General features: G+C 70.4%; 49 protein-coding genes and 3 pseudogenes (2 of these 52 running past the window's edge). 26 read left to right on the top strand and 26 right to left on the bottom strand.

All coding sequences use genetic code 11. The annotated features are described in order from the left end of the window. Window positions 1–246, top strand: partial view of an SDR family NAD(P)-dependent oxidoreductase gene (locus ACZ7LT_RS13035; protein WP_471236069.1) — the 3' portion only. It extends 486 nt beyond the left edge of the window; 246 of the gene's 732 nt are visible here — the last part of the coding sequence; its start codon lies off the left edge, out of view; it ends in the stop codon at window positions 244–246. 195 nt (window positions 247–441) lie between these two features. Here ACZ7LT_RS13035 and alc read toward each other — a convergent pair whose 3' ends face one another. Together alc and allB are read right to left on the bottom strand one after the other, a co-directional pair. Beyond that, entirely contained in the window at window positions 442–1,554 is a 1,113-nt protein-coding gene (gene alc / locus ACZ7LT_RS13030; protein WP_471236068.1) for an allantoicase, read from the bottom strand. Between the two features lie 4 nt (window positions 1,555–1,558). After that, window positions 1,559–2,902: an allantoinase AllB gene (gene allB / locus ACZ7LT_RS13025; protein ID WP_471236067.1), complete on the bottom strand. Its 1,344-nt coding sequence runs from the start codon at window positions 2,900–2,902 to the stop codon at window positions 1,559–1,561. Window positions 2,903–3,229: 327 nt separating this feature from the next. Here allB and ACZ7LT_RS13020 point away from each other — a divergent pair, with 327 nt between their 5' ends. Further along, window positions 3,230–4,036, top strand: a complete 807-nt coding sequence (locus ACZ7LT_RS13020) for an IclR family transcriptional regulator (RefSeq protein ID WP_471236066.1) — start codon at window positions 3,230–3,232, stop codon at window positions 4,034–4,036. A 79-nt stretch (window positions 4,037–4,115) separates the two neighbouring features. On the opposite strand, the gene ACZ7LT_RS13015 is transcribed toward ACZ7LT_RS13020, so the two are convergent. After that, window positions 4,116–4,799 (bottom strand): ABC transporter ATP-binding protein, encoded by a 684-nt coding sequence (locus tag ACZ7LT_RS13015; protein ID WP_471236065.1) that lies wholly within the window; start codon window positions 4,797–4,799, stop codon window positions 4,116–4,118. After that, a complete protein-coding gene (locus ACZ7LT_RS13010) occupies window positions 4,796–5,890 on the bottom strand; it encodes an ABC transporter permease (protein WP_471236064.1) in 1,095 nt (364 codons plus the stop codon). The genes ACZ7LT_RS13015 and ACZ7LT_RS13010 overlap by 4 nt, the downstream gene beginning before the upstream one ends. Before the next feature lie 112 nt (window positions 5,891–6,002). Here ACZ7LT_RS13010 and ACZ7LT_RS13005 point away from each other — a divergent pair, with 112 nt between their 5' ends. Together ACZ7LT_RS13005 and ACZ7LT_RS13000 are read left to right on the top strand one after the other, a co-directional pair. Continuing rightward, window positions 6,003–7,238 carry a sensor histidine kinase gene (locus ACZ7LT_RS13005; RefSeq protein ID WP_471236063.1) on the top strand — a complete coding sequence of 412 codons (1,236 nt, stop codon included), beginning with the start codon at window positions 6,003–6,005 and terminating at the stop codon, window positions 7,236–7,238. Beyond that, window positions 7,238–7,864: a response regulator gene (locus ACZ7LT_RS13000; RefSeq protein WP_398680129.1), complete on the top strand. Its 627-nt coding sequence runs from the start codon at window positions 7,238–7,240 to the stop codon at window positions 7,862–7,864. Before ACZ7LT_RS13005 ends, ACZ7LT_RS13000 begins: the two co-directional genes overlap by 1 nt. On the opposite strand, the gene ACZ7LT_RS12995 is transcribed toward ACZ7LT_RS13000, so the two are convergent. Beyond that, on the bottom strand, window positions 7,854–8,198 hold the full coding sequence (locus ACZ7LT_RS12995) for a DUF5955 family protein (protein WP_471236062.1): 345 nt from the start codon (window positions 8,196–8,198) through the stop codon (window positions 7,854–7,856). The genes ACZ7LT_RS13000 and ACZ7LT_RS12995 overlap by 11 nt on opposite strands. A 162-nt stretch (window positions 8,199–8,360) precedes the next feature. On the opposite strand from ACZ7LT_RS12995, the gene ACZ7LT_RS12990 reads away from it, so the two are divergent. The 4 genes from ACZ7LT_RS12990 (at window position 8,361) to ACZ7LT_RS12975 (ending at window position 13,492) form a co-directional block, all read left to right on the top strand. Further along, a complete protein-coding gene (locus ACZ7LT_RS12990) occupies window positions 8,361–8,984 on the top strand; it encodes a nucleotidyltransferase family protein (RefSeq protein WP_471236350.1) in 624 nt (207 codons plus the stop codon). A gap of 236 nt (window positions 8,985–9,220) precedes the next feature. Next, entirely contained in the window at window positions 9,221–10,843 is a 1,623-nt protein-coding gene (gene aceB, locus ACZ7LT_RS12985; RefSeq protein WP_471236061.1) for a malate synthase A, read from the top strand. Window positions 10,844–11,097: 254 nt separating this feature from the next. After that, on the top strand, window positions 11,098–12,267 hold the full coding sequence (locus tag ACZ7LT_RS12980) for a GDSL-type esterase/lipase family protein (protein ID WP_471236060.1): 1,170 nt from the start codon (window positions 11,098–11,100) through the stop codon (window positions 12,265–12,267). A gap of 40 nt (window positions 12,268–12,307) precedes the next feature. Next, window positions 12,308–13,492, top strand: coding sequence for an FAD-dependent monooxygenase (locus ACZ7LT_RS12975; protein WP_471236059.1), 1,185 nt, complete (start codon window positions 12,308–12,310; stop codon window positions 13,490–13,492). 31 nt (window positions 13,493–13,523) lie between these two features. Here ACZ7LT_RS12975 and ACZ7LT_RS12970 read toward each other — a convergent pair whose 3' ends face one another. Continuing rightward, entirely contained in the window at window positions 13,524–14,492 is a 969-nt protein-coding gene (locus ACZ7LT_RS12970) for a fibronectin type III domain-containing protein (protein ID WP_471236058.1), read from the bottom strand. Between the two features lie 164 nt (window positions 14,493–14,656). Here ACZ7LT_RS12970 and ACZ7LT_RS12965 point away from each other — a divergent pair, with 164 nt between their 5' ends. Together ACZ7LT_RS12965 and ACZ7LT_RS12960 are read left to right on the top strand one after the other, a co-directional pair. Beyond that, complete coding sequence (locus ACZ7LT_RS12965) at window positions 14,657–15,274, top strand: hypothetical protein (protein WP_471236057.1); 618 nt, start codon at window positions 14,657–14,659, stop codon at window positions 15,272–15,274. A 30-nt stretch (window positions 15,275–15,304) separates the two neighbouring features. Further along, window positions 15,305–15,898 carry a TIGR03086 family metal-binding protein gene (locus ACZ7LT_RS12960; RefSeq protein WP_471236056.1) on the top strand — a complete coding sequence of 198 codons (594 nt, stop codon included), beginning with the start codon at window positions 15,305–15,307 and terminating at the stop codon, window positions 15,896–15,898. A gap of 37 nt (window positions 15,899–15,935) precedes the next feature. Here ACZ7LT_RS12960 and ACZ7LT_RS12955 read toward each other — a convergent pair whose 3' ends face one another. The 9 genes from ACZ7LT_RS12955 to ACZ7LT_RS12915 form a co-directional block, all read right to left on the bottom strand. After that, window positions 15,936–16,667 carry an aspartate/glutamate racemase family protein gene (locus ACZ7LT_RS12955; protein ID WP_471236349.1) on the bottom strand — a complete coding sequence of 244 codons (732 nt, stop codon included), beginning with the start codon at window positions 16,665–16,667 and terminating at the stop codon, window positions 15,936–15,938. Continuing rightward, window positions 16,664–18,085, bottom strand: a complete 1,422-nt coding sequence (locus ACZ7LT_RS12950; protein ID WP_471236055.1) for a nucleobase:cation symporter-2 family protein — start codon at window positions 18,083–18,085, stop codon at window positions 16,664–16,666. Before ACZ7LT_RS12950 ends, ACZ7LT_RS12955 begins: the two co-directional genes overlap by 4 nt. Before the next feature lie 262 nt (window positions 18,086–18,347). Continuing rightward, the gene (locus tag ACZ7LT_RS12945; RefSeq protein WP_471236054.1) at window positions 18,348–19,736 is read right to left on the bottom strand and encodes an 8-oxoguanine deaminase; all 1,389 of its coding nucleotides are present in this window, start codon (window positions 19,734–19,736) and stop codon (window positions 18,348–18,350) included. Window positions 19,737–19,784: 48 nt separating this feature from the next. Beyond that, window positions 19,785–21,197: a nucleobase:cation symporter-2 family protein gene (locus ACZ7LT_RS12940; protein ID WP_471236053.1), complete on the bottom strand. Its 1,413-nt coding sequence runs from the start codon at window positions 21,195–21,197 to the stop codon at window positions 19,785–19,787. A 68-nt stretch (window positions 21,198–21,265) separates the two neighbouring features. Continuing rightward, a complete protein-coding gene (gene pucL, locus ACZ7LT_RS12935) occupies window positions 21,266–22,189 on the bottom strand; it encodes a factor-independent urate hydroxylase (protein ID WP_471236052.1) in 924 nt (307 codons plus the stop codon). A 5-nt stretch (window positions 22,190–22,194) separates the two neighbouring features. Then, window positions 22,195–22,584, bottom strand: coding sequence for a hydroxyisourate hydrolase (gene uraH, locus ACZ7LT_RS12930; protein WP_471236051.1), 390 nt, complete (start codon window positions 22,582–22,584; stop codon window positions 22,195–22,197). After that, a complete protein-coding gene (gene uraD, locus ACZ7LT_RS12925; RefSeq protein WP_471236050.1) occupies window positions 22,581–23,093 on the bottom strand; it encodes a 2-oxo-4-hydroxy-4-carboxy-5-ureidoimidazoline decarboxylase in 513 nt (170 codons plus the stop codon). The genes uraH and uraD overlap by 4 nt, the downstream gene beginning before the upstream one ends. Before the next feature lie 155 nt (window positions 23,094–23,248). Then, a complete protein-coding gene (locus tag ACZ7LT_RS12920; RefSeq protein WP_471236049.1) occupies window positions 23,249–23,629 on the bottom strand; it encodes a helix-turn-helix domain-containing protein in 381 nt (126 codons plus the stop codon). Then, the gene (locus ACZ7LT_RS12915) at window positions 23,626–23,901 is read right to left on the bottom strand and encodes a YkoF family thiamine-binding protein (RefSeq protein ID WP_471236048.1); all 276 of its coding nucleotides are present in this window, start codon (window positions 23,899–23,901) and stop codon (window positions 23,626–23,628) included. The genes ACZ7LT_RS12920 and ACZ7LT_RS12915 overlap by 4 nt, the downstream gene beginning before the upstream one ends. A 123-nt stretch (window positions 23,902–24,024) precedes the next feature. Between ACZ7LT_RS12915 and ACZ7LT_RS12910 the strand changes: the two genes are divergently transcribed. The 3 genes from ACZ7LT_RS12910 (at window position 24,025) to ACZ7LT_RS12900 (ending at window position 27,418) form a co-directional block, all read left to right on the top strand. Next, entirely contained in the window at window positions 24,025–24,858 is an 834-nt protein-coding gene (locus tag ACZ7LT_RS12910) for a TIM barrel protein (RefSeq protein ID WP_471236047.1), read from the top strand. A 41-nt stretch (window positions 24,859–24,899) separates the two neighbouring features. After that, window positions 24,900–25,790 (top strand): 2-hydroxy-3-oxopropionate reductase, encoded by an 891-nt coding sequence (locus ACZ7LT_RS12905; protein WP_471236046.1) that lies wholly within the window; start codon window positions 24,900–24,902, stop codon window positions 25,788–25,790. Between the two features lie 170 nt (window positions 25,791–25,960). After that, window positions 25,961–27,418: a catalase gene (locus ACZ7LT_RS12900; RefSeq protein ID WP_471236045.1), complete on the top strand. Its 1,458-nt coding sequence runs from the start codon at window positions 25,961–25,963 to the stop codon at window positions 27,416–27,418. Between the two features lie 514 nt (window positions 27,419–27,932). Here ACZ7LT_RS12900 and ACZ7LT_RS12895 read toward each other — a convergent pair. Together ACZ7LT_RS12895 and ACZ7LT_RS12890 are read right to left on the bottom strand one after the other, a co-directional pair. After that, on the bottom strand, window positions 27,933–28,349 hold the full coding sequence (locus ACZ7LT_RS12895) for an SHOCT domain-containing protein (protein ID WP_471236044.1): 417 nt from the start codon (window positions 28,347–28,349) through the stop codon (window positions 27,933–27,935). A 23-nt stretch (window positions 28,350–28,372) separates the two neighbouring features. Next, on the bottom strand, window positions 28,373–29,716 hold the full coding sequence (locus ACZ7LT_RS12890) for a hypothetical protein (protein ID WP_471236348.1): 1,344 nt from the start codon (window positions 29,714–29,716) through the stop codon (window positions 28,373–28,375). Between the two features lie 682 nt (window positions 29,717–30,398). Here ACZ7LT_RS12890 and ACZ7LT_RS12885 point away from each other — a divergent pair. The 5 genes from ACZ7LT_RS12885 (at window position 30,399) to ACZ7LT_RS12865 (ending at window position 34,061) form a co-directional block, all read left to right on the top strand. Continuing rightward, window positions 30,399–30,536 (top strand): hypothetical protein, encoded by a 138-nt coding sequence (locus tag ACZ7LT_RS12885; protein WP_471236043.1) that lies wholly within the window; start codon window positions 30,399–30,401, stop codon window positions 30,534–30,536. A 206-nt stretch (window positions 30,537–30,742) separates the two neighbouring features. Beyond that, the gene (locus tag ACZ7LT_RS12880; protein ID WP_471236042.1) at window positions 30,743–32,428 is read left to right on the top strand and encodes an FAD-dependent monooxygenase; all 1,686 of its coding nucleotides are present in this window, start codon (window positions 30,743–30,745) and stop codon (window positions 32,426–32,428) included. A 166-nt stretch (window positions 32,429–32,594) separates the two neighbouring features. Next, window positions 32,595–32,762 (top strand): hypothetical protein, encoded by a 168-nt coding sequence (locus ACZ7LT_RS12875; protein WP_471236041.1) that lies wholly within the window; start codon window positions 32,595–32,597, stop codon window positions 32,760–32,762. Between the two features lie 73 nt (window positions 32,763–32,835). Continuing rightward, window positions 32,836–33,756, top strand: coding sequence for a peptidoglycan recognition protein family protein (locus ACZ7LT_RS12870; protein WP_471236040.1), 921 nt, complete (start codon window positions 32,836–32,838; stop codon window positions 33,754–33,756). Window positions 33,757–33,767: 11 nt separating this feature from the next. After that, a complete protein-coding gene (locus tag ACZ7LT_RS12865; RefSeq protein ID WP_471236039.1) occupies window positions 33,768–34,061 on the top strand; it encodes a hypothetical protein in 294 nt (97 codons plus the stop codon). Window positions 34,062–34,186: 125 nt separating this feature from the next. Here ACZ7LT_RS12865 and gcl read toward each other — a convergent pair whose 3' ends face one another. Further along, the gene (gene gcl / locus ACZ7LT_RS12860; RefSeq protein WP_471236038.1) at window positions 34,187–35,974 is read right to left on the bottom strand and encodes a glyoxylate carboligase; all 1,788 of its coding nucleotides are present in this window, start codon (window positions 35,972–35,974) and stop codon (window positions 34,187–34,189) included. Window positions 35,975–36,219: 245 nt separating this feature from the next. Here gcl and ACZ7LT_RS12855 point away from each other — a divergent pair, with 245 nt between their 5' ends. Beyond that, a complete protein-coding gene (locus ACZ7LT_RS12855; RefSeq protein ID WP_471236347.1) occupies window positions 36,220–36,966 on the top strand; it encodes a hypothetical protein in 747 nt (248 codons plus the stop codon). Between the two features lie 118 nt (window positions 36,967–37,084). Here ACZ7LT_RS12855 and ACZ7LT_RS12850 read toward each other — a convergent pair whose 3' ends face one another. Next, window positions 37,085–38,692 (bottom strand): AMP-binding protein, encoded by a 1,608-nt coding sequence (locus tag ACZ7LT_RS12850; protein ID WP_471236037.1) that lies wholly within the window; start codon window positions 38,690–38,692, stop codon window positions 37,085–37,087. Beyond that, window positions 38,689–40,365, bottom strand: a complete 1,677-nt coding sequence (locus ACZ7LT_RS12845; RefSeq protein ID WP_471236036.1) for an AMP-binding protein — start codon at window positions 40,363–40,365, stop codon at window positions 38,689–38,691. Before ACZ7LT_RS12845 ends, ACZ7LT_RS12850 begins: the two co-directional genes overlap by 4 nt. A gap of 100 nt (window positions 40,366–40,465) precedes the next feature. On the opposite strand from ACZ7LT_RS12845, the gene ACZ7LT_RS12840 reads away from it, so the two are divergent. Further along, window positions 40,466–41,305: a response regulator transcription factor gene (locus tag ACZ7LT_RS12840; RefSeq protein WP_471236035.1), complete on the top strand. Its 840-nt coding sequence runs from the start codon at window positions 40,466–40,468 to the stop codon at window positions 41,303–41,305. A gap of 145 nt (window positions 41,306–41,450) precedes the next feature. Here ACZ7LT_RS12840 and ACZ7LT_RS12835 read toward each other — a convergent pair whose 3' ends face one another. After that, the gene (locus ACZ7LT_RS12835; protein ID WP_471236034.1) at window positions 41,451–42,569 is read right to left on the bottom strand and encodes a winged helix DNA-binding domain-containing protein; all 1,119 of its coding nucleotides are present in this window, start codon (window positions 42,567–42,569) and stop codon (window positions 41,451–41,453) included. A 170-nt stretch (window positions 42,570–42,739) separates the two neighbouring features. Here ACZ7LT_RS12835 and ACZ7LT_RS12830 point away from each other — a divergent pair, with 170 nt between their 5' ends. Then, a complete protein-coding gene (locus tag ACZ7LT_RS12830) occupies window positions 42,740–43,879 on the top strand; it encodes a magnesium and cobalt transport protein CorA (protein WP_471236345.1) in 1,140 nt (379 codons plus the stop codon). Window positions 43,880–44,105: 226 nt separating this feature from the next. Here the strand turns inward: ACZ7LT_RS12830 and ACZ7LT_RS12825 are convergent. Then, a pseudogene (locus tag ACZ7LT_RS12825) lies at window positions 44,106–44,276 on the bottom strand (tyrosine-type recombinase/integrase); the annotation flags it as partial. 2 nt (window positions 44,277–44,278) lie between these two features. On the opposite strand from ACZ7LT_RS12825, the pseudogene ACZ7LT_RS12820 reads away from it, so the two are divergent. Then, a pseudogene (locus ACZ7LT_RS12820) lies at window positions 44,279–44,641 on the top strand (transposase family protein); the annotation flags it as partial. 260 nt (window positions 44,642–44,901) lie between these two features. Here the strand turns inward: ACZ7LT_RS12820 and ACZ7LT_RS12815 are convergent. The 4 genes and pseudogenes from ACZ7LT_RS12815 to ACZ7LT_RS12800 all read right to left on the bottom strand — a co-directional run. Next, on the bottom strand, window positions 44,902–45,870 hold the full coding sequence (locus tag ACZ7LT_RS12815; protein ID WP_471236033.1) for a glycosyltransferase family 2 protein: 969 nt from the start codon (window positions 45,868–45,870) through the stop codon (window positions 44,902–44,904). Window positions 45,871–46,004: 134 nt separating this feature from the next. Next, a complete protein-coding gene (locus tag ACZ7LT_RS12810; RefSeq protein WP_471236032.1) occupies window positions 46,005–46,412 on the bottom strand; it encodes a hypothetical protein in 408 nt (135 codons plus the stop codon). Between the two features lie 169 nt (window positions 46,413–46,581). Beyond that, on the bottom strand, window positions 46,582–48,984 hold the full coding sequence (locus tag ACZ7LT_RS12805) for a glycosyltransferase (protein WP_471236031.1): 2,403 nt from the start codon (window positions 48,982–48,984) through the stop codon (window positions 46,582–46,584). 356 nt (window positions 48,985–49,340) lie between these two features. Continuing rightward, window positions 49,341–49,528 (bottom strand): annotated as a pseudogene (locus tag ACZ7LT_RS12800) (DapH/DapD/GlmU-related protein); the annotation flags it as partial. 745 nt (window positions 49,529–50,273) lie between these two features. On the opposite strand from ACZ7LT_RS12800, the gene ACZ7LT_RS12795 reads away from it, so the two are divergent. The 4 genes in view from ACZ7LT_RS12795 to ACZ7LT_RS12780 are tightly spaced (at most 10 nt apart) and all read left to right on the top strand, a layout consistent with a single transcriptional unit that may run on beyond the window. Beyond that, window positions 50,274–51,248: an RBBP9/YdeN family alpha/beta hydrolase gene (locus tag ACZ7LT_RS12795; RefSeq protein WP_471236030.1), complete on the top strand. Its 975-nt coding sequence runs from the start codon at window positions 50,274–50,276 to the stop codon at window positions 51,246–51,248. Continuing rightward, complete coding sequence (locus ACZ7LT_RS12790) at window positions 51,245–53,236, top strand: VMAP-C domain-containing protein (protein ID WP_471236029.1); 1,992 nt, start codon at window positions 51,245–51,247, stop codon at window positions 53,234–53,236. Before ACZ7LT_RS12795 ends, ACZ7LT_RS12790 begins: the two co-directional genes overlap by 4 nt. Beyond that, on the top strand, window positions 53,233–54,300 hold the full coding sequence (locus ACZ7LT_RS12785) for an AAA family ATPase (protein ID WP_471236028.1): 1,068 nt from the start codon (window positions 53,233–53,235) through the stop codon (window positions 54,298–54,300). The genes ACZ7LT_RS12790 and ACZ7LT_RS12785 overlap by 4 nt, the downstream gene beginning before the upstream one ends. Before the next feature lie 10 nt (window positions 54,301–54,310). Then, on the top strand, window positions 54,311–56,633 hold the 5' portion of the coding sequence (locus ACZ7LT_RS12780; protein WP_471236027.1) for a caspase, EACC1-associated type. 1,724 nt of this gene lie beyond the right edge of the window; the window shows 2,323 of its 4,047 coding nt (coding positions 1–2,323); it begins with the start codon at window positions 54,311–54,313; its stop codon lies beyond the right edge, outside the window.

The following is a 56,633-nucleotide window of genomic DNA, read 5'->3' as shown; positions in this document are numbered from 1 at the left end:
ACCAAGGCGCTCGCCCGGGAACTGGGCGGGCGCGGCATCACCGCGAACATCGTCCACCCGGGTCCGGTCGACACGGACATGAACCCGGCGGACGGCCCGTACGCCTCGGGCCAGAGCGCGATGACGGCGCTCGGCCGCTTCGGCGACCCGGACGAGATCGCCTCCATGGTCGCGTTCCTGGCGGGACCGGGCGCGGAGTACGTCACGGGCGCGGAGTTCGCGGTGGACGGCGGGCACGCGGCGTAGGGCGGACGGGCCGCGCGGGGCCGTAAAAGGCGCCTGCAGAAGAACGGCACGCGCGCGTGGACCGTAAGAGGCCTCCACGCGCGCGTGGTCCGTACGAAGCGGGCCGCACTCGCGCGTGGACCGTACGAAAAAGCCGCGCGGGGCGCACCGGTGCTGTCGGGCCGGTGCGCCCTCGCGCGATCGGGCGGGGTGTCGTTACCCGCCCAGCTCCTGGTGGCGGGCGGTCAGCCGCGCCGAGCCCTCGGCCGTGAGGGAGCCGAAGAGGCGGAGGCGGGAGATGCCGCCGTCGGGGTAGATGTCGATGCGGACGTGCGTGCCGACCGCCGGGGTGGCCAGCACGAAGCGGTGGTTCGTGTCGGGCTGGAGGCGGGTGCGGGGCAGGACCTCGGTCCAGTTGTCCGAGCCGTCCGACACGGAAAGCGACGCCCAGCCCGCGCTGTTGCCCTTGAGGTACGCGGTGTCGATCTCGACCGCGCGGATCTCCGACTCGGCCACCAACTGGTAGCGGATCCAGTCGTTGCCCTTGTCGCGGCGGCGGCGGGTCTCCCAGCCGTCGTCCATCTTGCGCGAGCGGCCCGGCTGGATGGTGTTGGTCGCCGGGGAGTAGAAGCGGTCGGAGGCGTCCTCGACCTGGCCGCCGTTCTCCAGGGCCACGAGGTCGAAGGTGCCGAGCACGCCCAGCCACGCCGGGTCGGGGGCGACCTCGCCGTAGACGCGCAGGCGGGCGATGCCGCCGTCGGGGTGCTGGTTGACCCGCAGGTGCGTGAAGCGCTGCTCCACGTCGACGGAGAAACCATTCGCCGCGTGGCCGCCGATGGCCGTACGGGGTACCAGCGTCACCCACTTGACGTCGTCGGCGAGCAGGTCCTCGGGGGACGGGGAGCCCGCGACCGAGGTCGCCTCGACGGAGACAGCCTGCGGGTAATTGCCCCGGAAGTGAGCGGTGTCGACGACGATGCCGCGGATGACACCGGGGGCGCCGAGGCGTACGAGCGCCCAGTCGTGGTCCTCGTCGGTGGGGTGCGGCTGCTGGGCGGAGACACCACGGCGGCGGCGGGTCTCCCAGCCGTCCATGATCTTGCCCTTGTGCCCGAAGTGCTCCGGGTCGAACTCCGCGGCCTCCGGCTTGAGCATGTTCTCGCGCTCGGCGAAGAACTCGTCGTTGGCGGCGATCACGCCCGCGCCGAGCCGCCGGTCGGCGAGGTCGGCGTACTGCGTGAAGGGGAAGTCGGCAGTGCGGTAGTCGGCGTACGGGTCGCCGCCGCCGTAGGGGCTGGCGTCACCGGTGAAGCTCGGTATCGACGTCATGGTGTCAGTGGTTCCTTTCGAGGAGCCGGCCGCTCGGCTCGGCGAGGGTGCCGTGGTCGGCGATGCGCTCACCGCGCAGCCAGGTGGACTTCACGACTCCGTGCAGGGTCTTGCCGGCGTAGGCGGTGACGCGGTTGCGGTGCTGGAGCTCGGCCGGGTCGACCGTGAAGGTCTCGTCGGGGGCGAGGACGGCGAAGTCGGCGTCGCGTCCGGCCTCGATCGCGCCCTTGCGGTGCAGGCCGGCGAGGCGGGCCGGGGCGGTAGACATCCAGCGGGCGACGTCGACGAGGGTGAGGCCGCGGCGGCGGGCCTCGGTCCAGATCGCCGGCAGGCCGAGCTGGAGGGAGGAGATGCCACCCCAGGCGGAGGCGAAGTCGGGGGTCTTGAGGTCGGCGGTCGACGGCGAGTGGTCCGAGACGATGCAGTCGATGGTGCCGTCGATCAGGCCCTGCCACAGGGCGTCCTGGTTCGAGGCCTCGCGGATCGGCGGGCAGCACTTGAACTCGGTGGCGCCGTCCGGGACCTCCTCGGCCGTGAGGGTGAGGAAGTGCGGGCAGCTCTCCACGGTGACCTGGACGCCCTCGCGCCTGGCCGCGGCGATCAGCGGCAGCGCGTCCGAGGAGGACAGGTGCAGGACGTGGACGCGGGCGCCGAGCCGCCGGGCCTGGGCGATCAGGTTCTCGATCGCGGTGTTCTCGGCGTCGCGGGGGCGCGAGGCGAGGAAGTCGGCATACTTCTCGCTGCTCTTCTGGGGCGCGGCGGCGAGGTGGTGCGGGTCCTCGGCGTGCACGATCATCAGCCCGTCGAACCCGGCGACCTCCGCCAGGGACTGGGCCAGCTGGTCCTGGTCGAGCGCGGGGAACTCGTCCACCCCGGACGGCGACAGGAAGCATTTGAAGCCGAAGACGCCGGCGTCATGCAGCGGCCGCAGGTCCTTGACGTTGTCGGGCAGGGCGCCGCCCCAGAAGCCGACGTCGATGTGCGCCTTGGGCCGGGCGACCTCCTGCTTGGTCCGCAGGTGTTCGACGGTGGTGGTGGGCGGGATGGAGTTGAGCGGCATGTCGAGGAGGGTGGTGATGCCACCGGCGGCGGCCGCGCGGGTGGCGGTCCAGAACCCCTCCCACTCGGTGCGGCCGGGGTCGTTCACATGCACATGGGTGTCGACGAGGCCGGGCAGGACGACGTCGTCGCCGAAGTCCTCCAGGCGGGCGCCGGCCGGCACCTCGGTGTCGTACGGCAGTACGGCCGCGATCCTTCCGTCGGCGACGGCGACCGATGCGGCGCGCGTCCCCTCCAGGGTGACGACGCGGGTCGAACGCAGTACCAGGTTCACGTCGAGGTCGGACACCCGTGCCCCTCTCATCCAGCAGAAATTCAACGAACTGTTGAAGGAGTCTTCACTTCGGACCGCGCGGCGTCAAGGACACAGATCCAGCATCCGCCCGACTCCGGCCCCGCACGAGCGGCCTCTTGGACGTTTCCATGAAGTGGAATGGAAATTTCGTACAGTAGAACGTAGCTCCGCACATGCGGGGAGACCGGTACCGCCGCGAGCGGCCGCCGACACCGGACAAACACCCCCCTGACCGGCCCGGACGCCGGTACCGGGGCCGTGTGCCCGGAGGAACGGCCCGGTAGGCTGCTGACTTGCCCGCCTGCCCCGAAAGGACTTGACGTGCCGACGTCCAGCGCCAGCACCACCGACGCCAAAACCACCGGTAACTCCACCGGTGGCGTCCAGTCCCTCGAGCGTGCCTTCGACCTCCTGGAACGGATGGCCGACGCCGGGGGCGAGGTCGGGCTCAGTGAGCTCTCCGCCAGCAGCGGACTCCCGCTGCCCACCATCCACCGGCTGATGCGCACGCTGGTGGCCTGCGGCTACGTACGCCAGCAGTCCAACCGCCGCTACGCCCTGGGCCCCCGGCTGATCCGGCTCGGCGAATCCGCCTCGCGGCTGCTCGGCACGTGGGCCCGCCCCTATCTCGCCCGCCTCGTCGAGGAGACCGGCGAGACCGCGAACATGGCGCTGCTCGACGGCGACGAGATCGTCTACGTCGCCCAGGTGCCGTCCAAGCACTCCATGCGGATGTTCACCGAGGTCGGCCGGCGCGTGCTGCCGCACTCCACCGGCGTGGGCAAGGCGCTCCTCGCGCACACCCCGGCCGAGGAGGTGCGGGCGCTGCTCGCCCGTACCGGCATGCCCGCCGCCACGGAGAAGACGATCACGACGCCCGACGGCTTCCTCGCCGCTCTGGAGCAGGTCCGCAGGACCGGCTACGCGGTGGACGACAACGAGCAGGAGATCGGGGTCCGCTGCCTGGCGGTGCCGGTGCCCGACTCCCCCACCGCGGCGGCCATCTCGATCTCCGGGCCGGCGGGCCGGGTGACGGAGGCGGCGACGGAGAAGATCGTCCCGATCCTTCAGGAGGTCGCGCGCGAGCTGTCGACGGCGCTGGTGAACACCGCGGGCAACCAGGCCTGAGAACAAGTGGGTAGGGAAGGGCCCCCGGCCATGCCGGGGGCCCTTTCGCCATGTCCGTCGCGGGCGTGGCCGGGGGGCCTCAGCGCCGGGCGGCCGGTGCGGACAGCCGGCCGTCCTGGACACTCACCGTCCGGTCCATCCGCTCCAGGTGTGCACGGTCATGTGTCACCAGGACCGTGGCCGTCCCCCGCTCCTGGGTGAGCGCCACCAGCAGGTCGAGCACGGCGGCCCCCCGCTCGTGGTCCAGGGCGCTCGTCGGCTCGTCGACGAGCAGCACCGCCGGGTCGTTCATCAGCGCCCGCGCGATGTTGACGCGCTGACGCTGCCCTCCGGAGAGCTGGTGCGGGCGGCGGGCCGCCAGGTCGGCGAGGCCGACCGCGTCGAGGAGGGCGAGGGCCCGTTCCCGTCCCGCCTTCGTCCGGCGGCCGGAGAGATGGGCCATCACCTCCAGCTGCTCGGCGGCGGTCAGCGAGGGCAGCAGATTGGGCTGCTGGAAGACGATCCCGATGCGTTCGCGGCGCAGCGCGGCCTTGCCGGCCGGGTCGAGGCCCGCCGTGTCCGTACCGTCCACGACCACCCGGCCGCGGTCCGGGGTCACCAGCGTCGCCGCGACCGCCAGCAGGCTCGACTTCCCGGAGCCGGACGGGCCGACGACGGCGGTGAGGGTGCCGGCCGGGACGTGGAGGGAGACGGAGTCGAGGGCGGTCAGCCGCCCGTCGCCGTCGGGGTAGGTGAGGGTCACGTCGTCGAGGTGCAGTGTCACCGTGCGCTCCCGAGTGCGGTCAGCGGGTCGACGGCGGTGATCCGCCGGATGGACAGGGCCGCGCCCAGTACGCCGAGGACGATCATCACGGCGGCCGGGCCGAGCACGGTCAGCGGTTCGAGGACGAAGGGCACGTCCCCGCCGCTGACCACCGCGCCGATGCCGACAGCCAGGGCCGTCCCGAGCAGTGTGCCCGCCGCGAGCATCAGCACCGCCTGCCCGAGCGCGTCCTTGAGGAGGTACGGGGTGGAGGCGCCGAGCGCCTTCAGCACGGCCACGTCCGCGCTGCGCTGGATCGTCCACACGGTGAAGAAGGCCCCTATCACCAGCGCGGAGATGACGAAGAGGAAGCCGCGCATCAGCTGCAGGGAGCCGTTCTCGGCCTGGTAGGACCCTATGGCGGTGAGGGCCTCGTCGACGGTCCGCGTCGTGGTGCCGGCGGCCCGGTCACCGGCCTCGAGGTCGGCGCCGTCCGCGCCGTCCGCGAGCCTGAGCGCGATGACGGTGGCCTGTTCCTGGGGGGTCGTACCGCTGTGCCCGAGGCGCTGCCAGTCGTCGAGGGAGGTCCAGACGACCGGGGTGTGACTGTACGAGGCGTCTCCGGCGACCGCCGAGACCGTCGCCTCCAGCGGGCCGAGCCGTACGGCGTCCCCGACCCCGGCCCCCAGTTCCCGCGCGGCCGACTCGGAGAGCACGGCCTTGCCGGGGCCGAGCTTCGCGCTGTCGGGGGCGATCCGCGCCGACGGCTCGGTGCCGAAGGCGGAGACCGCCGCCGTGCGGTCCCCGGCGGAGGCGTTCAGCGTACGGATGCCGATCGGCGCGGCGGCCCGCACGCCCGGCTGTCCGGCCCAGCTCCGCCACGCGTCCTCGGTGACCGAGGAGTTGGTGAACGACACCGACTGGCCGGAGGGCGGCGCCGCGAAGGCGAGACGGTCGGCGGGCAGTCCGGTGATCGCCGAGATGTTCTCCCGCGCGAGCCCGGCCGTCAGCCCGGACAGCAGCCCGACGAGCAGGGTGATCAGCACGATCACCGTCCCCATCAGGGTGAACCGCCCTTTGGCGAATCTCAGATCTCTCCATGCCACGAACATGGTGACCAGACTCCTGTGCCTGGACGGGTGGCGGCATCGCGCCACGGATGGCTCCGCAATCAAACTTTCGGTTGAGTCCGGATTGTCGGCTCCGGCCTACCCTGGACGGACCATGGATCCCCGCACCCTCACCCCTGCCCTGCGCGCGCTGCGCCTGTGTCTGCATCTACTGATGGCGGGGCTGCTGGCGCTGGCGGTGGTACGGGCGTGGGGCGGCGGCGCTCCGCACGCCGGGGCGGCCTCGGCGGTGGCGGCGGTGACCGGCGCGGTGTACGCGGCCGGATCGCTCCTGCCGGCCGTGCGCCTGAGGCGGCGGGCGGGCGGCCTCTGGCTCGCGGCGCTCGGGATGTCCTGGCTGGCGCTGCTCTGGCTGACGCCGGACGCCCTGTGGGTGGCCTTCCCGCTGTACTTCCTCCAGCTGCATCTGCTGCCCGCCCGCTGGTCACTGCCGGCCGTCGCCGTCACCGCGGCCGCCGCGATCGGTTCGTACATGGGGCACGGCCGGCCGCTGAACCCCGGGGCCTTCATCGGTCCGCTGCTGGGCGCGGCGGTCGCGGTCGCGACCGTCCTCGGCTATCAGGCGCTGTACCGGGAGAGCGAGCGGCGGCGCCAGCTCATCGAGGAGCTGATCGCGACCCGGGCCGAGCTGGCCGCCGCCGAACGGCACGCGGGCACGCTCGCGGAGCGGGAGCGGCTCGCCCGGGAGATCCACGACACCCTGGCGCAGGGGCTTTCGTCCATCCAGCTGCTGCTGCGGGCCGCCGAGCGGGCGCTGCCGGAGGCTTCTCCCGCGGCGGCCCACATCGGCCGGGCCCGGCAGGCCGCGCAGGACAATCTCGCCGAGGCGCGGCGCTTCGTACGGGCCCTGTCGCCGCCGGACCTGGAGCACGGCTCGCTGGCCGGGGCGCTTGAGCGGCTGTGCGAGCCGGGCCCGGGGCCGCGGGTGCGTTTCTCGCTCAGCGGCACTCCGGTGGAGCTGCCGACGCCGTACGAGGTGGCGCTGCTGCGGATCGCCCAGTCCGCGCTGGCGAACACGGTCCGGCACGCGGGCGCCTCGCGCGCCGAGATCACACTGACCTTCATGGACGCGTCGGTGACGCTGGACGTGGTGGACGACGGCAGGGGGTTTTGGCCGGAGGCGGTCGTCGCCTCGTCGGACGCCGGGTTCGGGCTGCCCGCGATGCGCTCGCGTGCCCAGTCGCTGGGCGGCACGTTCACCGTCGAGTCGGCGCCCGGCCAGGGCACGGCCGTCGCCGTCACCCTGCCGTTGCCGTTGACACTGCCATTGCACACTGCTGTTTCCGGCCCCCGCGGGGACGGCGCCGGCGCGCACCCGGAGGCCTCCTGATGACCGTCCGCCTTCTGCTCGCCGACGACCATCCGGTGGTACGGGCCGGTCTGCGGGCGGTCCTGGACACCGAACCGGACTTCACGGTGGTCGCGGAGGCGGCCACGGCCGAGCGGGCGGTGGAGCTGGCCGCCGGCGGCGGTGTCGACGTCGTCCTGATGGACCTGCAGTTCGGGGCGGGGATGCACGGCTCGGAGGCGACGGCCGCCATCACGGCGCGGGCGGGCGGGCCACGGGTGCTGGTGCTGACGACGTACGACTCGGACGCGGACATCCTGGCTGCGGTCGAGGCCGGGGCGAGCGGCTATCTCCTCAAGGACGCTCCGCCGGAAGAGCTGGCGGCGGCGGTCCGTACCGCGGCGGCCGGCCAGTCGGCGCTGGCCCCGGCGGTGGCGCACCGGCTGATGGACCGGATGCGGACGCCCGCGGAGGCGCTGACGAAGCGGGAGCTGGAGGTGCTCCAGCTGGTGGGCGAGGGGCTGTCGAACCAGCAGATCAGCAAGCGGCTGTTCCTGAGCCAGGCGACGGTGAAGTCCCATCTGGTGCACATCTTCGCCAAGTTGGGCGTGGACTCGCGTACGGCCGCGGTGGCGGCGGCGACGGCCCGGCGGCTGATCAGGCGGTAGGGAGCTGGGTCCCGTCGTCGGGTCGGCGCGGGGGCTCGCCGAAGAGTTCGACGGCGTGGCGGACCTCCGTCAGCCCGTCGCGCAGCGCGCTGACCGAGCCGATCGACCCGACGATGAGCAGTAAGGAGCGGCGCATCCGGCGCACTTCGGGCACTCCGCCGAGCGCCATCGCGGCGAGTGCGGCGAGCTCGTCCTCGGCGATGCCACGGTCGGCGAACTCGGCGTGGTGACCGGCCAGTTCACGGCGGAGCCGGGAGACCGCAGCGCTCAGCTCCGCCACTCTCGGGTCTTCGTCGCTGCCCGTCACACGCCTCTGCCCCATGCTCCGCAACACGGCTCTCTCCCCTCGCACATCGTTGTGCGCGGGCAAGTTAACGCCACGGCGCGCGGTGGGCGCCACTCCGTGGACAGAAACCGGACGGATTTGCGGGCGTGCGGTATGCAGTCACCCATGACACCGACATCTGACACCGTCCAGCCTGATGTGACGTCCGACATGACACAGCCCGGCGGCGCCCGGCCCGTGGTCGGGCTTCTACTGGCGGCCGGTGGGGGGCGGCGGCTCGGCGGTCGTCCGAAGGCGCTGCTCCAGCATCGCGGGCGCCCACTCGTGGAACACGCGGTGCGTGTGTTGCGCGAGGGCGGCTGCGAGGTGGTCCATGTGGTCCTGGGGGCTTCCGCCGATCTCGTACGGGAGCGGGCCTCGCTCACCGGCTGCGTCCTGGTGGACAACCCCCGCTGGGAGGAGGGCATGGGCTCGTCACTGCGGGCGGGGCTCGCGTCACTCGCGGGGACAGGGGCGGGCGCCGCGCTGGTGAGCCTGGTGGACCAGCCGGGCATCGGCGCCGAGGCGGTGGCGCGGGTGCGGGCCGCGTACCGCTCGCCGGGCTCGCTGGCGGCGGCCTCGTACGACGGCGAGCGCGGCCATCCGGTGCTGTTCGGCGCGGACCGGTGGGCGGAGATCGTCGCGGGCGCGGTTGGCGACCAGGGCGCGCGGGACTATCTGGCGGCCCACCGGGATGCGATCACGCTGGTCGACTGTTCGGATGTGGCCGAGCCCTTCGACATCGACCGCCCCGAAGACCTGGCGCGGCTGGACGGGATGGAGCACCTTGAGTGAACGAGGTGGCACTCAGAGCCAGGTTTTGTCGACCCGAAGAATCTCGACATCAACAAACCATTGAACTTCCACCATGAGGAAACTAGTATCCACTGTTCAGAAGCGCCCGATGCCTCAGACGGCGCTCGCGGCCGTATCTCGGCGCCCGCGGCACTGCGTGCCGTCTGACGACGCTCGGCGGCCGCGGAGCACGACCCAGCACCGCCCGTGAAGTCCGCTGAAGGAAGTGACAGTTCATGTCCGCACCAGCGCCGTCCCCGTTGGCCGTCGTCGATGCAGAGCCGCTCCCCCGCCAGGAGGAAGTGCTCACCGACGAGGCCCTGGCCTTCGTGGCCGAGCTGCACCGGCGGTTCACCCCGCGCCGGGACGAGCTGCTCGCCCGCCGGGCCGAGCGCCGCGCCGAGATCGCCCGCACCTCCACGCTCGACTTCCTCCCGGAGACCGCACAGCTCCGCGAGGACGACAGCTGGAAGGTCGCGCCGGCCCCGGCGGCCCTGAACGACCGCCGGGTCGAGATCACCGGCCCGACCGACCGCAAGATGACCATCAACGCCCTGAACTCGGGCGCCAAGGTCTGGCTCGCCGACTTCGAGGACGCCTCCGCCCCCACCTGGGAGAACGTCGTCCTCGGCCAGCTCAACCTGATCGACGCCTACGAGCGGAAGATCGACTTCACGGACGCCCGCACCGGCAAGTCGTACGCCCTGAAGCCGGCCGAGGAGCTCGCCACGGTCGTGATGCGCCCGCGCGGCTGGCACCTCGAAGAGCGCCACCTGCGCTTCGACGGCCGCCCGGTCCCCGGCGCGCTGGTCGACTTCGGCCTCTACTTCTTCCACAACGCCCAGCGCCTGATCGACCTGGGCAAGGGCCCGTACTTCTACCTCCCGAAGACGGAGTCGCACCTGGAGGCGCGCCTCTGGAACGACATCTTCGTCTTCGCGCAGGACTACGTCGGCATCCCGCAGGGCACCGTCCGCGCGACCGTCCTGATCGAGACGATCACGGCCGCGTACGAGATGGAAGAGATCCTCTTCGAGCTGAAGGACCACGCCGCGGGCCTCAACGCCGGCCGCTGGGACTACCTCTTCTCGATCGTCAAGAACTTCCGTGACGGCGGCGCCAAGTTCGTCCTCCCGGACCGCAACGCGGTGACGATGACGGCCCCGTTCATGCGCGCGTACACCGAACTCCTCGTCCGTACGTGCCACAAGCGCGGCGCGCACGCGATCGGCGGCATGGCGGCCTTCATCCCGTCCCGCAAGGACGCCGAGGTCAACAAGGTCGCCTTCGAGAAGGTCAAGGCCGACAAGGACCGCGAGGCGAACGACGGCTTCGACGGCTCCTGGGTCGCCCACCCCGACCTGGTGCCGATCGCGATGGCCTCCTTCGACGCGGTCCTCGGCGACAAGCCCAACCAGAAGGACCGGCTGCGCGAGGACGTGTCCGTCGCCCCCGGTGACCTGATCGCCATCGACTCCCTCGACGCCAGGCCGACGTACGACGGCCTGCGCAACGCGGTCCAGGTCGGCATCCGCTACATCGAGGCCTGGCTCCGCGGCCTCGGCGCGGTGGCGATCTTCAACCTGATGGAGGACGCGGCCACCGCCGAGATCTCCCGCTCCCAGATCTGGCAGTGGATCAACGCGGGCGTGGTCTTCGAGAACGGCAAGCGCGCCACCCCCGAGCTGGCCCGCGAGGTCGCGGCGCAGGAGCTGGCCGCGATCCGCGAGGAGATCGGCGACGAGGCCTTCGGCCAGGGCAACTGGCAGCAGGCCCACGACCTCCTCCTGAAGGTCGCCCTCGACGAGAACTACGAGGACTTCCTCACCCTCCCGGCCTACGAACAGCTGGTCGGCTGAACGCACAGCAGCCGAGCGGTAGTTCGTCCGGCATTCTCCGCCCCCTGGCGCGCGCACAGCGCCAGGGGGCGGAGCTGTCTCTCCCCTGCGTCGCGCGACTACGCCGACCGAACGGACGGGCGGCGTGATGAAAACGAAATCTTCCGCTACCTAGCGGTAACAAGCCGGCACGTGTCAGATTCCGCCATGCCACCGGCGCCGGCGGCTGTCCCCCACCCTCGCATGCCCCCATGCATTCGCGCAGGAGCACAGCCATGCCCGGATTCCGCACCAGACGCATGTCCCGGTGGCTCGCCGCCGCTCTCGCACTCCCGCTCATCGTTTCGGCCACCTCCGCCGCCTCGGCCGCATCCGACACAGCCACACAGTCCACCGCCCTCCCCACGGCCGTCGTCACGATGGGTGACAGCTTCATCTCCGGCGAGGCCGGACGCTGGCAGGGCAACAGCCTCACCGACAGCGGCAGCCGGGACGGCACGGACCGGGCCTGGACGGGGGCGGGATACGACCCGACGCGTGTGTACGGTGACACCTCGGTCAGCGGATGCCACCGCTCGGACTCCGCGCCGGTCTCCTCACTCGCGGGGCGCGCCGACGTCATGGTCAACCTGGCCTGCTCGGGGGCGCGTACGGAGAACGTCTTCCGCGCCGCGCAGGGCGGCAGGGCCTACCGCGGGGAGGCGCCGCAGGCCGACCGGCTCGCCGCGGTCGCCGCGACGCACGACATCGAGCTGATCGCCCTCTCCGTCGGCGGCAACGACCTCGGGTTCACCGAGATCATCACGGCCTGCGCGAAGGACTACATCATCTGGTACTCGTACTGCCACGACGACCAGCAGCCCGTCGTCGACGCCAAGATCGGGCCGGCCATGGCGGGTGTCGGCAAGGCCGTCGACGAGATCCGCGCGGTGATGTCCGCCGCCGGGCAGGCCCCGTCCTCGTACCGGATCGTGCTCCAGTCCTATCCCTCGCCCCTCCCCCGCGGCGCCGAGAACCGCTACTCCGAGAGCGGCTGGGACCGGGTGAGCACCGGCGGCTGCCCCTTCTGGGACGGCGACTCCGACTGGGCGCGCGACAAGCTCGTCCCACAGCTCGCCGACCGGCTCAGGGCCGTCGCCACGGCCAAGGGGACGGCCTTCCTTGATCTGCGGGGCGCCTTCCAGGGGCGTGAGGTGTGTGCCTCGGCGAGCCGGCAGGTCACGGCCACGAGGCCCGCGTCGGCCGCGACGAGCGAGTGGGTGCGCTGGATCGACAGCGACGGGACGCAGGGCCCGGTGCAGGAGTCGATGCACCCGAACCACTTCGGCCAGCTCGCCCTGGGCCGCTGCCTCGCCCTGGCCCACGCCGCGTCCGCCACGCAGCACGCCTGCCGCAACACTCCGGGCGCGGGGACCTCGGGGATGTATCTGGCCACCTTGTCCTGACGCGGCGCGGGGCCGGGGGCGCGACTGCCATCCGGGCCCCATGCGTGGACGAGACGTCGCGATCGTGGGCGGGAGCATCGCGGGCTGTGCCGCCGCGCTCGCCGCTCACCGCGGTGGGGCCGACCGGATCACCGTGTACGAGCGCACCTCCGGGCGGCTCGCCGACCGGGGTGTGGGCCTTGCGGTGCACAACGACCGGTACGCGGAGCTGGCGGAGCACGGCTACATGGACGCGGCGATGCCGTGGGTGCAGCTGTCCGCGCGGCGCTGGTACGTGGCCGACGCGGCGGCCGGGCCGCTCGGACGGGAGATCGGCGGGCTGCCGTTCCCCTTCCGTACGTACAACTGGGGGCCGCTCTGGCGCGAGCTGCGTCGACGCATCCCGGAGGGCGTGGAGTTCCGCACCGGCTCGCTGGTGAAGGCGGTCACGCCTGCCGGGGACGGGGTGGAGGTCCACTCGCTGACGGGCAGGCAGGCGCGGTCGGACGCATACGACTTCGTCATCGGCGCGGACGGCTACCGCTCGGCGGTCCGTACGGCAGCCTGTCCCGATGTGCGGCCCCGCTACAGCGGCTATCTTGCCTGGCGGGGGGCCTACCCCGCCGACCGGCTCCCGAATGCGGAGCTGTGGCCGGTGACGGACTGCACCTATGTGGTGTTCGCCGGGGGCCATGTGATCGTGTACCGCATCCCCGACGGCGTGGGCGGGCAGCGGGTGAACTGGGTGCTCTACACCGCCCCGCCCGCCGGTCATGACGTACAGCGTCAGACACGACAGGTCACCGAGCCCCTGCGCACCCGCCTCACCCACGTCACGGACACCCTTCTGCCGCCGTTCTGGGGCGAGTTGATCAGGCTGACGGCACCCGAGGAGCTGTTCATCCAGCCGCTGTACGACTTCACGGCGCCGCGTTACGCCACCGGCCGCCTGGTCCTGCTGGGTGACGCGGCGACGGTGGCCCGGCCGCACACCGGCGCGGGCGCGGTCAAGGCGCTCCAGGACGCGTCGGCACTGGAGAGCTCCCTGCGCGACGGCGGCCTCACCGCCTACTGCCGGGAGCGGACGGCCGCCGGGCGCACGATGGTGGATCTGGGGCGCCGGCTGGGCCTCACCCTGGTGCAGGAGACCCCAAGCTGGGGGGCGATGGACCAGGCGTGCCTTGAGACGTGGTGGCAACGGGCGGACGGCGCGGGCGCGTTCGGCGGGGCGGGCCTGGGCCGGTGACTCACCGGGCCGTGATTCACCGGACCCTGATTCACCGGCCCGTGACGACGACGGTCCGCTGGGCGGAGAAGTCGCCCCAGCGTCCGTCCGGGAGTCTGGCGCGGATCTTGACGCTGTAGCGGGTGCCGGGCGGGTCCGTGACGGTGAGGGTGTAGGTGACCGGGCCGGGCGGGGGCTGCGCGCCCCAGACGATCGTGGTGGCGAACGCGCCGTTGAGGTGGAGCTGGTGCTCCTTGACCGGCGCGCCTGTCTCGGGCGGTGTCCAGGTCAGCACGATCTCGCCCGGGCGCGCGGTCGCCGTGAGCCCGGTGGGCGCGGTCGCGGGCGGGGCGCCCGGCGCGGCGGCGGTGGTGAGGTCGACGGGGTTGCTGTCGGGCGAGGAGTTCTCGGCGGCGTCCCGGGCCCGGACGGTGAAGGTGTACACCGTGCCGGGACGCAGTCCTGTGACGCGGGCGGTCGTCATGTCACCGGTGACACTGTGGACGCGGGAGTCCTCCTGGTAGATGTCGTAGGCGGTGACGCCGGTGGCGTCCGTGGACCGCGCCCAGGTCAGGGTCGCCGCGTGCCGGCCGTCCGCGGTGCCGCGCAGCACGCGGGGCGCCGACGGCGCCGTGCGGTCCTCGGGGGCGGCGGCGGGTGTGGTCACGGTGACGGCGGCGGTCTGCGGCGACCGGTTTCCGGCGGCGTCGAGGGCCCGGACGGTGAAGCTGTACGCGGTCGAGGGGGCGAGGCGCTCGATGTCGACCATCGTGCGGCCTCCGGTAAGGGTCTTGACCTTGACCCCTTTCTGGAAGACCTCGTAGGCGGTGACGCCGGTGTCGTCCGTGGCCGCCTCCCACATGACGTGCACGGAGCTTGCGCTGCCGGCCTGGACGGTGAGGCCCTGGGGCGTGGACGGCTTCTCGGTGTCCTTCACCTTGCCCGCCGAGCAGCCGCTGAGGATGAGGAGGAGCGCAGCGGCGATCGCGGTCAGGGCGGCGGGCGCCGGGGGGCGTGTCACGGTCGGGCCTCCGCTTCCCTCGGGCCTTCGGCACTTCCACGGAAATGGTCCAGACCTATAGGAGCACCAGGGTCATGCTCACATCAAGAGGTGCGGCTTGGATTCCCCCGCCGATCCGGCGTTGTCAGTGGGGTGCGCTTCACTGGATTCGTCACTCTCCGTCGATGACAACTGGGGGAATCATGACGGACCGTACGACCTTTGTGTCACTCGCCGGGCTGCGCGGGCGCGGCTGGACCGATGCGATGGTGCGGGACCTGCTCGGGGAGCCGGATGTACTGGGCCGCAGTCCGCGCGGGTGGTCGCCTGCGCCCATGAGGCTGTATCTGATGGCGCGGGTCCAGGCGGTGGAGCGGACGCCGGAGTTCCCGCGCGAACCGACCGCGTCGGGGCGGGGCTCCCCCGCCGCGCGGGTGGCGGCCGAGCGCCGCCGGGCCGCGGTGCTTGCGGCGATCCGGGCAGAGCCGATCCGGGTGCCGCGGTTGCCGGGGCCGGAGCTGGAGCGGCGGGCGGTCGGGCACCGCAGAGCGCTGGGTGACAAGGGCGGGGTGACACCGGGGGCGCTCGTGGGGTGGCAGGTGAGCTATCTGATGCACGCGCTGTCCCGGTACGAGGCGCTGCTCGACGGGTTGTTCGGGTCCACCGGGCGGGCGGAGGCGGAGCGGCTGCTGCGCCGCAGGCTGTACGAGGCGATCGCGGCGGCCTATCCGGAGCTGGCCGGGGAGTGCCGCAGACGCGCGGAGCGGGTCGAGGGGGCCGAGAGTGGTGGGGAGCGGCGATGAATCCGGGTGCGACAGGAGGTCTGTACATACATGGACACACAGATGCTTGATCTGGGACCGGTCGCACAGCAGGTGGCACGGGTGGCCGCGGCCGTCGGCGACGAACGGCTGGGAGACCCGACGCCCTGTCCCGACTACGCCGTACGGGACCTGCTGGCCCATGTCGTCGGGCTGAGCGCGGCATTCCGCGACGCCGCGCGCAAGGACTTGGGCGCCACGACGGCCAGGGACCCCGGCTCGGCCGCCCTGGTCCTCGCGGACGACTGGCAGACGGCCCTGCCACGCCGTCTCGACGAGCTGGTCGAGGCCTGGCGCGACCCGGCGGCCTGGGAGGGCGACACCCAGGCGGGGGGTGTGGATCTCCCGGCGCCGGTCGCGGGCCGGGTCGCCCTCAACGAACTCCTCGTCCACGGCTGGGACCTGGCCCGCGCCACGGGCCAGGAGTACCGGATCACGGACCAGGCGGCGCTGGAGTCCTCCCGCGTCATGCTCACCCCGGACCCGGACGACCCCGACCGCGGCGGGATCTTCGCCCCGGCGGTCCCGGTCCCTGACGACGCCCCGCTCCTGGACCGGGTGATCGGCCTCAGCGGGCGCCGCCCGGACTGGGAGCCGGGGCGATGAGCGGGAGGGGGCGGGCATCCCCCAGGGACGGACCGGATCAGCCGGACGGCGCCGGCGGCCCCGCGCTCAGGGCGCGGACGATCCGGCGGCAGGCAGCCGGGACGGGGGCCACCACCAGTGTCGCGAAGCGGGTCTGGAGCCACCGCGCCGCGTCGCCGAGCGGGCCGCCTCCGACGACAACCGTGTCGGCATCGTCCTGGACGATGCACGCCTCGACGGCCAGGGCGAGGCGTTCTCGCATCAGTTCCGGGGAGGCGGCGAGGAGTTGGGGGTCGCCGGTCGTGAGGCGCAGGCCGGTGTAGCGGTCGGTGAGGCCCAGCCGGTCGACCCGGGCGGCGATCGAGGCGGCGAGGCCGGGGGTGGTCGTCGCGATGCCGAAGCGGGCGCCCTGAGCCGCCGCCTCGGTGAGGGCGGATTCGGCGAGCCCGGCCACGGGCACGTCGGCGGCCGCCCGGAGTTCCTCGACGCCAGGGTCGCCGAACGCGCCGACCAGGATCGCCGCGCAGGAGCCCTCGGCCAGGGCGGCGAGGCCCGCCGCCACGACGTGTGGCACGGCGGCGGCCAGCGCGGGTGCGGTGACGATCATCGGGGGCCCGTACGGCACGGTCACCGGGCGGACCTCGTACGCCTCGCCGAGGGTGCGGCGGGCGATCGCCGCCATCATCTCGGTTGTCGGCAGGGAGGAGTTGGGGTTGACGAGAACGACGACCGGCCGGTCACCGCCTCCGTCGAGGTGGGGACCGGCCGCCGGGGGGCGCCGTGTGGTCAGTGGACGGCCACCGCCGCCGGGGATGGTTCGGACGGTGCCGCCGTCTCCTCGCCGTCCTCGCCACGCTTGCCGAGGTGGTTGAAGGCGAGGTTGAGGACGATCGCCACGACACAGCCGGTGCTGATGCCGGAGTCGAGGACGACCAGCAGGTCCTTGGGGAAGGCGTGGTAGAACTCCGGCGCCGCGATCGGGATCAGGCCGACGCCGACGGCGGCGGCCACGATCAGGGCGTTCTCGCCCTTCTCCAGCGCGGCGGTGGCCAGGGTCTGGATGCCGCTGGCGGCGACCGAGCCGAACAGGACGATGCCCGCGCCGCCGAGCACCGGCAGCGGCACCAGCGCGATCACGGAGGCCGCGATCGGACAGAGGCCGAGCAGGATGAGGATGCCGCCACCGGCGGCCACGACGAACCGGCTGCGCACCTTGGTCATCGCGACCAGACCGATGTTCTGGGCGAAGGCACTGCACATGAAGCCGTTGAACAGCGGGCTGACGGCGCTGCCGAGGGTGTCGGCGCGCAGTCCGCCCTCGATGATCCGCTCGTCGGCCGGGCGGTCGACGATCTTGCCGAGGGCGAGCATGTCCGCGGTCGACTCGGTCATGCAGACGAGCATCACGATGCACATGGAGATGATCGCGGCGATCTCGAACTGCGGGGCGCCGAAGTGGAAGGGGGTGGGGAAGCCGACGACACCGGCGCCCTTCATGGCGTCGAAGCTGGTCATGCCCAGCGGGATGGCGACGAGCGTGCCGACGACGAGTCCGAGCAGGATGGCGATCTGCTGGAGGAAGCCGCGCAGCAGCCGGCGCAGGGCGAGCACGACCACGAAGGTCAGGGCCGCCATGCCGATGTTCTTCATCGAACCGTAGTCCGGGGCCGCCGAGTTGCCGCCCTGGGACCAGCGGAAGGCCACGGGGAGCAGGGAGACACCGATCAGGGTGATGACCGTGCCGGTGACCACGGGCGGGAAGAAGCGGACGAGTTTGGAGAAGTACGGGGTGAGGACGAATCCAAGGACGCTGGCGACGATGATCGCGCCGAAGATGACGGCGATGCCGTCGTATCCCCGGTCCTTGCCGATGGCGACCATGGGGGTCACGCCGGCGAAGGAGACACCGTTGACGAACGGCAGCCGGGCGCCGACGCGCCAGAAGCCGAGGGTCTGGAGCAGGGTGGCTATGCCCGCGGTGAAGAGGCTCGCCCCCATCAGGAACGCGGTGTCCTTGGCACTGAGGCCCACGGCGGGCCCCACGATCATCGGCGGGGCCACCACACCCGCGTACATGGCGGCCACGTGCTGGAGGCCGCTGGTGAACATCTTCAGGGGCGGGAGCGTCTCGTCGACCGGGTGCTTCCGGCCTTCTGGCGAGTCCGCTGGGGCATCTGCAGCTTTACGAAACCTGGGCGTTGCGGCCACGGCGGTTCCTCCGGTCGGGTACACGTCGGCGGTGACGCGGGTGTCAGGGAGGTGGTGCGGAGTGGTGCATGGTGCAGGTGGGGGGTGCGGTGGTCGCACAGAGAGCCACTCGTGCCACCGGGGTACGTGGAAACGAGTCACCGTCCGGGGGGCGCCGTACCTCTTTTCGTACGGGCACCCCCCGGCGCGGCTGCCACGGACCCCGCTCGGGTCCATGGCCGCCGGTCGAGGGCCGTCCCCCTCGACCGGACTACCTTGGGGTTCAGGCCTGGGCGGTGATCCGCGCCAGACGCTGGGCCTCGGCACGCGCGTCGCGGGCGATCGCCTCTTCGTCCGCGAACAGCAGCCGGTTGCTCTCCACGATCTGCTTGCCGTTGACGAACGAGGCCGTCACCGGGGCGGCCGCGCCGAAGACGATGGCGGTGACCGGGTCGGCGATCGAGGAGTGGCCGAGGCCGTCGATCTTCCAGAGCACGAAGTCGGCGAGCTTGCCGGGCTCCAGGGAGCCGATGGAGTCGGCACGGCCGAGGACCTGTGCGCCGCCGAACGTACCGAGGCGCAGGGCCTGGCGGGCGTTGAGGGCGGCCTCGCGGTGGGCGCCGAGGCGGTTGATCAGCAGGGCGTTGCGCAGCTCGGTGTGGAGCTCGCCGGACTCGTTGGAGGCGGTGCCGTCGACGCCGAGGCCGACCGGGACACCGGCCTTGAGCATGTCGGGGACGCGGGCGATGCCCGCGGCCAGGCGCGCGTTGGAGGAGGGGCAGTGGGCGACACCGGTCTTCGTCCGGGCGAAGGCCTCGATGTCGGAGTCGTTCATGTGGACGCAGTGGGCCATCCACACGTCCTCGCCGAGGAAGCCGGTGGACTCGAAGTAGTCGGTCGGGCCCATGCCGAAGAGCTCGTGGCAGAACTTCTCCTCCTCCACGGTCTCCGAGCCGTGGGTGTGCATGCGCACCCCGAGCCGGCGGCCGAGGGCGGCGCCCTCGCGCAGCAGCTCGGTGGAGATGGAGAAGGGGGAGCAGGGGGCGACGGCGACCTGGGTCATCGCGTCGAAGGAGGCGTCGTGGTGCTTGTTGACGGTCTCCTCGGTGGCGATGAGCGCACCTTCGGTCGTCTCGACGGCGAAGTCCGGCGGCAGGCCGCCGTCCTTCTCGCTGCGGTCCATGGAGCCGCGGGCCAGGGTGAAGCGGACGCCCATGTCGCGGGCGGCACCGATGATGGCGCCGGACAGGTCGCCGGAGCCCTTCGGGAAGACGTAGTGGTGGTCCATGGCGGTGGTGACGCCGCCACGGGCCATCATCGCGAGGGAGCCCTGCGCGGCGACACGGACCATCGACTCGTCGATGCGCGACCACGTCGGGTAGAGCGCGACCAGCCAGTTGAAGAGGTTGTGGTCGGTGGCCAGACCACGCGTGATCCACTGGTAGAAGTGGTGGTGCGTGTTGATCAGACCAGGCGTGACCAGGTGGCCGGTGCCGTCGATCCGGCGGACGACGTTCTCGAGGCCCTCGGGGGCCTTGCCGGCGCCGATGGACTCGATCTTGTTGTCGGCGACGACGATGTAGCCGGAGGCGTACTCGGTGTCGTTGGCGTCTACGGTCGCGATCGCACAGTTCTCGATGACGATGCGCTGGGCTGCCGAAGGTGCTGCCATGGCGGTGCTTCCTTCATTCCTCTGGGATGGTTTGGGCACGGCAGGACCCTAGGAGGATTTGAGTGCCGGAGCCGCGTGACGGCTCCGGGTGCCGAGATGGTGGAAGAAGAGGTTGAGCGTGACCGCGACGAGTGCTCCGGCGCTGATGCCGGAGCCGAGCACGGTCTGTGCCCAGGCCGGGAAATCGGCGTAGAAGGTGGGAGCGGCGAGCGGGATGATGCCCGCTCCGAGCGCGACGGCCACCAGGATGATGTTGGAGCTGTCGTCGAGTCCGGCTTCCGAGAGTGTACGGATGCCGCTGACCGCGATCGAGCCGAAGAGGACGATACCGGCGCCGCCGAGGACGGGCATCGGGACCGTCGAGACGACCGCGCCGAGGACGGGGAAGGCGCCGAGGACGAGCAGGGCCGCGCCCGCGGCGGCGACGACGTACCGGCTGCGCACCCGGGTGAGGCTGACGACGCCGACGTTCTGGGCGAAGGCGCTGGTCGGGAACCCGCCGAAGACGGGGCCGAGGAGGGTGGCGATGCCGTCGGTGCGCAGGCCCCGGGTGATGGTCCGGCCGTCGGTGCGGCGTTCGCAGATCTCGCCGAGGGCGAGCATGCCGGCGCTGGACTCGGTCATCAGGACGAGCATGACGATGCAGAGCGAGAGGATCGCCGCGGGCTGGAACTCGGGGGCGCCGAAGGCGAAGGGGGCCGGGAGCGCCGCGGTGGGCGCCGCACGCATGGCACTGAAGTCCGCCATGCCGAACGGGATCGCGGCGAGGGTGCCGATGAACAGCCCGAGCAGCAGGGCGATCTGCTTGACGAAGCCCTTGCCGAACCGCTGGAAGAGGAGGATCACCACGAGCGTGAAGCCGGCCAGGGCCAGGTATTTCATGGCTCCGAAGTCGGCGGCTTCCTTGTTGCCGCCCTGGGCCCAGCCGACGGGCACGGGCATCAGGGTCACCCCGATGAGGGTGATCACGACGCCGGTGACGAGGGGCGGGAAGAACCGCAGGAGGCGGCCGAAGAAGGGGCCGACGGCGAGGCAGAAGACTCCGGCGACCATCACCGCCCCGTAGATGGCGGGCAGTTGGTGTCCGGGGGCGCTGATCTCGGCGATGGCGAGCATCGGCGCGATTCCGGCGGAGGAGGCGGCGTTGACGAACGGGAGCCGGTTGCCGGCGAATCCCGCGGCACCGAGGGTCTGCAGGAGTGTGGCGAGTCCGGCGATGAGCAGGCCGGCCGCGATGAGCCGGGTCGTACCGGCCGCGTCGAGGCCCACGGCCTGTCCGATGATGAGCGGAGGGGTGACCACGCCGGCGTACATGGCGGCGATGTGCTGGAGCGCGGCGGGGATGAGCCGCGAGGCAGGCAGCTTCTCGTCCACGGGGTGGACGTCCACCGGGCTCACCGGTGGGGAGGAGCACGGGCCTTCGGGTGCCGGCCCCGATGCGGGCGTTGCAGGCGTTGCCATGGATGTTCCCTCCGGTCTGGTACGTCCCCGCCCGACTGCGGGCGGGCGGGGACGTACTCAGTCCCGCGTCAGAGGTTGGTCATGTCGACCGGGATCTGCGGTTCGGCACCGTCCCGGAGGATGGTGGCCTCGATCAGACCGTAAGGACGGTCCGCCGCGAAGTAGACCTCGTTGTCGTTCTTCAGACCGAACGGCTCCAGGTCCACCAGGAAGTGGTGCTTGTTCGGGAGCGAGAAGCGGACCTCGTCGATCTCCGAACGGTGGTTGATGATGCGCGAGCCCATCTGGTACAGGGTCTGCTGCAGGGAGAGGGAGTACGTCTCCGCGAAGGCCTCCAGCATGTGCCGCTTGACCTGGGCGTACGAGCGCTCCCAGTTGGGCATGCGCTGCTCGTCGTCGGTCCAGTTGAAGCGCCAGCGGCCGGACACCTGGGTCGCGAGGATGCGGTCGTACGCCTCCTGCAGGGTGGTGTACTTGTCCTTGACGTAGCCCCAGAACTCCGAGTTGGTGGAGTTCATGACGATGAGGTCCTTGAGGCCTGAGATGACCTCCCACTTCTCGCCGTCGTAGGTGATCTGCGAGACGCGGGTCTCCTGGCCCTTGCGGACGAAGGAGTGCTTGACCTCGTCGGAGCCGATGAACTTCGAGTTGGCCTCGGAGGTCTCGATGCGCTCCCAGGCGTACTCCTCGATGCGGATGCGCGCCCGGTGGATCGGCTCCTGGCTCGTCACGAAGTGACGGGCGAGGTGGATGCCGAACTGCTCGGCGGACTCGATGCCGTACTCCTTGGCGAACGCGTACACCGTGTTCTTGGTGGTGTCGGTCGGAAGGCAGTTGGCGTTCGAACCCGAGAGGTGGACGTCCGACATGTCGCCGGAGAGGGCGACCGAGACGTTCAGGTCCTTGATGTGGTGGGTGTCGCCGTCCCGCGTGATCTTGACGACGCGGTTCTCTGCTTTGCCGTACTGGTTCTGGCCGAGAATCGTGGGCATGTCTGCTAGCTCCCTCGGTAAACGGAGTAGCCGAACGGGTTGAGCAGCAGCGGTACGTGATAGTGCTCGCCCGGCTTGACGGCGAACGTGATCGCCACCTCCGGGAAGAACGCACCGCTGTCCCTTACGCGGGGGGCGTCCTGCTGCGCCTCGGCTTGCTTCTTCGAAAAGTACGCCTCGGTCTCGAAGTCGAGGCGTACGTGGGTGGTGCCCTCCGGCAGGGCCGGCAGGTCCTTGCAGCGTCCGTCCGCGTCGGTGGCCGAGCCTCCGAGCACGTCCCACTCCGCGTCGAAGCCGCTGCGGGCCGACACAGTGATGGCCACGCCTTCGGCGGGGCGACCGATGCTCGTGTCCAGGATGTGCGTGGACACCGAGGCGGTGGTTTCCGTGCTCATGCGCTCTCTTCCTCTACGAGACGGGTCAGCCGGATGCGGTTGATCTTGCCCAGCTCGGTGCGGACGATCTCCCGTTCCTGGTCTGCCGTGTGGCCGATCCGCTCGCGGATCGCGTCCCGCATCTGCTCGCCGGTCTTGCCGGTGGCGCAGATCAGGAAGACATGACCGAACGTCTCCTGGTAGGCCAGGTTGAGTTCGAGCATTTCGGCCTTGAGCTCATCGGAGGCCCCGGCCATCCCGCTCTGCTCGCGGGAGGAGGTCGGGTCCCCTGCCTTCGGACGACCGATCGGCGGGTGGCCCGCCATCGCGTCGGCCAGATCCTCGGCGGTCAGTTCGGCCATGGCGGCGTCGCTGGCGAGGAAGAGGGCTTCGGCGGTGGCGTACGGGCGCTGGGCGAGAATCTTGCTCCCCCACGCCGAGCTGGAACACACCTCGTGGAGCGCGGCGACGGCGTCGCTCTCCGCCAGGGTGTTGAACCGGACGAGGCCCGGAGTCGAACCTGAAGTCACGGGAAGCCTCCGTGGCTGTTTTTCGCTGTGCGTCGGACGGGCTGCGGATAGCTAACGCCCTCGACAACACCACGTCAACACTTTGTTGAAAACTCGGCAACACAAAAGCCGCCGTCCCGACATCTGGACGGCGGCTCAGCGGCACTCATGATCAACTACCCTTCCTTGGCGGCGTTTTCCCTGTTCAGGTAGTTGTAGACGGTGAAACGGCTGACCCCGAGGGCGCCGGCCACCGTCTCCACGCCATGCCGTACGGAGAAGGCGCCCCGGGCCTCCAGGCTCCGGACGATCTCCTGCTTCGCCTTGCGGTCGAGACCGGCCAGCGGCTTGCCGTGGCGGCGCTCCATGGCGGCCAGGATGTGGTCCAGGGACTCCGACAGCTGCGGCAGCCGTACGGCGAGGACGTCCTCGCCCTCCCAGGCGAGCACGACATCGTCGGCCTGCGCCTGCTCGGGGCCCAGTATCTCCGCGCCCATCGCGTCGACCAGCGGTTTCACCGCGATGACCAGGGGGTGGTGGTCTCTTGACTCAGTCACTGCTCCCCCTCCCCGGCCGCTCCGCCGCCGGCCTCGCCGACCACGTTCACCTGGAGCGACACCCGGGTGGCACCCGCGCCCAGGGCCCGCCGAAGCAGCTGGTCCACGGCGGTCAGCACCGCGTCGGCGCCACCCTCCGCCGTGTTGCCGAAGGGGCCGACGTCGACCGCGTCCAGCTGGGCCGCCTGGATGACCTCGCGGGCCACCAGGGCATGGTCCGGCGCCTCGTCCAGGTCGAAGGGCTCGGTCGTGAACTCCACTCTCAATCGCACGGGCTCAACCTACTGCGCCCGCCGAGGAAATCGGAGGGGCCTCTTGACAAGAGGGCCGCCCCTTCTGCAATCTTCCGTTAAGCAGAAACAAACTTCCGCAATACGGAAGGAGCGCCGCCCCTCATGGGATACACGGACCAGCGCTTCGATGTGAACCTCTCGATCCTCTTCACGGAACTCCCGCTGCTGGAGCGCCCCGCGGCCGCCGCCGCAGCGGGCTTCGGCGCGGTCGAGCTGTGGTGGCCCTGGATCGACACCGCCACGCCCGCCCAGAGCGAGCTCGACGCCCTCAAGAAGGCGCTCGACGACGCCGGCACCCAGCTGGTGGGCCTCAACTTCTACGCCGGGCAGCTGCCCGGTCCGGACCGCGGCGCGGTCTCCGTCCCCGGTGAGGAGTCGGAGCGCTTCCGCGCCAACATCGACATCGCCGCGGACTTCGCCGCCTCGGTCGGCTGCAAGGCGCTCAACGCGCTCTACGGCAACCGGGTCGAGGGTGTCGACCCGGCCGTCCAGGACGAGCTCGCCCTGGAGAACCTGGTCCTGGCGGCCCGCGCGGCCGACCGGGTCGGGGCGATCCTCCTGATCGAGACCCTCAACAAGCCGGAGTCCCCGCTCTACCCGCTGGTGAGCGCGGAGGCCGCGATCGAGGTCGTCGACAAGGTCAACGCGGCCACCGGACTCGGCAACGCCAAGTTCCTCCTCGACATCTACCACCTGTCGATGAACGGCGAGGACGTCAGCCAGGTCATCGCGCGGTACGCCGACAAGACCGGGCACGTCCAGATCGCCGACAACCCGGGCCGCGGCGCGCCGGGCACCGGCGAGCTCCCCCTGGAGCAGCTCCTCGACGAGCTCAAGAAGGCCGGTTACGACGGCTGGGTCGGCCTGGAGTACAAGGCCCCCGACGCCGCCGCGTCCTTCGAGTGGCTCCCGGCCGAGGCCCGCGCCGCCCGCTGACTTCTTCCCGTACCACCAGTTTTTCGAGAGGCACCCTCATCATGAGCAATCTCCCCAAGGTCGCGTGGATCGGTCTCGGCATCATGGGCTCGCCCATGTCCGAGAACCTGATCAAGGCCGGCTACCCGGTCACCGGCTTCACCCTGGAGCAGGACAAGCTGGAGCGCCTGGCCGCCGCCGGCGGTACGGCCGCCAGCTCGATCGCCGAGGCCGTCAAGGACGCCGACGTGATCATCACGATGGTGCCCGCCTCCCCGCAGGTCGAGGCCATCTCCTACGGCCCCGAGGGCATCCTGGAGAACGCCAGGCAGGGCGCGCTGATCATCGACATGTCGTCGATCACGCCGCAGACCTCGATCGACCTCGCCAAGAACGCCGCCGAGAAGGGCCTGCGCGTCCTGGACGCCCCGGTCTCCGGCGGCGAGGCCGGTGCCATCGAGGCCGTCCTGTCGATCATGGTCGGTGGCGAGCAGGCGGACTTCGACACCGCCCTGCCGATCCTCGAGGCCCTCGGCAAGACCATCGTCCTGTGCGGCCCGCACGGCTCCGGCCAGACGGTGAAGGCCGCCAACCAGCTCATCGTCGCGGTGAACATCCAGGCCTGCGCCGAGGCAGTCGTCTTCCTCGAGAAGTCCGGTGTGAACCTCCAGGCCGCCCTGGACGTCCTCAACGGCGGTCTGGCCGGCTCCACGGTCCTGACCCGCAAGAAGGACAACTTCCTCAACCGGGACTTCAAGCCCGGCTTCCGTATCGACCTGCACCACAAGGACATGGGCATCGTCACCGACGCCGCCCGCAACGTCGGTGCCGCGCTGCCGGTCGGCGCCGTGGTCGCCCAGCTGGTCGCCTCCCTGCGCGCGCAGGGCGACGGCGGCCTGGACCACTCGGCCCTGCTCCGCGCTGTCGAGCGGCTCTCCGGCTCGCAGGTCTGATCCACAGATTTCCGGTCGGCGGCGGCGCTGACAACCTGTCCTGTCGCGCCCAGGCGCCGCCGCCGACCGGAACACCACACCTCATTTTCAACAAACTGTTGACGACAGGTTCGGGGCGTACTTACGCTCCTGGCACCCTCAGCAGTGCAGCTCCCGTACGGAAGGTCTCCATGTCGAAGCGCGTGCTCACGACCGAGTCCGGCGCCCCGGTCGCCGACAACCAGAACTCCGCCACCGCCGGCGTCGGTGGCCCTCTCCTGCTGCAGGACCAGCACCTGCTGGAGAAGCTGGCCCGCTTCAACCGGGAGCGCATCCCGGAGCGCGTCGTGCACGCCCGCGGTTCCGGTGCGTACGGCTTCTTCGAGGTGACCGACGACGTCACCGGCTTCACCAAGGCGAACTTCCTGAACGAGATCGGCAAGAAGACCGAGCTCTTCATCCGCTTCTCCACCGTGGCCGACTCGCTCGGCGGCGCGGACGCCGTCCGTGACCCGCGCGGCTTCGCGGTGAAGTTCTACACCGAAGAGGGCAACTACGACCTCGTCGGCAACAACACCCCGGTGTTCTTCATCAAGGACCCGATCAAGTTCCCCGACTTCATCCACTCCCAGAAGCGCGACCCGTTCACGGGCAAGCAGGAGCCGGACAACGTCTGGGACTTCTGGGCGCACGCCCCCGAGGCCACCCACCAGGTGACCTGGCTGATGGGTGACCGCGGCATCCCCGCGTCGTACCGCCACATGAACGGCTACGGCTCGCACACCTACCAGTGGACCAACGAGGCGGGCGAGGCCTTCTTCGTCAAGTACCACTTCAAGACGAACCAGGGTGTGCGCTCGCTCTCCGCCGAGCAGGCCGCCGAGCTCGTCGGCAAGGACGCCAACAGCCACCAGACCGACCTGCTGCAGGCCATCGAGCGCGGTGTGAACCCCTCCTGGACCCTGTACGTGCAGATCATGCCGGCGGCCGAGGCGGCTTCGTACCGCTTCAACCCGTTCGACCTCACCAAGGTGTGGCCGCACGCCGACTACCCGCTGCAGCGCGTGGGCCGGCTGGTCCTCGACCGCAACCCGGACAACGTCTTCGCCGAGGTCGAGCAGGCCGCGTTCTCCCCGAACAACTTCGTGCCGGGCATCGGTCCGTCGCCGGACAAGATGCTCCAGGGCCGTCTGTTCGCGTACGCCGACGCGCACCGCTACCGCCTCGGTGTGAACCACACCCAGCTGCCGGTGAACGCCCCCAAGGCGACGGTGGCCGACAACTACGGCCGCGACGGCTTCATGGCCACCCGCCAGGGCTCGCGCCACGACAAGAACTACGAGCCCAACTCGTACGCCGGCCCGGCCCAGACGGACGCGGCCCTGTCCGCCCCGCTGGCGATCAGCGGCTACACGGGCACCCACGAGGCCCCGCTGCACGTCAAGGACGACGACTTCTTCCAGGCCGGTGAGCTCTACCGCCTGATGTCGGAGGACGAGAAGAAGCGCCTGGTGGCGAACATCGCCGGCGGCCTCTCCCAGGTCTCCCGCGAGGACGTCGTCGAGAAGAACCTGGCCCACTTCCACGCCGCCGACCCGGACTACGGCAAGCGTGTCGAGGAGGCGGTCCGCGCCCTGCGCGAGGACTGATCGCTCCATGGACCGCGTACGGATCCTGACGGGAGGTCACGATCCGTACGCAGTCCGGACCCCGGCCCGGATGAGGGGTGGCCGCGGTCCGGACGGCGTGAGGACCGCGGCGGCGTGCGAGCCAGTGCGGTGGTAAGGGCGCCGGCCCCTTCTTGACCTGAAGGAAGGGACCCCGGACGACCCGTCGCCGCTGCCGCGGTCCCAGCGACCATCCCCTGTCCGGGGATCAAGACCCCGCCCGGCGGCGCGAACGTCCTGTCGCGCCAGCCTCGCACCGTCGGGCGGCAACAACGTCACAAGCCAGAGCGCGTGGTCGGTTTACGGTCCCGACCACGCGCTCTTCCCTTTGCCCGTTTGACGATCCAGGCCCCCCTCATCACGCCACGGCCTGGGGGGTCGACACGCGGCGCCACCCCAAGCGCGCAGCGCTCGGGCGAGCGGACGTCTGCCTCATCCACACCATGCCCAGCCCGAGGGCCCCGACCGCGGCCGGGGCCCTCGTCATGAACTGCCGTCAGATGCTGTTCAGGATGGCTGTGCGCCGGTCCCGGTATTCCTCGTCGGTGATCGCGCCGGCCGCCCGTAGGCCGTCGAGGGTCGCCAGTCGCGATGCCACGTCCTGCTGCGTCGGCACTGGGGTGGCAACAGGCGCCGGCGCCTTGGCCGCGATCAGCATCCGCAGCTTGGACGACAACGCCTCACCGTGTGGTTTGGCTACCTGCTTGATGTCCGCCTTGTTGCCCGACGCGAACACAGTCAGGGTGCCGGTCGACCACTGCACCGACGAGATGGTGCGGAGAGGGAAATCCTCCAACTTACCCATGCCCACCCCTTCTGTCGTGGACCGGATGCCAGCGGTCTGCCCAACCTGCTCGGAGGTGATCCAACGGGCGTGTAGCCCCGACGCGTTGACGCCCAGCTGCTCAAGCACAAATTGGCTTCGTGCCGTGCGCGTCAGCCCTTCTGCGCTCCGACGAGCCGCGCGCGCTCGCCGAGGTCGCGGACCGCCCGCACGCTGTTGTATGGACGCAGCTGTCGGTTCATGATTTCGAAGTGCTCGTCACCGCGGGCCGACGACAGGCTTTCGTACTCATCGAGGAAGCGCCCCCACGAATCGCAGGCTGCCTCAAGGTGGCCGATGGAGAGTTGCCTCTGTGCCAGTACGCCATAGGCGTGCAGGCGGCCCTGCCTTTCGTTCGCGGCCTGGTGTCGGATCGATTCCTTCAGGGTGCGCACGGACCCGGCGACATCGCGGGTTTCGTTCTGGACGTGCGCAACGTGGAAGAGGTAGGCGGTACGGTCGTAGCCGCCGATGGACTCGCGCCGATCGTCGGCGCGGGACAGAGCGTCCTCGGCTTCATGCAGTCGCGCGAAGGCTTGCCGCCGGTCACCGACCATCGCGGCCCCGTGAGCCTGCTGCCCGCGCAGGAACGCCACCAGTCGCGGCCCGGCCGCGGGTGCCGCCTCGGCGGCCGAGTCGGCCAACTCCAGCGCACGCCTCCCGTAGCCCAGGTTCGACGCCTGGAGTGACATCCCTCGCAGGGTGCGGCAGTACGTGAGGTGGTCCTCTGCTTCGCCCGCCAGTTTGAGTGCGGAAACGTAGTACTTCTGGCCGAGCCGGTGTTGGCGCTCGTACATGGCCATCCAGCCCGTCAGGTAGACGAGGTCCGACGCTGCCGCGAGAAGTCCCCGACGTACGCGTGGCGGCGCTTCGGCCTTCAGCCAGGGCCCAACCGTGTTGACCAGGAAGGCCGCGGCCATCGGTCGCGCGTGGCCCGCGCCGAGCTCGTCGAGAATGTCGGCAATGCGATCGGTCATCGTCCGCACCGCACTGACCTGCCCTTGCCCAATGCGCGTGGTCGCCTTGCCGGGCCTTATGGGATCGGGGCTGTCGGCGCGGGCCAGGTCGGGGAAGAGTGGGATGGCGAGCGCCGCTGAGAACACACCGGTGGCGATGGCGTGTCGTCGGGATGGGTCCATGTCAGCCCTTCCCAGGTCCCCCAGTTCACGGACGGTGTCCGCGGCCTCAACCTCGGCGGGCGGCACGAGGCCGGCTTCCTCGTACGTGACGGGGCGGGCCAGCTTCCTCTCGAACGCCTCGATGATCAAGGCCCTGACCTGCGGCCGGGGTTGACGTCCGGCAACCCACTGAGAAACGACCGGCTGACCGTACTTGAGGGCCAACCCGGCCTCGACACCCATGCGGTTGATGATCGAAGCGACCTGCTGTCGCGACCATCGCGCCTCGTCAAGCAGACGGGCCAGGCCCGCGTTGGGTGTGAGCGTTCGTCGCACCATGAGCAACTCCCGACAGTGCATGGCATGCATGGATGTCCGACCTCTTCACGGTACTCAGGAACGCTCGCGTGCGGTTACCTCTTCACACCCAGCAGTGACGACCCAGGGCATGTCGCCCGCCGAGACCGTAAGGAGCGGACCATGCAGGAGAGGCACGATCGGCCGGCCGAGTATGCCGAGGTGTCCCTCGGGCCGTTCCTCGCCGGGGCCGCCGAGGCCATAGAGGAGCACGTGGAGAAGGCGGCCGAGTACGACATCAGGCGTGCGCTCAACATGCGTGCCCCCCTGGCGACAAGGCGCTCACGCAGCTCAACGATCGCTTGGTCGCCTACTGCACGACGCTGGCGGTCGCCGTCCAGGACATCCCGGAACGGTGCCGCACCGTGCGCGGCGCCCGAGCACTCGTGACATGGACGGAGCTCGCGGAAGCCGGGGCCGCTGGGTACCTGGTCCTACTCGCATCATCTCGCCCAGGCGGCGCGGGACATGCTCAGCGTGGTCTGCGCGTGCCGCACGCAGCAGGAGGCATTCGTCAGCCGCCCTGGCCTGCCGCCCATCGCGCCGACTCGGGAAGGGACGACGCTGTGACCGCCCCGGCCGGGGCCTGGTCCCGTCCCGCACGGTGGACGTCCGACGACGGTGGGATCATCGTCATCACCAGGAAGCCGACCTAGGAGCGCCCATGGCCGCCGATTGGATCGATCCCCAGTACGCCGAGCTGGTCGAGGCGATGCGCCGCGAGCAGAACCCGGAGGATCCCGACCGCCGTGGGCCCCGGTCGGTTCGGAGATTCGTCGTACCGGACGAGCCGCAGGGCTGATCGCAAGCCGCCCCGGCCGGTCATGGGAGCGTCCGGCCGAGGCGTCACAGCTCTCGCTCTGGTCCCAGCCCTGGAACAAGCCCGACGCTCTGCCGATCCGGGCGGGCATTCGCGCCGCGTAGAAGAGGGGCCAGAGCGAGCCCCCGTAGCGACGCGCCGCAGCGCGCCCGCCCCCGCGGTGGCCGCCCCGCGGCGCCAAGCGCACGATGGAAGGGGATCCGCGCGGTGGGGGCCGACGGTGGGAGAAGGCTGTGGTGCGCTCCGAACGGGACGGGCGGACCGATGTGCTCGTCGTGGGCGCCGGGCCGGTCGGGCTGACCGCGGCCGCGGAGCTGCGGCGGCGTGGTGTCGGCTGCCGGCTCGTCGATCGGCTCGCGGCGCGTCTTCCGTACGCCAAGGCCGTCGGCATCCAGCCCCGGACCCTGGAGGTCTGGGACCGGATGGGGCTGGTCCGGGCGGCCCTCGAGGCCGCCGTGCCGCTGCGCGGGCAGCTGCTCTACGTCAACGGCGCCGAGCGCACCCGGATCGACCTCCGGCTGCCGCCCGAGGTGCCGTACGGCTTCGCCGCACTGCCCCAGTACGAGACCGAGCGGCTGCTGGAGGAGCACCTCGCGCGCTTCGGCACCCGTATCGAGCGCGGTGTCGAGCTCGTGTCGTTCACCCAGGACGCCGACGGGGTGACCAGCCGTCTCACCACCGCGCAGGGCGGGCAGCAGGAGATCCGCTCGCAGTATCTGGTCGGCTGCGACGGGGCGCACTCGATCGTCCGCAAGACGCTCGGCCTGGCCTTCGAGGGCGACGCGTTCCCGGAGGAGTACATGCTCGGGGACGTGGAGGTCGACTGGGACCTGCCGTACGGCTACGGCCTGCGCGCCATGCACGTCGACGAAGGCGGCGCCGTCGACGACGTGCTCGTGTGCATCCCGCTGCCCGGCCGGGGCCGCTACCGCATGTCGATGCTGGTGCCGCCCGAGCTGTCGGCCGAACAGACCCGGCCGGAGGGCGGGGACCGGATCGCACACGGTCTGGAAGGCGGGCGCTCCCCCGGTCTGCCCCACATCCAGGCCGTCCTTGACCGGCTCTCGCCGCAGCCCACGACGGCGTCCACGCTGCGCTGGTCCTCGGTGTTCCGCATCAGCCACCGGCTGGTGAACCGCTACGGCGAGGGCCGGGTCTTCGTCGCGGGCGACGCCGCGCACATCCATCCGCCGACCGGCGCGCAGGGCATGAACACCGGCATCCAGGACGCCTGCAACCTGGCCTGGAAACTCGCCCTCGCCGTCGACGGCGCCGCCGGCCCCGGGCTGACGGCCAGCTACGACGCCGAGCGCCGACTCGTCGGCGAGGAGGTCGTCGGCCGTACCGTCCGGCACGCGCGCCAGGGCTTCGACGCCGACCAGGAGGAGCCCGGCACGGTGATGCTGCGCGAGGCGCAGCTCCTCGTCGGCTACCGCGAAAGCCCCCTGACCGGCCCGTCCGCCGACACTCCCGGGCCGCGGCCCGGCGACCGCGCGCCCGATTGCAACGGTCTGACGACGGAACTCGCCGCTTTCCCCCTGCGCCTGTACGACGTCCTGCGCGACCGCGACCACGTGCTGCTGTTCTACGTGGACGGGGAGAGCGGCGATCTCACCCAACTCGTCGCGGCGGCCCAGAACATGGCGTGGGACCGGCTGGACGCGTGCCTGGTTCTCGCCGACGGCGCCGCCCCGCCGGACAGTGGTCATCTGCCCGTGTACCGGGACGCCCAGGGGGAGTTCGCCCGGCTGTACGCCGCCGAGGGGCCTACCGCGTTCGCTGTCCGCCCGGACGGCTACCTGGGCGCGCGCTGTTCCCCGCCCGACCTGGCGGCCCTGTCCGCGCACCTCTCGGCGGTCTTCACAACGCCCTGACGGACTGCCAGTTGCTGGACAAACGTTCGCACACAGCGTCACACTTGGCGCAGCACCACATCTGTGCCCGTCGACATTCAAGGCCCCCGGAGATCCTCCGGGGGCCTTTGTCGTGCGGGCGCGCCCCGACACTCACCCGTCGTTCAACCGAGGAGAAAGGCCACCGATGCGCATCACCGTGACATCCGGGGACCGGCAGGTGCACATCCACATCAAGGGCAACTCCGTTCGCAAGCTCCAGGAGGCCGAAGCCGCCGCCCAGCGCCTGCTCGACGCCGCGCCCAGGAGCACACCGAAGACCCGCATCGGCTTCATCGCCGAAGCCCCCGGCTGAGCGTGCCCCACCGCTCCCGCTCCACCAGCCCCGTGCCGTCCGGCCGGGGCTTTTCCCTTGCCCTGGAGGCCTCATGAAGCTGATCCGGCGGTCCGCGTGGGGAGCCCGCGCGTACCGCACACCCGGTGGCGCGACTCCGTACTCCCGGCCGCGCCGGGGGGTCAAGATCCACTATCTCGGCACCCACTACACCGATCGCCCCCACGACCGCTGCGCCGCCTATGTCCGCTCCCTTCAGGACTCCCACATGGACGGCAACGGCTGGTCCGACATCGGCTACTCGTTCGTCGTCTGCACCCACGGCCATGTCTTCGAAGGCCGCGGCCTCGACCGGCGCAACAGCGCCAACGGCAACACCAGCCTCAACGAACAGGATTACGCGGTCTGTGCCCTCGTCGGCTCCTCGGGTCTGACCGAGCCCACCGACGCCCAGCTGCACGGACTGCGTGACGCCATCGACCACTGTCGGCGCGAAGGTGCGGCCGGACCGTGGCTCGGCGGCCACAAGGACGGTTATCCCACCAGCTGCCCCGGCGGCCCGCTGCACGCCTGGGTCCGCGCGGGCGCCAAGCGACCCGCCGGCACCGCGCACGAACTCCCCCAGGAGGAACCCGAGATGCCCACCGAGCTCCGTGAGTCCGTCCCGGGCGGCCCGGCCCTCCCCGCCGGCCGCTGGGCCCTGGTCAAGATGGCCGACGACACCGCGCTCGTCCAGGGACCGTGCGCGTACACGGTGACCGTGTACGCCACCGTCACCGGCGCCCCCGGCACCCGGGTGTCCGGCCGCTTCCAGGACACGGTCCTGGCCACCGGCCGGGCCTCCCTCGACCTGCCCATGGACGCGGGGACCATCGGCCCCGACGGCCGCCTCGACCTCACCCTGACCCGCCCCGGCACGCTTCCCGCCGGGGTCCAGCTCAAGCTCGAACTCCACGCCGACCAGCCCGTGACCCTCACCCACCGCGTCCTGCGCGGCCTGCGCTGGACCGCCTGAAAGGACATCCGGTGACCGTCCTGCCGTCCCTGCTGCGGACCCTCGTCCCCCTCCTCGCCGGCTGGGCCCTCGCCCGTACCGCGGGGATCGAGGGCGCCGGTGGCGTCGTCGGTGCCACGGCCGCGTACTACACCGTGCTGCGGCTGGCCGAGGAGGGCGGCACCCGCCTGCCCTGGGACTCGCTGCGGGTGCTGGCCGGCCTCGGCCTCGGCTGGACCCGGCCGCCGCGGTATCCGGGGCGGCCCGCCGTACGGCCCCCCAGCCGGGCCGCACTGGACCGCGCCTACCGCGGCGACGGCCTGTGACGGCTGTGACGCCTGCGACGGCGAAAGGCCCCCTCCCCGGTGCTCCGGGGAGGGAGCCTTCTGGTCCGGCCGTTCGGATGTCAGGGCGTCACGGCCGGAATCCTCGGAAGGACCCGCCTCAGACCTCAGACCTTGAGGGGCTTGATCGCCGTCGGGGCGTGGCCCGGCTCGGTGGCGAGCTCCTCGAACTCGGTGACGTCGCTCATGTCGACCGTCTTGCTCATCGCGATGTTGGTGATGCGCTCCAGGATGGCCTCGACGACGACCGGGACCTGGTGCTCCACGGCGAGCTTCTTGGCCTCCTCGAAGGCCTCGCCCAGCTTCTCCGGGTCGGTGACGCGGATGGCCTTCACGCCCAGGCCCTCGGCGACCTTGACGTGGTCGACGCCGTAGACGCCGATCTCCGGGGTGTTGATGTTCTCGAACTCGAGGTTGACCTCGAAGTTGATGCCCAGGTTGCCCTGCGCCTGACGGATCAGGCCCAGGTACGCGTTGTTCACGAGGACGTGGACGTACGGGACCTTGTGCTGTGCGGCGACCGCCAGCTCCTCGATCATGAACTGGAAGTCGTAGTCGCCGGAGAGCGCGACGATCGGGGTCTCCCGGTCGGCCACCGCGGCACCGATCGCGGCCGGAATCGTCCAGCCGAGCGGGCCGGCCTGGCCGCAGTTGATCCAGTGGCGCGGCTTGTAGACGTGCAGGAACTGCGCGGCGGCGATCTGGGAGAGGCCGATGGTGGTGACGTAGCGCGTCTCCGGGCCGAAGGCCTTGTTCATCTCCTCGTACACGCGCTGCGGCTTGAGCGGGATGTTGTCGAAGTGCGTACGGCGCTGCAGCGTGGCCTTGCGCTCCTGCGCAGAGGCCGCCCACGCGGTGAAGTCCGGCAGTTTGCCCTCGGCCTTGAGCTCCTTGGCGATCTCGATGAAGAGCTCCAGCGCGAGCTTGGCATCGGAGGCGATGCCGTAGTCCGGCATGAAGATCTTGCCGATCTGGGTGGGCTCGATGTCGACGTGGACGAACTTCCGTCCCTTGGTGTACGCCTCCATGTTGTAACCGGTGTGGCGGTTGGCCCAGCGGTTGCCGATGCCGAGGACGAAGTCGGACTCGAGGAAGGTCGCGTTGCCGTAGCGGTGCGCGGTCTGCACACCGACCATGCCGGCGGCCAGCTCGTGGTCGTCCGGGATGGTGCCCCAGCCCATCAGGGTGGAGATGACCGGGATGTTGGTGAGCTCGGCGAACTCCACCAGCAGGTCGGAGGCGTCGGCGTTGATGATGCCGCCACCGGCGACGATCAGCGGGCGCTCGGACTCCAGCAGGAGGCTCAGGGCCTTCTCGGCCTGCGCGCGGGTGGCCTGCGGCTTGTAGACCGGCAGCGGCTCGTACGTCTCCGGGTCGAACTCGATCTCGGTCAGCTGGACGTCGATCGGCAGGTCGATGAGGACCGGGCCGGGACGGCCGGAGCGCATCAGGTGGAAGGCCTGCTGGAAGACGCCGGGGACCTGCGCGGCCTCCAGGACCGTGGTGGCGGCCTTGGTGACCGGCTTGGCGATCGCGGCGATGTCGACGGCCTGGAAGTCCTCCTTGTGGAGCTTCGAGACCGGAGCCTGGCCGGTGATGCACAGGATCGGGATGGAGTCCGCGATCGCGGAGTACAGGCCGGTGATCATGTCCGTGCCGGCCGGGCCGGACGTACCGATGCACACACCGATGTTGCCGGCCTTGGCACGGGTGTAGCCCTCGGCCATGTGAGAGGCGCCCTCGACGTGGCGGGCGAGGGTGTGGCTGATGCCGCCGACGTTCTTGAGCTCGCGGTAGAAGGGGTTGATCGCCGCGCCGGGCACGCCGAACGCGTCGGTGACGCCTTCGCGCTTGAGGATCTCAACGGCCGCTGCGGCGGCGGTCATACGAGGCATGGAGTGCTCCTGCTTCGGCCGGGCGGAGACGAGCTCTGATCCGCCCTGGAAGGGCGTCGGCGACTCGTTTCCGTAATGCGGAAGTATTGTTCTGCTATACGGAAGCAATGTAAGTGGGCTCCGCGAGGGTCGTCAAGGGACGCCGGGAAGAGGCCGGAAAGGGGATGGCCAAACTCCCTCCCCCAGGGAGCCGCCTTGGGAGACCATGGGGGCGGACGAAGGGGGACCCAGTGGGAGAGAACGACGTGCCGGTGCGCTGTCCGGAGTGCCGTCGGACGCACGCGTACGCGCCACCGGCCTTTCCGTGCCGGTGCGGGGCGCCGATCGTCCCGCCGGTGCTCCAGGGAGCGCCCGCGGAGCCGATCACACACCGCAACTGGACGGACGAATGGGTGACGGTCCGCTGCGAGGCGTGCGGCCGGCAGGACCAGTGGCCGCAGCCCGAGCTCGGCTGCGCCTGCGGGGCGGTGCTGCGCGTCCCCGTACGGCCGGTGAGCACCACCGCTCCCCCGGCCAGCCACTCCCCCGACGTCCAGACGGCCTCTCCCCGGGCCACGACCTCCCTGCGCGCGCCCGCCCACATCCCGCTGCCGCCGACCGCCGCCCCGGCCCGCCCGTCGTTCCGCCCGGTGACCATCCGTACGGCCCGCGACGCGGTCACCGCGGCCGCCCTGTACCTGCGCTGGCTCGGCTACCGCGACATCGTCCAGCCGGAGGACCGCTCCACCACCGGCATCGATCTACGCGGCCCCGGCCTGGTCGCCCAGGTCGACCCCACGACCCGCCACACCTCCCTGCGTGCCGTCGAATGCCTCTGGCTCAACGGCCTGAGCGCCTCCTCGGCGAGCGTGTTCTTCTCCCTGGCCGGATACACCCCCGACGCCCGCTGCCGCGCCGACGACCTGGGCATCCCCCTCTTCGTCATGGACCTCACCGGCACCCCTCAGCCGGTGAACAGCCCGGCCGACGAGCTCGTCGTCCGAGGCGCCTAGTCACGCGGTCGCGCTAGCCCTCCTCGCCTCGGCGGCCGGGCTGCACGCGGGCGCACCGGCCGGGGCGGCGGGCTGCTCGCGGGCTCGGCACCGGGGCCGGCCTCGGGCCCCGGCGCCGCTAGCGGACCCCGTACCGCTCCCGTAGCTCCACCTTGCGGACCTTCCCGCTGACCGTCATGGGGAAGCCGTCCAGGATCTCCACCCGGCGCGGGATCTTGTAGTGCGCCAGCCGTTCGCGGCAGTACGCGGCGATCTCGTCGAGCGTGGGCGCGTCCGCGGGGTCCCGGGGGACGACACAGGCGAGGATCTCCTCGCCGTAGCGCTCGTCCGGGACGCCGACGACCTGCACGTCGGCGATCTTGGGGTGGCCGTACAGGAACTCCTCGATCTCGCGTGGATAGACGTTCTCCCCGCCCCTGATGATCATGTCCTTGATCCGGCCGACGATCTGGACGTAGCCGTCCTCGCGGATCACCGCGAGGTCGCCGGTGTGCATCCAGCGACCCGCGTCGATGACCTCGGCGGTCTTGTCGGGCTCGTTCCAGTACCCGAGCATCACCCCGTAGCCGCGTGTGCACAGCTCACCCGCCTCGCCGCGCTCCACCGTCACACCCGTCACCGGGTTCACGACCTTGATCTCGACATGGGGCAGCACTCGCCCGACCGTTCCGGTGCGGCGCTCCAGGTCGTCGTCGCGCCGGGTCTGGGTGGAGACCGGCGAGGTCTCGGTCATGCCGTAACAGATCGACACCTCGGCCATGTTCATCTCGGCGACGACCCGCTTCATCACCTCCACCGGGCACGGTGAGCCCGCCATGATGCCCGTGCGCAGCGAGGAGAGGTCGTACGAGGCGAAGTCGGCCAGGCCCAGTTCGGCGATGAACATCGTCGGGACGCCGTAGAGCGAGGTGCAGCGCTCCTCGGCGACCGCCCGCAGGGTCGCCGCCGGGTCGAAGGAGGGGGCGGGGATGACGATGCAGGCGCCGTGGGATGTGGCACCGAGGTTTCCCATGACCATGCCGAAGCAGTGGTAGAAGGGCACCGGCAGGCAAACCCGGTCCGCCTCGGTGTAGCCGATCATCTCGCCCACGAAATAGCCGTTGTTGAGGATGTTGTGGTGGGAGAGGGTGGCGCCCTTCGGGAATCCGGTGGTGCCGGAGGTGTACTGGATGTTGATCGGGTCGTCGCAGGACAACTCCGCCTCGCGGGCGGTCAGTTGGTCGTCCGTGACACCCTGGGCGCCGGCCACGAGCGTGTCCCAGGAGGCGTCGCCGATGTAGTGGACCGCCCGGAGCTCGGGGCAGCGGGGACGCACGCTCTCGACCATCGCCCGGTAGTCGCTGGTCTTGTGGAACCGGGAGGCGAAGAGGACCGAGATACCGGCCTGGCCGAGGACGTACTCCAGCTCGTGGGCGCGGTAGGCCGGGTTGACGGTGACCATCACGGCGCCGATGCGTGCAGTGGCATATTGCACCAGCACCCACTCGGCACAGTTCACCGCCCAGATGCCGACCCGGTCCCCCTTCGCGACGCCCGCGCCGAGCAGTCCCCGCGCGAGCTCCGCGACGGCCGCGCCGAACTCCGCGTACGTCCAGCGCCGCCCGGAGCCCAGGTCGACCAGCGCCTCCCGCTCGGGCCAGGCCTCGATCGCCCGGTCGAGGTTGCGGCCGATGGTGTCCCCGAGCAGCGGCGTGGTGCCTGTGCCATGGGTGTAGGAGAGGCTCATCGCAGGTCCCCCTCGTGGTACTCGGCGCCCGAACCCGCCTCCGTACGCTCACGCAGCTCGATCCGGCGGATCTTCCCGGAGACGGTCTTGGGCAGCTCGGCGAACTCAAGCCGCCGGATCCGCTTGTACGGGGCGAGGACCGCGCGCGAGTGCGCGAAGAGCACCTTCGCCGTGTCCGGGCCCGGCTCCCAGCCCTCCGCCAGGACGACGTACGCCTTGGGCACGGCGAGCCGCACCGGGTCGGGCGCGGGGACCACGGCCGCCTCAGCGACCGCCGCGTGTTCCAGCAGCGCGCTCTCCAGCTCGAAGGGGCTGATCTTGTAGTCACTGGCCTTGAATACGTCATCCCCCCGCCCCACGTACGTCAGGTAGCCGTCGTCGTCACGGGACGCGATGTCACCGGTGCGGTAGTACCCGCCGGCCATCGCCTCCGCCGTACGCTCCGGGTCGCCGTGGTAGCCGGTCATCAGGCCGACCGGATCGGCCGACAGATCGAGGCAGATCTCGCCTTCTCGCACCCCCGGCCGCCCGGTGACCGGATCGACGAGCTCCACCCGGAAGCCGGGGCTCGGCCGGCCCATGGAGCCCGTCTTGACCGGCTGACCGGGGCTGTTGGAGACCTGCACGGCCGTCTCGGTCTGGCCGAAGCCGTCCCGGATCGTCACGCCCCAGGCGCGCCGCACGGTCTCGATGACCTCCGGGTTGAGCGGCTCACCGGCGGCGACGACCTCCCTCGGGGGCGTCCGCAGCTGGGTCAGATCGGCCTGGATCAGCATCCGCCACACGGTCGGCGGGGCGCAGAAGCTGGTGACGCCGTGCCGGTCCATCTCGGCCATCAGCCGGGCCGGGTCGAAGCGGGTGTAGTTGTGGATGAAGACGGTCGCCTCGGCGGTCCACGGCGCGAAGAGGTTCGACCAGGCGTGCTTGGCCCAGCCGGGCGAGGAGATGTTGAGATGCACGTCGCCCGGTCGCAGGCCGATCCAGTACATCGTCGCCAAGTGCCCGACGGGGTACGAGACATGGGTGTGCTCGACGAGCTTGGGCCGGGCGGTGGTGCCGGAGGTGAAGTAGAGCATCAGCGGGTCGTCGGCATGGGTCACACCCTGCGGGACGAACGGCACACAGGCGCCGTAGGCGTCCTCGTACGCGATCCAGTCCGGGACCCGCGCGCCGACCGCGATCGGGGTGTAATCGCCAGGCACCTCGGCGAACTTGGGTGTGTCCTCGGCGCGTACGATCACATGGCGCGCCCGGCCACGCTCCACCCGGTCACGCAGATCGGCGGGGCCGAGCAGCGGGGTGGCGGGGATGACGACGGCCCCCAGTTTCATCGCGGCGAGCGCGGTCTCCCACAGCTCGACCTGGTTGCCGAGCATGACCACGATCCGGTCGCCGGGCCGCACCCCGAGCCCGCGCAGCCAGTTGGCCACCCGGTGGGAGCGGTCGGACATCTCGGCGAAGCTGCGCCGGAGCTCGCTGCCGTCCTCTTCGACGATGTGCAGCGCGGTGCGGTCGTTGTCCCGGGCGATCACGTCGAACCAGTCCAGCGCCCAGTTGAAGCGCTCCAGGCGGGGCCAGGCGAAGCCCTCGTACGCCGTCTCGTAGTCCTCCCGGTGCTCCAGCAGGAAATCCCGGGCTGCCCGGAACCTCTCCGTGGCGCCGCGTTCCGACATGTGTCCTCCTCGTTGCGGGACCGGTCAGGGACATCGTGTAATCGGTGACCCAGGTCTCACTACCCCCGTACGGGGGTGCTCTGCACCGAAGGACGTGCGCGTGACCGGACGGGACGAGGACGAGGCGGTGGAACTGCGGGCCGCGCTGCTGCGGCTGCGCCGCGCCACCGGGCTTCCGGTCACCTTCGGCGGTCTGCTGCACGACGGCCGCAGGCTGCGGATCGCCGAGCTCAACGGGGCGACCACGGCGGCCCTGCACGGGCTCGCGATCACTACGGGCAGCGGCCTGGGCGGGCGGACGATCGCGCTGGCCCGGCCGTGTGCGGTGACGGACTACAGCGTGGCACGTCACATCACACACGAATACGACGGCCAGGTGTCGGCAGAGGGCCTGCGCTCGGTGGTGGCGGTGCCGGTGGTCGTACGGCGCCAGGTACGCGGCGTGCTGTACGGGGCGCTGCGCCAGGCCCTGCCGCTCGGCGAACGCACGCTGGACGCGGCGGTCGCGGCGGCGCGGGACGTGGAACAGTCCCTGGCCGTACGGGACGAGGTGCGCCACCTCCTCGCCGAGGCCCGGGAACCGGGCGCACCGGGCCCGGCGGGCCTGGAATGGGAGCGGGTCCGGGAGGCGTACAGCGAGCTGAGGGAGCTGGCCCCGCAGATCGTGGACCCGGCGCTGCGCGAGCGGCTGCTCGATGTGTGCGGACGCCTGGCGTCGGCGGCGGGCGCGGATGCGTCCCCCCGGGTGGCGCTCGCGCCGCGCGAGATCGACGTTCTCGCCGCGGTGGCCTCGGGGGCGACGAACGCGGCCGTGGCCGGTCGGCTGGGGCTGCGGCCGGAGACAGTGAAGGGCTATCTGCGCTCCGCGATGCGCAAGCTGGGGGCGCACACGCGCCTGGAAGCGGTGGTGGCGGCGCGGAGGGCGGGGGTGCTGCCGTAGGGGCGGGCTGGGGCTTCGGCCTTGCGGGCCGGGGGCCGGGGGGTCCGGGGCCTGGGGGCCGGGGGCCGGGGGCCCGGGGCAACTTGCATGTGCGGCCCGGGGCTCGGGGGCGGCCGGGCTTCGGCCTTCGCGTCGACTTCCCCGCTCACCCGGCCACGGTCCCGAAGCGCACGGTCCGTACCGGCGCAGTGCTCTGGAGCGCGAGGGTCCGCTCGGCTTCCTCGACCAGCTCGTCGCGCCGCGCGCGACCGGGCTCGTCGAACGGCTGCAAGGTCAGCACCGACTCCTCCTTGGTCTCCTCCAGCCGCCAGATCCCGGCGAGGAATCCGTCGAGGAGGAAGGTGCAGTGGGCCTGGTTGCCCTTCCAGGTGCGGTCCTTGAACGCGGCCGGTACGACACGGGACCGGTCGGCGTGCGAGAGGAGCAGATTGTCGAACTCGGCGAGGAGGCGGGGCGGAGCCGGGGTGTCCTCGCCGGGGCGGGGGGCGTCGGGCAGGTCGAAGAGCTCGACGCCGTTCTCGTCCCGGAAGACCAGGAGCCGGGGCCGTAGCCGTTCGAAGGCGTCCCGGAGCCGGGTCAGCCCGGACCAGGTCTGCATGTCCTTGACCGAGGCGGGCCCGAAGGCGGTGAGGTAGCGCAGCACGGTCTCGTCGGGGGCGGGGGCGGGAGCGGCGACGGGCCGGCCGAGCCACTGCTCGGCGGTGGTGAGCGCGACCTGTCCGCTGCGGCCCCACAGGCCGCGCGGGGTGACCTGGACGAGCGGGAGCAGACAGCGCGCGGCGACGGTGAGCGCGAGCGGGTCGGCGTCCGGCCATTCCTGGAGGAGGAGCAGACGCAGCTCCTTCACCGGGCGGGGCTGCTCCTCGACGAGTGCGCGGCTGAGCGCGGCGAGACGGTCCAGGTCGACGCCGTCGAGCCGCTTGCGGAACATCTTCAGTTCTCGGTCGGGGCCGCCGGCCTGCATGAGCGGGCGCAAGGTGAGGCAGTCCTCGGCGGTGTGAGTGTGGATGGTGGAGCGCATGGTGACGAGCCGGGCGACCGCGCGGCTCTCCATGAGCGTGGAGAGGTCCTCGGGCCGGAAGCCGTCGAGGCGGGCGGCGAGCGCGTAGTAGGGCGGCCTGGTGTTCTGGGCCTGGAGGCCGACGAGGTGGGCGACGGCGTCCTCGGCGGACAGGGCGCTGCGGCGCAGGAGGAGCTGGCGGTCGAGGGTGGCGCGGTTGAGGGCGCGGCGGGAGAGCACCGGGCTCGTCGTCTGGAAGACCATGGCGGCACGCTATCGAGCATTGCGGTCAGATTCGGTCCGCAATCGCTCCGTGCTGCGGGGTCGTGCCCGGACCCGCCGTGCCGGTGGGGTGGGGCGCGGATATCCTGCTCATCGGCGCCGTGGACCAGGGCGCCGAGGGTTTTGGGCACAAGGCGGAGGTGACGCAGACGATGTCGGAGCGCCGTCCGCGCCCCCCGGCGACGCCGAAGAAGCACGCCTGGCGCCGCCAGCCGGACGAGCCGGTCACCCCGTCGGCGCCGAGCGCCCAGGCCCCGGTCCGCCGCGACCGGGACACGGTCGTACAGGCCTCCGTCTACCGCGGCGGCCACCGGATCTCCTCGCCGGACTCGCTCGCCGAGACGTACCGGCAACTGCGCGAGGAGCCGTCGGGCATGGCCTGGATCGGCCTGAACCGCCCCACGGAGTCCGAACTGCATTCGCTGGCCGCCGAGTTCGACCTCCACGAGCTGGCGGTCGAGGACGCCCTGGAGGCCCATCAGCGGCCGAAGCTTGAGCGCTACGGCGACACCCTCTTCGTGGTACTGCGCGCGGCGCGCTACCTGGACGCCCAGGAGGAGGTCGACTTCGGCGAACTGCATGTCTTCGTCGGCCGGGACTTCCTCATCACGGTCCGCCACGGCGCGGCCCCGGACCTTTCGGCGGTCCGCCGCCGCATGGAGGAGACCCCGGAACTCCTGGCGTTGGGCCCGGAGGCGGTGCTCTACGCGATCCTCGACGCCGTGGTCGACGGGTACGCCCCCGTGGTGGCGGGCGTGCAGAACGACATCGACGAGATCGAGACCGAGGTCTTCGGCGGCGACCCGGCGGTCTCCCGCCGTATCTACGAACTCTCCCGCGAAATGGTCGAGTTCCAGCGCGCGACCCGCCCCTTGGTGGGCATGCTGCACGGCCTGATGGCGGGCTTCGCGAAGTACGGCACGGACGAGGAACTCCAGCGCTACCTCCGCGACGTCGCCGACCACGTCACCCACATCAGCGAACGCGTGGACGGCTTCCGCCAGGCTCTCACCGAAATCCTGACGGTGAACGGCACCCTGGTGACCCAGCAGCAGAACGCGGAGATGCGAGCCCTGGCGGAGGCGGGCTTCGAACAGAACGAGGAGATCAAGAAGATCTCTTCGTGGGCGGCCATTCTGTTTGCACCCACACTCGTGGGAACGATCTACGGCATGAACTTCGACCACATGCCCGAGCTGCACTGGGTGTACGGCTACCCCTTCGCGATCCTGCTGATGGCGGTGGTGTGTTCGAGCCTGTACGTGGTCTTCAAGAAGCGGGACTGGCTGTAGAAGTCCGGCCGGATGCGCCGACCTCGATTCGTGTCCGCGAACGCTGCGGAGCGGCCGTTCTGGCCCTCTGGGGAGAATCTGGGGAGAATGCGCCGCGCGGCTGCTCCAGTCGCTTCTCTCCCGCCGACCCTGTTCCACGTCTAACGGCGCAGCCGCCCTCATCGGCGCATGGCTACGCAACGTAACGAAAACGGGGGGCACAGCGTGTGCTGTGCCACCCGTTCTCTCATGTCAGGGCCAGGTTTTCTGGGACGTACTCGGGGACCACGCCGAGTAGTGCGTCGACGGCCGCTCGCCCCTTGCCGCCCGCCTCGGGCATGAAGTGGGCATAGTGGTCAAGTGTGATGGTCGGGCTGGAGTGGCCGAGCCATCGGGCGAGTGTGACGACGGACTCGCCGGGACCCCTTCGGCCGGCTGCTGTGGGCCTCACCCGCCCTGCCCGGCGCCGTCCACGATGTCCGTGCGGCGCGTGAACACGGCATCGTCGACGCCCTCGCCGAGGCCGGTATCAAGTGCTGGGCCGACAAGGGTTATCGGGGTGCCGGTGGCACGGTCCGCATCGCGTACTGGGGCCGGTGGGAGACCCTTTCCGCAGGCCATAAGGCGGTTAACCGGTCCCACGCGAAGATCCGAGCACTCGTCGAGCAGGCGGTGGCCACCCTCAAGTCCTGGCGGCTCCTTCGCAAACTGCGCTGCTCGACCACTCGGATCACCACACTCGTTCAGGCCGTCCTCACCCTTCATCTGACCAGCTCAGAATGAGGAGGGAAAAGGCTCACTAAGTCGGAACTTTACGAGATTGCCAGAATGGTTGATCTTCCATGGAGGTCCGCTATGAGTAAGAGGCAATTGGTAGAGCGCATCACGCGCTCGGTACAGCCGAAGTAGAGGGTGTTGTACGCGGCAGGAGTCGCCCACGTACTCGGCCTACGCAACACCAACCAGGTCAACCAGATGGCCCGCGATCTCGGCGGCTCGTTTTCTCAACACGCCAAACGATGAAGCGGGAGCTCCTACACCTGTCAAATGGCGGGAGCCGTCTGGGTGGGGCCCTTCTCCCAGGTGGGCGGGCCGACGGTGCCGTTGTGAGCGGCCAGCGACTGCTCCAGTCGCTTGATGTGGTAGTACTGCACCCGCGCTGTGCGCTGCAGGGCCATGACCGCAGTGAGGAACTGGTCCATCTCGGCTGCCCGGGTGAGGATGTCGTCCGGCACATGCTCGTCCCGCAAGCAGGCCTCCGCGTCCTGGCTGAGCACGGCCTGTGCCCAGTTACGGGTGATCGGTTTGAACAAGCCCGGGTGGTTGGCCACGATCCGCGCCCGGATCGCCAGGTCGTTCTCGGCGGCTTCCACGTGCAGTCCTGTGTCCTTGTTGCGCGCCCCGAACAGCGGCTCATGGATGTGGTGAGCATCGAAACCGTGCTCGACGCAGCCGATCCAGAAGTCCCAGTCTTCCCCGGCCCGCATTCCCTCGTTGTACCCGCCCACGGTCTGCCATGCCTCACGGCGGAACAGCGAGCAGTAGAACATGATGAGCCGTTGGAGCAGCAGTTCTCTGCTGTAGGCGGGGAAGGGCATCGCCTGCGGAGGCAGATCGTCGTCGGTGAAGGCGAACACATCGGTTGAGGCGATGGCGACGCCGGGGTCGCTGTCCAGTACCGCGACGGTCTTCTCCAGCATCGTGGCCGCGATCACGTCGTCGGCGTCCAGCGGAAGGATGTACCGGCCGGCGCTGGCCTCGATCCCCGTGTTGCGCGCGGCGGAGACCCCGGCATTGGCCTGCTGGAGCAGCCTGATGCGCCGGTCGGGGTGGTGGGCGATGAGGGCCTCGGCCACGTCGACGCTGTTGTCGGTACTGCCGTCGTCGACGATGACGATCTCCCAGTCGCGGAACGTCTGTGAAATGACGCTGGAGACCGCCTCGGGCAGATAGCGGCCGTAGTCATGACACGGGATGACCACCGAGACCACGGGGTCGGAACTGTGGGGCATGCGCCGTCCTTTGCTTCGGAACGGGAGCGGGAAGGAAGGAGAACCGGGTGATGGGTGGTCGCGCTCGACAGGCCCGGCGTGGCCCCCCCGCCCCGTTCCGGGGTCACGCCGGAGCAGACCTGCTGAACCACGTGCTAGCTCTGGCGCTCCAGCGACCCGTAGTCGGGCCAGTGGTCGGGCGTGTGGTCGGGCGTGTGAGGCCCGTGCTCGTCGTGGTCGTGCTCGCGGCAGTACCCGTAGTCCGGGATCGTGATGTTGCCGACGGGCGTGCAGCAGTGCCCGTAGTCCGGGATCGTGATGTTGCCGACGGGCGTGCAGCAGTGCCCGTAGTCCGTGATCGTGACGTTGGCGAACGGGGGGCAGGGGTGTTCCGCCCCCGGGGTGAGGGTGACGTCACCCAGCGGCTGTATCTGCTGCCCGTACTTCGCCGAGACCGTCGTGTTCGGACCGAGGGAGGCGTACGCCGCCTCCGCGGTGCTGAGCAGTCCGGCGGTGGCCAGTGCGGCAGGAAGGGCTAGGGAAGTGATGGCTCGCGCTTTCACGGTGGTGCCTTTCTGTTGTGGGTGGGGGAACTGCCCTGGGATGCCGGTGAACTCCACGGCAGGGCAGTAATGCCACCGTAAGATTGCCTACCAACCGTGTCAAAACGGGCACTCTCTGCGAGGGGGCTGGTAGGCGTACAGGCTGTGCCGACGGCCCTGTGGCCCCGGATCAGGACACCGAGACGGCCTCGGTGGCCACAGGCGCCTGGGCGTGATGCGGATGCAGCACTTCCAGGTCGGTCAGCGCCCAGCAGGCGCTGCCCATGTCCCGGGCCATCGCTGCGAACCCTTCGGTCTCGATCAGGTGCTGGTACGGGAAGGGCGGGAAGATCAGGCCGTCACGATGAAGGTCGGCGCGTACCAGCAATGTGGTGCCGCCGACCGAGTCGACGCGCAGGAGTCCTCGCCCGCGCAACTCCTCGAGGTACGTCCGGCCGAAGCCCCTGGGGGGCTGAAGGATGCCGTCACGCAGCCATTGGGACCAGTTGAGCGTGCCGGCCCTCGGGTGAAGGACGAAGGTGTTGAGATCGTACGTAGGCCCACCGGGCGTGGTGGCACAGTGCGGGACGACGATGTCCTTGCGGGCCCCGAGCAGACGCTGGACCAGGTCGGCCGGGTAGCCGGTGACGTCGACGTCGAGCCACAGCACCCACTCCTCGTCGACGAGGGCCCGGGAGAGCAGATGGTTTCGCGCCTTGGCCAGCACCGACCGGCGTCGGCGCTGGATGGCGGGCTCCCAACGGGGTCCGGTCAACTGGAGGCCGAAGTCGCGGCGTACGAGGGTGACCCGCCGGTACTCCGCCTCAAGTTCGGGCAGGACCTGCTGGAGCAGTTCCGGTGTCGTGTCCCGGCTGTCGCCCTCCAGTAGACCCAACGAGATGGCCTCGCGCGGGTAGTCCAGCCTGCCAAGGCTGTCCAGGTAGCCGGGCAGGAACGCGGCCGCGTCCTTGAGCGGGGTGAGCACCAGCACGAGGGGTCGCTCACTCGCCGGGGCCGTCGCGGACTCGACGGCCGGCCGTCGAGTCCGCTCGGAGGTTCGGGCGGTGGGGGTGCCGGCCTCCGCAGGGGCGATGTCCCCGGGCTCGATCGGCAGCCGAGTCGCCATGGCCAGCAACCGCTCCGCGTAGGCACCGGGTTCGGCCCAGATCTCGGTCGCCACGTCGAAGTGCTCCGCGAAATGGGACTCGTTGAACGTATTGCTCCCGTGGCACACATACGTGTACAGCTCGGGCGCGTCAACCGATACGACCCGACAGGTCCGGACCACCTCTTCCGCTACTGGGGTGTCCTCGCCCCGGCGTTGCGCCGGGTAGCGCGGGAGCCGGTCCTTCGCACACACCATCGACCCCTCCCAGACCCGTGCGCAGGAGACCGCGAGCTTGCGGCGGGCGGGCCACCACAGTTGTTCTCGGGCGAGGAAGCACGCCTCGGCGCCGAGCGCGAGAATCGCCGCCATCTGCGTCTCGACCCGCTCCGGGTCATAAAGGTCGTCGTCGTCCCACTGGCATACGTAGGGCCCGGTGGCCCGGTCCACCGCCTCATTGCGCAGTTCGCCCAACGGCCGCCCCTCCGGGGGAAGCCGGTGATAGCGGATCCGGGAGTCGCCCAGGTCGCGGATGTGCTGCTCGAGGGCGTCCCCCGTGCCGTCCTCCACGACAACCAGCTCGAGGTTCCGGTAGGTCTGGTTACGGAAGCACGTGATCGCCCGTCGCGCCGTCGCCAAGCGGTCCTTGGTCACCATCAGGCATGACACCGTCGGCGCGGGCGCGCCCGAGGCCCAGCGGCGGCGCTGCGCGTCGAGGCTGAGCGCACCGTCGGCGAGCGGTTGCAGCTCCTGGCTCGCCCAGAACGGAAACCGCTTGCCGGCCGAGATCCGCGGCGTCCCGGAGGTGTCGCACGCCCAACTGTCCGACCAGTGGTGCACGGCGTACGCGCGGTCGTAGTCGGCTTCCTGCGGGCCGAACAGCTCTGTCGCGTACGGACTCACCTTGGGGTACAGGACCTCCGGGCCGAGAACCGTGATCGAGTCAGGCTCCGGGGTGCTGTCGATCGCTCTGGTGAGGAAGAACGGGCCTGTCGCGTCCAGAGTGCTGGGCAGCTTGTGGGCACTGACCAGTTGGCGGTGGACATGGGCCCAGAAGGGGTGGCCTGGCCGTGACGCCATGAACGCGTTGCCGACGATGCGGCCGAATCCGCGCTGGCGGGCCAGAAGGAGCTGGGTGTGTGCCTCGGGCTCGCATCCGAGGACAAGCTCGCGCCCGTCAAGGATTCCGGAGACCGGGCTGAGACACTCGAAGTCCAGATCCACATACAGCCCGCCGAAATGGTCGAGCAGGAAATAGCGAATCGCGTCGGCCCGCATGATCGCTTCGGGGTAGCCGTCGTAGACCGGCAGGAACCACGGATAGTGCTCCTGGAGGAATGCGCGATTGTCCGCGTCGGTCCACAATCGATACCCCCAGTCGGGGTGGTGCAGTCGCCAGGAATCAGACCACTTCTGCCATTCCTGAGGTAGGTCCGTATCTTTCCATGTCTGATGGATAAGCGGGGGAATTTTCTCCTGTGCGGACATTCACGCAGTATGACCGGCTACCTGGCCGAGCCGAGATCTCAAAGACCCTGTCGGCAGTACATTCACCCGGGCGGTCCACGAGACACCGCTGTGCGTGCCGGCACGTACGACAACGCCGCGGGCATCGCCTTGCTGGACGCGCCAAGCCGAAACGCCTCGTCAAGCTCGACGCCCTCGCCGAGGTCGACACCGGCCGCTTCACCAAGAAGCAGTAGCCGACCGAAGCCCCGCGACCAGCAGCCCTGCCCCGACCTCACCTGAAAACGGGCATCAGGTCGCAAATCGTCCCTTAATGGGGCGTTTCATCCCGCTGTTTCATCCCAGGATCTGCGGTCGGTGGGGCTTCGGAGAGGTCGTCACCACCGTCGGTGCACGGTTGCTTTGGTGCCGGTCACCAGGCTTGCCGGTGGAACGTCATCGGCCACGACCGCGCCGGCGGCGATCACGGCATCACGGCCGATGCTGACGCCGGCAGGATCGTGGCACCGGCACCGATCCACACGTTCTCTGCAACGTCGATGGGCGCGCCGGTGAGGTACAGCCGCGTAGACCGTTCCCTGGTGCAGCACCCTCCCGTACAGCTCCGACAGCGCTTCGTCCGCCGCGGCCGCGTCTATACCGGCCAGTGCCCGGAGCAGGTCAGGGATGTCCTCCGCACTGCCGTACGCGTAGGAGGAGGAGGCCCAGGGAAGGGCGTCCAGGCCGTCGAGCGGGTGTGCGAGATCCATGCGAAGCATAGTGCCAGCCGGCCCTGACATCGCCCCGATACAGCCAGCCGAGGCTCACCGGAACACTCCCTGGCCTGCTTCGGGCCGTTTCCTACGTAGTGAGGCGGTAGTCAAAGTCGTCGTGGGGCGAGGAACGTGGAACCGAATCCCCGGGAGTCGATAGAGTCGCCCTCCGATCGACAACGCGTCAACCAGCCCTGCGGTTCCCACTGGCGCTCTATGGTCAACTCGCCTGTGTACAGGCTTACATGACGCTATCCTCCAGCTTCGGAGCGGTGGAGCGTGAAGCGGGGGATGGTGGACATGCGGTTCGTCTTCGTTCACGGAACGGGTGTGCGCCGAGAGCGGCACGATCATCTCTTCGGGCTGGTCAGAACTGGGCTCGCCACACACTTCCCCCAGGCGGAGATCACTTCCTGCTACTGGGGTGACGACCACGGTGCGACTCTGGCGTCGTCGGGCGCCTCGGTTCCCGGTCTGCGTTCAGGGCGAGCCGGTGGCACCGGCTCGCTGGCCACCGCGGCCCCCTCGGACCTCGCTGTGGCTGAGTGGCAGCTACTGATGACCGATCCGCTGTGCGAGCTGCGGCTGCTGCCCGAGCTGGGAACCGACGACGGCGGCCTGGGCATGCCAGGGGTACGAGCCGCCGGTTCCGAGGTCGCGGACCGACTGGCCGCCCTGCCGCGTCACCCGGCCGACGACGAATTGGCCGAGCTCCTGAAGAGCACGTCTCTGGACGGCGCGTACGCGTCGGCGCTGAACCTCGTAGCGGACTCGGAGGAGTTCGAGGCGGCCTGTACCGCCGCTTCGGACCAGGCCGAGGCCTGTGACGTGGCAGCCGCCGCAGCGCGGGCCGTCATGGCGCAACTACTCGCCGATTCATCGGAGTCGGCCCTGTGCACGGGGGACGAGCGCGACCGGATCGTTGATATCGTCACGAGCCGTCTCGGCGGCACCGGACGTGGGGCCGCAGGCCGCGCCGGCGCCATACTTCTCCGTCTCGGGATGCGCTTGACGACCCAGCCCGCGCTCAACCACTGGCGCGGATCGATCACCACCAGCTCGGTTCCCGCCGTCGGAGACATCCTGCGCTACCAAGCACGGGGAGGGCCCCTGCGGGACAGCCTCACCAAGCACATCACGGCTGTCGACGAGCCGACCGTCATCCTGGGGCATAGCCTGGGCGGCATCGCGCTGGTCGACGTACTCGCCCTCGCCGCGATCCGCCAGGAACCGCTGCGGAACGTGCGGCTCCTCGTGACGATCGGATCCCAGGCACCGTTCCTTCACGAGCTGGGAGCATTGACCGGCCTTCCGCCGGGTGCCTCGCTGCCGCCGGGGTTTCCCCGCTGGCTCAACATCTACGACCGGGCGGACCTCCTCGCCTACTTGGCGGAACCGGTCTTCCGTACGTCGTCCCAGGTGACCGACCACGAGGTGGCGAGCCGCCAGCCCTTCCCTGTAAGTCACAGCGCCTACTGGAAGCTCGGCCTGGTGTACGACCGGATCGCGAAGGAGATCGAGGAGCTGGGGTGACGGAATCGTTCACACCACCGATCGAGCTCGTACCGGAACGTGTCCATGCCCTGGTGGTGGGTATTGAGACCTACGAGGTGAGTCCCGAGTGGGACCTCCCCGGTGCCGGACGGGACGCCATCCGGTTCGCGGACTGGCTGACCGGAACCGCCGGGGTCCCCCTCAAGAACGTGCGGCTGCTGCTGTCTCCGCGGGCACGCTCATGCGGTGCCCTGTCGGAGCTCCCATACGAGTCCCGGGACGCGACACTGGCGAACGTCCACAGCGTCATGTTCGACGAACTGCCCAACTGCGACGGAGACCTTCTGTGGATCTACTGGGCGGGGCACGGTTACATCGACACCAGTGACCGGCTGCTGCTCCCCTACCAAAACGCCACGGCGAACATCACACATCACTTCAACCTCGGCTCCGCTCTCCACTGGTGGCGCTCCGACGCCGTCCAGCGCGGCCGGTTCCCATATCAGATCGCCATCACCGATGCCTGTCGCATCGATGCAGCCGACAAGGCACGACTGAACTTCGGAACCAATGACTACGGAGGCAAGAAGACCCTCCCGGACCGGCAGCAGTTCGTCCTGTACGCCAGCCGACTCGGCGAGCTCGCCGGGAACATGACCGAGCGCGGCGCGGGAGAATTCACGGACAAGCTGTTGCAGCGTCTCGCCGGAACTGGGCTCGCCGAGGCCGTTTGGGGCCTGGACGGCATCGCCCGTCAGGTCGTGGCCGATTTCGCCGAGGCCCACAGCGTAGGGCTCGCCTGGCAGCATCCGGAGTTCGTCTACGAACGAGGTTGGGACGGATTGCCGATCTTCGGACAGTCCTGGGCCGACCTGCCGCAGCGCGACCACGCACCCTGCCTTGACCAGCAAGCATGGAACGAGCTGGGCAGCCTGCTCAGAGGGCTGGAGCTGCCACCCTTCACTTACGACGCGTACCGGTGGGCGTTCGAGATCAGCGGCTGTGTGCCGCCGGTCACACGGGCGCTGCCCTCAACTGACCTGATTGACATCGCCCGCGATCTGGACCGGCGGCACGGCGGCACCAGCCGCGTGGCTCTCGTCCTGCCCTTCGTACGCCACCTGGCCAGAAGGAGCTGCGACCGGGTGTGGGCCGACAAGGCCGACGCGTGGGTGGACGCCACCGTCGCTAGGACGGGCGCGGCTCCAGTCCCACCGGCGCCGGGACTCCCCGCCGAGGAGCCGACCCTTCACATGAGACTCGCCGGTGACCCCCAGGACGACGCCCTGTTCTGGGCCCGAATGTGGATCCACAGAGCGGAGGGGGCCTTCGAAAGCCTCTGGGAGTCCCAACAGGCGATCACGCTGGACGAAGTGCGTGACCGGATGGCCCAGGAGATCAACGCCATGACCGCGGGCGCCGACCGGCCGCCCTGTGGTTTCGCCCGGATCGAGTTCGATGTGCCGTACGGGCTGCTCGACGAGGAGTTCGAACGGTGGGAACTGCCGATCGGACGTCCCGGGCGTCCGCCACGCGAGCTCGGTCACCTCTACGAGGTTGTGATGCGGTGCCTGGACGAGCGGGTCGGCGTGGCCGCTGATTCCTGGCGCAGGAAGTGGGACTGGTTCAAGGCCCACGGCGGACAGAACACCGACGCCATGCGGCGCCTCCGGGACGAGGACATCAACTCGACCCTCGACCTCGTGCTCACGAAGGACGTGGCGCCGGTGTGCGTGATCGCCGAGGTCTCGGACACACGGGTCGCGGACACCATCGACGCCATCCTCGACGCAGGCGTGCCCATCGCGGTGTGGCCCCGTGCTCAACCCTCCTCCGGCGCGGAAGGCATGGAGAACACCTTGACCCACTTCAACGACGTGCGGGCGCTTCCCAAGGACGTGCGCGACGGACGCATCGGCGCGCAGTGCCGGCCACTCGCCCTGCTGTGGGACAACCCGGACCGCATACCCGACAACCGGTTCGCGGTCGTGGCGTACGGGGCTCAGGAAGGGAGGACGGAAGCATGAAGGACTGGTGGATCTATCGAGGTCCAGGAGACGCCGATGCCAGGCTCGCCAGGCTGGCCGCGCAGGAACCGCCGTGGCGCACGTTCAATGGCGTCCCCGATGCTGGCTACGCCCGGCCGGACGAGGAGAGCGCCGCCTGCAAGGAGACCCTGCGGCGTGGTGAGGGATATGTTCCGGACCAGGCGGAGAAGGAAGCGGTCAACACCGCCCTCTACCTTCGCCGCCCGCTGCTCATCACCGGCAAGCCCGGCGTGGGAAAGTCGACACTCGCGCACAGTATCGCGGCCGACCTCGGCCTCGGCCCTGTGCTCCACTGGCCGGTGACCAGCCGTACGACCCTACGCGACGGCCTCTATCACTACGACGCGCTCGGCAGGCTCCATGACGCCAATCTGTACTCCCTGAGCACTCGGTCCACACCGGCGGGCCACGAGGACGCCCCGAACAGCGCCGCCACAGCTCCCGGCCCGTCGGACATCGCCCCGTACCTGCGGTTGGGCCCGCTCGGCACCGCTCTGCTGCCCGACGGGAAGCCCCGCGTGTTGCTGGTCGACGAGATCGACAAGAGTGACATCGATCTGCCCGGTGACCTGCTCACGGTCTTCGAGGAAGGGTCCTTCGAGATCCCCGAACTGGCCCGCGTCGCCCAGCAGCACCCCTCCGTGCGCATCGGCACGGCCGACGACGCCAAGGCCGACGCGCTCGTGGAAGGAGGCCGCGTCCAGTGCAAGTCCTTCCCCATCGTCCTGCTCACGAGCAACGGCGAGCGCGACTTCCCGGCCCCCTTCCTTCGGCGCTGCATCCGGCTTCACCTGGAGCCGCCGAGCCAGGACAAGCTGGTGCGCATCGTGCGCCAACGGCTCGGCCTGACCTCGGAGGACGACAGCGCGTACTCAGACCTGGTGGCGGACTTCCTCGCACGGCGGCAGGACGGCGACCTGGCGACCGACCAGCTACTCAACGCCGTCCAGCTCCGCCTAAGCGGTGCCTGGACCGATCCCGAGGACCGGAGCCGTTTCCTCGGCACCGTGCTCCAGCGGCTCAACGGGCCAGCCGCGCCATGAAGGTGATGCCGTGATCGAGGAGCTGTCCGACGCCTTGGGCGACGCAGGGGTCGATGCCTGGCCGGAAGAACTGGCCGACATCATCTGGCTCGCCGGCCTCATCGACTCCGCCCGCGAGGCGGAGGAAGGGGCCGCTGCCGACGACCCCGGCCACGCGCCGGCGGAGCCGGCCGACGCGGAGTCCCCGGAAGCGGACGCCGAGCGGCACGGCGAACACCAGCTCTACAACGACGACACCACGGCCGGCCTCGGGGATCAGAGTGGCCACGCGGGCGAATCCGTCCTGGTCCGGCGCGCACCGGCGCTCGACGACTCGCTCGGCATCATGCGGGCCCTGCGCCCCTTGGGGAAACGGGCCATGGCGGCCGGCCACACTGAACTGGACGAGGATGCCACGGTCCTCGCGTCCGTCGAGCACCGCATGTTGGTGCCCGTCATGCGCCCGCCGCGGGGCCGCTGGCTCGACTTGGTCATCGTCGTAGACACCCACCACACCATGGTGTTCTGGCACGACGTGGTGACCGAGCTCTGCCGCGCCGTCACCCAAACCGGCTTGTTCCGAGACGTCAGGGTCTGGTACCTCGGCGAACCCGATCTCACGGGCGCGCCCACGGTCGCCCGCACGCCTGGCGGTGAACCGCGCAGCGCACAGGAACTCACGGACCCCTCCGGACACCGTCTGGTCCTCGTCGTCACGGACACGGTCGCCGAGCACTGGGGCGGCCAGACGATGGCCCGCGCCCTGCGCCGATGGGCGGCGCACGGCCCGGTCGCCGTCGTGAACGTCATGCCGAGGCGGCTGTGGGACCGGGGAGCGGTGACCCCCAGCGGCATGCTCGTGCGAGCCGCCCGCCCGGCGGCACCGAACGGAACATGGCGGCTTCGCCCGGCCAGCCGCCGGTCCCGGCCTGGCCGGGACCGATCCGCTCGCGACGTTTCCATCCCCGTGGTGGAGGCCGCCCCCGAGTCGCTCGCGGCCCTCGCCTCCCTCGTCGCAGGCGGTGGCCGATGGATGCGGATGACCTGTCTGAACATCGACCGCAACGACTCCGCCTCGCTACCGGAAACCTCCGTGGCGGCCTCGGCGCGGCCTGCCCCTCCGGTGTCCCTTCCATCGGCCGAATCCGCGCTGCGGCGATTCCAGGCGACCGCTTCGCCGCCCGCCCGGCGCCTGGCCGGCCATCTCGCCGCCGTTCCCGTCACACTGCCCGTCATGACCCTCGTGCGCCGGGCCATGGTGAAGGAATCCGACCACGGTCACGTGGCGGAAGTGGCGCTGGGCGGCCTGTTCCAGCCGTGGCATCCGCTGCCACCGCACACGGAACTGGACCGCTACATGTTCCAGTTCCTGCCAGGGGTACGCGAAGCCCTCATGGGCGGACAGGACCGTCAGGACATCACGGCCGTGCAGGAGCTCGTCCGGAGATCAGTCTCGGCGTACCTGGAGCAGGTGCCGATGACCGGAGGCGAGTTCCGGGCGGTGCGTGTGGGGCCGCACGCCACTGAGGGAAGTCGTGTGCTGGCCCCCGAGTCTCTTCCGTTCGCCCACGCCAAGGGGACCAAGGCGGCTCCGGTGGGGGTACCCCTTTCGGAGTCGAGGCAGAGGGGACGCATGGACTTTCTCGGGCCGGCGTATGCCCCACCCTCGCACCACGCCGCCTCCTTGCAGCATGTGGTGCGGAAGGCCGAGGAGGGGACGAGCCAACTGGTCGTCATTACCGGTCCAGCCGGGTCGGGCAAGACCCTGTCCGCTTGGGAGTCGGTGCGGCAGCTTCCGGACAACTGGCGTATCTGGGAGCCGCGTTCCGTCGAGGAATTCTTGGAAGAGGCCGACAGGGTGGGGCCGCGCACTGTCGTCTGGCTTGACGACATTGACGGTATCGCTTCAGGTCATGCTGAAGAGGTCGGCAATCGAGCGGCGCAAAGTGTCGCCCGTCTAATTGAGCACGGAAGCCGGAGCCGTGGTCCCATCCTCACCTTCGTGATGAGACGGACACGGGACGAGACACATCCGTTCGCGTACCTAGAGGGACGTGCCCATCTCATCAACTTGGAGGGCCCGGACGATCCGGGGGGAGCGCTACGGCTGCCTGCTGTCCCTCACATCGCTGACACGCTCGAGTCGACACCCCAGCCGGCTCTAGCGGTGTTGTCGGCCGCCCTCGGCGCCAGGGCTCTGGGCGTAGGCCCGGCCCTGGCCGGGAGGGTGCTGGCAGAAGCAGCTCCGGCATACATGAACTCCGACGACCGGGCTCGGCTGCAGGGGGACTGGTTCCAGACGGCCTTGGACCGTCTGTCGTCGACTGCGCACGGTCCGGCGCTCCTTGTCGGGG

It is taken from the genome of Streptomyces sp. NPDC039465 (genome assembly GCF_055639315.1).
Note: the sequence above shows the minus strand (reverse complement) of the source record. Positions and strands in the feature narration are given on the sequence as shown.

Coding starts and splice junctions, on each gene's coding strand:
- ACZ7LT_RS12815 (WP_471236033.1), bottom strand. CDS start 45,870: ATGCCCCACAGTTCCGACCCCGTGGTCTCGGTGGTCATCCCGTGTCAT.
- ACZ7LT_RS12990 (WP_471236350.1), top strand. CDS start 8,361: ATGACACAGCCCGGCGGCGCCCGGCCCGTGGTCGGGCTTCTACTGGCG.
- ACZ7LT_RS12805 (WP_471236031.1), bottom strand. CDS start 48,984: ATGTCCGCACAGGAGAAAATTCCCCCGCTTATCCATCAGACATGGAAA.
- ACZ7LT_RS12880 (WP_471236042.1), top strand. CDS start 30,743: ATGGAAGGGGATCCGCGCGGTGGGGGCCGACGGTGGGAGAAGGCTGTG.
- ACZ7LT_RS12960 (WP_471236056.1), top strand. CDS start 15,305: ATGGACACACAGATGCTTGATCTGGGACCGGTCGCACAGCAGGTGGCA.
- ACZ7LT_RS12910 (WP_471236047.1), top strand. CDS start 24,025: ATGGGATACACGGACCAGCGCTTCGATGTGAACCTCTCGATCCTCTTC.
- ACZ7LT_RS12940 (WP_471236053.1), bottom strand. CDS start 21,197: ATGGCAACGCCTGCAACGCCCGCATCGGGGCCGGCACCCGAAGGCCCG.
- ACZ7LT_RS12975 (WP_471236059.1), top strand. CDS start 12,308: ATGCGTGGACGAGACGTCGCGATCGTGGGCGGGAGCATCGCGGGCTGT.
- ACZ7LT_RS13010 (WP_471236064.1), bottom strand. CDS start 5,890: ATGTTCGTGGCATGGAGAGATCTGAGATTCGCCAAAGGGCGGTTCACC.
- ACZ7LT_RS12830 (WP_471236345.1), top strand. CDS start 42,740: ATGTCGGAGCGCCGTCCGCGCCCCCCGGCGACGCCGAAGAAGCACGCC.
- ACZ7LT_RS12870 (WP_471236040.1), top strand. CDS start 32,836: ATGAAGCTGATCCGGCGGTCCGCGTGGGGAGCCCGCGCGTACCGCACA.
- ACZ7LT_RS12795 (WP_471236030.1), top strand. CDS start 50,274: ATGACCGATCCGCTGTGCGAGCTGCGGCTGCTGCCCGAGCTGGGAACC.
- ACZ7LT_RS12785 (WP_471236028.1), top strand. CDS start 53,233: ATGAAGGACTGGTGGATCTATCGAGGTCCAGGAGACGCCGATGCCAGG.
- ACZ7LT_RS12845 (WP_471236036.1), bottom strand. CDS start 40,365: ATGTCGGAACGCGGCGCCACGGAGAGGTTCCGGGCAGCCCGGGATTTC.
- ACZ7LT_RS13005 (WP_471236063.1), top strand. CDS start 6,003: ATGGATCCCCGCACCCTCACCCCTGCCCTGCGCGCGCTGCGCCTGTGT.
- ACZ7LT_RS12980 (WP_471236060.1), top strand. CDS start 11,098: ATGCCCGGATTCCGCACCAGACGCATGTCCCGGTGGCTCGCCGCCGCT.
- ACZ7LT_RS12885 (WP_471236043.1), top strand. CDS start 30,399: ATGGCCGCCGATTGGATCGATCCCCAGTACGCCGAGCTGGTCGAGGCG.
- uraH (WP_471236051.1), bottom strand. CDS start 22,584: ATGAGCACGGAAACCACCGCCTCGGTGTCCACGCACATCCTGGACACG.
- aceB (WP_471236061.1), top strand. CDS start 9,221: ATGTCCGCACCAGCGCCGTCCCCGTTGGCCGTCGTCGATGCAGAGCCG.
- ACZ7LT_RS12945 (WP_471236054.1), bottom strand. CDS start 19,736: ATGGCAGCACCTTCGGCAGCCCAGCGCATCGTCATCGAGAACTGTGCG.
- ACZ7LT_RS12850 (WP_471236037.1), bottom strand. CDS start 38,692: ATGAGCCTCTCCTACACCCATGGCACAGGCACCACGCCGCTGCTCGGG.
- ACZ7LT_RS13000 (WP_398680129.1), top strand. CDS start 7,238: ATGACCGTCCGCCTTCTGCTCGCCGACGACCATCCGGTGGTACGGGCC.
- ACZ7LT_RS12965 (WP_471236057.1), top strand. CDS start 14,657: ATGACAACTGGGGGAATCATGACGGACCGTACGACCTTTGTGTCACTC.
- ACZ7LT_RS12890 (WP_471236348.1), bottom strand. CDS start 29,716: ATGGTGCGACGAACGCTCACACCCAACGCGGGCCTGGCCCGTCTGCTT.
- ACZ7LT_RS12835 (WP_471236034.1), bottom strand. CDS start 42,569: ATGGTCTTCCAGACGACGAGCCCGGTGCTCTCCCGCCGCGCCCTCAAC.
- ACZ7LT_RS12900 (WP_471236045.1), top strand. CDS start 25,961: ATGTCGAAGCGCGTGCTCACGACCGAGTCCGGCGCCCCGGTCGCCGAC.
- pucL (WP_471236052.1), bottom strand. CDS start 22,189: ATGCCCACGATTCTCGGCCAGAACCAGTACGGCAAAGCAGAGAACCGC.
- ACZ7LT_RS12875 (WP_471236041.1), top strand. CDS start 32,595: ATGCGCATCACCGTGACATCCGGGGACCGGCAGGTGCACATCCACATC.
- ACZ7LT_RS12905 (WP_471236046.1), top strand. CDS start 24,900: ATGAGCAATCTCCCCAAGGTCGCGTGGATCGGTCTCGGCATCATGGGC.
- gcl (WP_471236038.1), bottom strand. CDS start 35,974: ATGCCTCGTATGACCGCCGCCGCAGCGGCCGTTGAGATCCTCAAGCGC.
- alc (WP_471236068.1), bottom strand. CDS start 1,554: ATGACGTCGATACCGAGCTTCACCGGTGACGCCAGCCCCTACGGCGGC.